56 protein-coding genes (2 of these 56 cut by a window edge) are annotated in these 56,170 nt (G+C 60.6%); 28 read left to right on the top strand and 28 right to left on the bottom strand.

From position 1 onward, the window contains the following. Positions 1-279, top strand: partial view of a M48 family metallopeptidase gene (locus ACP7AP_RS02010; RefSeq protein WP_426031708.1) — the 3' end only. Its footprint begins 408 nt before the window's first position; the window shows 279 of its 687 coding nt (coding positions 409-687); its start codon lies off the left edge, out of view; its stop codon occupies positions 277-279. A gap of 45 nt (positions 280-324) precedes the next feature. On the opposite strand, the gene ACP7AP_RS02005 is transcribed toward ACP7AP_RS02010, so the two are convergent. From ACP7AP_RS02005 to ACP7AP_RS01995, 3 genes are all read right to left on the bottom strand, one after another. After that, entirely contained in the window at positions 325-873 is a 549-nt protein-coding gene (locus tag ACP7AP_RS02005) for an RSP_2648 family PIN domain-containing protein (RefSeq protein WP_426031706.1), read from the bottom strand. Between the two features lie 87 nt (positions 874-960). Next, on the bottom strand, positions 961-2,223 hold the full coding sequence (locus ACP7AP_RS02000) for an RSP_2647 family RNA methyltransferase (RefSeq protein WP_426031704.1): 1,263 nt from the start codon (positions 2,221-2,223) through the stop codon (positions 961-963). 61 nt (positions 2,224-2,284) lie between these two features. After that, positions 2,285-2,977: a DUF6778 family protein gene (locus ACP7AP_RS01995; RefSeq protein ID WP_426031702.1), complete on the bottom strand. Its 693-nt coding sequence runs from the start codon at positions 2,975-2,977 to the stop codon at positions 2,285-2,287. A gap of 291 nt (positions 2,978-3,268) precedes the next feature. Between ACP7AP_RS01995 and edd the strand changes: the two genes are divergently transcribed. Continuing rightward, complete coding sequence (edd, locus tag ACP7AP_RS01990) at positions 3,269-5,074, top strand: phosphogluconate dehydratase (protein ID WP_426031700.1); 1,806 nt, start codon at positions 3,269-3,271, stop codon at positions 5,072-5,074. 131 nt (positions 5,075-5,205) lie between these two features. Then, the gene (gene eda / locus ACP7AP_RS01985) at positions 5,206-5,844 is read left to right on the top strand and encodes a bifunctional 4-hydroxy-2-oxoglutarate aldolase/2-dehydro-3-deoxy-phosphogluconate aldolase (RefSeq protein ID WP_426031698.1); all 639 of its coding nucleotides are present in this window, start codon (positions 5,206-5,208) and stop codon (positions 5,842-5,844) included. Between the two features lie 164 nt (positions 5,845-6,008). Here eda and ACP7AP_RS01980 read toward each other — a convergent pair whose 3' ends face one another. Genes ACP7AP_RS01980 through ACP7AP_RS01970 form a run of 3 tightly spaced genes read right to left on the bottom strand, consistent with a single transcriptional unit; the run spans position 6,009 to position 9,764 of the window. Then, positions 6,009-6,284: a hypothetical protein gene (locus ACP7AP_RS01980; RefSeq protein WP_426031696.1), complete on the bottom strand. Its 276-nt coding sequence runs from the start codon at positions 6,282-6,284 to the stop codon at positions 6,009-6,011. An 18-nt stretch (positions 6,285-6,302) separates the two neighbouring features. Beyond that, positions 6,303-9,092 carry a glutamine-synthetase adenylyltransferase gene (locus tag ACP7AP_RS01975; protein ID WP_426031694.1) on the bottom strand — a complete coding sequence of 930 codons (2,790 nt, stop codon included), beginning with the start codon at positions 9,090-9,092 and terminating at the stop codon, positions 6,303-6,305. A 39-nt stretch (positions 9,093-9,131) separates the two neighbouring features. After that, positions 9,132-9,764, bottom strand: a complete 633-nt coding sequence (locus ACP7AP_RS01970) for a hypothetical protein (protein ID WP_426031692.1) — start codon at positions 9,762-9,764, stop codon at positions 9,132-9,134. A 92-nt stretch (positions 9,765-9,856) separates the two neighbouring features. Between ACP7AP_RS01970 and ACP7AP_RS01965 the strand changes: the two genes are divergently transcribed. The 9 genes from ACP7AP_RS01965 (at position 9,857) to ACP7AP_RS01925 (ending at position 18,607) form a co-directional block, all read left to right on the top strand. Continuing rightward, the gene (locus tag ACP7AP_RS01965; protein ID WP_426031690.1) at positions 9,857-10,321 is read left to right on the top strand and encodes a YbaK/EbsC family protein; all 465 of its coding nucleotides are present in this window, start codon (positions 9,857-9,859) and stop codon (positions 10,319-10,321) included. Between the two features lie 233 nt (positions 10,322-10,554). Further along, complete coding sequence (locus ACP7AP_RS01960; protein WP_426031688.1) at positions 10,555-11,034, top strand: DUF2852 domain-containing protein; 480 nt, start codon at positions 10,555-10,557, stop codon at positions 11,032-11,034. Positions 11,035-11,215: 181 nt separating this feature from the next. Further along, positions 11,216-12,055 (top strand): arginyltransferase, encoded by an 840-nt coding sequence (locus tag ACP7AP_RS01955; RefSeq protein WP_426031686.1) that lies wholly within the window; start codon positions 11,216-11,218, stop codon positions 12,053-12,055. Beyond that, complete coding sequence (locus tag ACP7AP_RS01950; protein ID WP_426031684.1) at positions 12,052-12,426, top strand: VOC family protein; 375 nt, start codon at positions 12,052-12,054, stop codon at positions 12,424-12,426. Before ACP7AP_RS01955 ends, ACP7AP_RS01950 begins: the two co-directional genes overlap by 4 nt. 465 nt (positions 12,427-12,891) lie before the next feature. Then, entirely contained in the window at positions 12,892-14,646 is a 1,755-nt protein-coding gene (locus ACP7AP_RS01945; protein ID WP_426031682.1) for an acetolactate synthase 3 large subunit, read from the top strand. A gap of 69 nt (positions 14,647-14,715) precedes the next feature. Further along, a complete protein-coding gene (ilvN, locus tag ACP7AP_RS01940; RefSeq protein ID WP_426031680.1) occupies positions 14,716-15,276 on the top strand; it encodes an acetolactate synthase small subunit in 561 nt (186 codons plus the stop codon). A gap of 81 nt (positions 15,277-15,357) precedes the next feature. Then, positions 15,358-17,331 (top strand): heme lyase CcmF/NrfE family subunit, encoded by a 1,974-nt coding sequence (locus ACP7AP_RS01935; RefSeq protein WP_426031678.1) that lies wholly within the window; start codon positions 15,358-15,360, stop codon positions 17,329-17,331. After that, a complete protein-coding gene (locus ACP7AP_RS01930; protein ID WP_426031676.1) occupies positions 17,328-17,777 on the top strand; it encodes a cytochrome c-type biogenesis protein in 450 nt (149 codons plus the stop codon). The genes ACP7AP_RS01935 and ACP7AP_RS01930 overlap by 4 nt, the downstream gene beginning before the upstream one ends. 62 nt (positions 17,778-17,839) lie before the next feature. After that, positions 17,840-18,607, top strand: a complete 768-nt coding sequence (locus tag ACP7AP_RS01925) for an enoyl-CoA hydratase-related protein (RefSeq protein WP_426031674.1) — start codon at positions 17,840-17,842, stop codon at positions 18,605-18,607. Between the two features lie 67 nt (positions 18,608-18,674). Here ACP7AP_RS01925 and ACP7AP_RS01920 read toward each other — a convergent pair whose 3' ends face one another. After that, positions 18,675-19,106, bottom strand: coding sequence for an Lrp/AsnC family transcriptional regulator (locus tag ACP7AP_RS01920; RefSeq protein ID WP_426031753.1), 432 nt, complete (start codon positions 19,104-19,106; stop codon positions 18,675-18,677). 107 nt (positions 19,107-19,213) lie between these two features. On the opposite strand from ACP7AP_RS01920, the gene rocF reads away from it, so the two are divergent. Together rocF and ACP7AP_RS01910 are read left to right on the top strand one after the other, a co-directional pair. After that, positions 19,214-20,137 carry an arginase gene (gene rocF / locus ACP7AP_RS01915; protein ID WP_426031672.1) on the top strand — a complete coding sequence of 308 codons (924 nt, stop codon included), beginning with the start codon at positions 19,214-19,216 and terminating at the stop codon, positions 20,135-20,137. 8 nt (positions 20,138-20,145) lie between these two features. After that, complete coding sequence (locus tag ACP7AP_RS01910; RefSeq protein ID WP_426031670.1) at positions 20,146-21,189, top strand: ornithine cyclodeaminase; 1,044 nt, start codon at positions 20,146-20,148, stop codon at positions 21,187-21,189. Between the two features lie 65 nt (positions 21,190-21,254). Here the strand turns inward: ACP7AP_RS01910 and ACP7AP_RS01905 are convergent, their stop codons facing one another. Together ACP7AP_RS01905 and ACP7AP_RS01900 are read right to left on the bottom strand one after the other, a co-directional pair. Next, a complete protein-coding gene (locus ACP7AP_RS01905; protein ID WP_426031668.1) occupies positions 21,255-22,307 on the bottom strand; it encodes a lysine-2,3-aminomutase-like protein in 1,053 nt (350 codons plus the stop codon). 63 nt (positions 22,308-22,370) lie between these two features. Then, positions 22,371-22,640 carry an usg protein gene (locus ACP7AP_RS01900; protein ID WP_426031666.1) on the bottom strand — a complete coding sequence of 90 codons (270 nt, stop codon included), beginning with the start codon at positions 22,638-22,640 and terminating at the stop codon, positions 22,371-22,373. Positions 22,641-22,833: 193 nt separating this feature from the next. On the opposite strand from ACP7AP_RS01900, the gene gyrA reads away from it, so the two are divergent. The 6 genes from gyrA (at position 22,834) to gluQRS (ending at position 29,113) form a co-directional block, all read left to right on the top strand. Then, positions 22,834-25,548: a DNA gyrase subunit A gene (gene gyrA / locus ACP7AP_RS01895; protein ID WP_426031664.1), complete on the top strand. Its 2,715-nt coding sequence runs from the start codon at positions 22,834-22,836 to the stop codon at positions 25,546-25,548. Beyond that, positions 25,541-25,861, top strand: coding sequence for a hypothetical protein (locus ACP7AP_RS01890; RefSeq protein ID WP_426031662.1), 321 nt, complete (start codon positions 25,541-25,543; stop codon positions 25,859-25,861). The genes gyrA and ACP7AP_RS01890 overlap by 8 nt, the downstream gene beginning before the upstream one ends. 135 nt (positions 25,862-25,996) lie before the next feature. Beyond that, positions 25,997-26,374 carry a DoxX family protein gene (locus tag ACP7AP_RS01885; RefSeq protein ID WP_426031660.1) on the top strand — a complete coding sequence of 126 codons (378 nt, stop codon included), beginning with the start codon at positions 25,997-25,999 and terminating at the stop codon, positions 26,372-26,374. A gap of 106 nt (positions 26,375-26,480) precedes the next feature. Further along, positions 26,481-26,831, top strand: a complete 351-nt coding sequence (locus ACP7AP_RS01880) for a DUF6614 family protein (RefSeq protein WP_426031658.1) — start codon at positions 26,481-26,483, stop codon at positions 26,829-26,831. A 42-nt stretch (positions 26,832-26,873) separates the two neighbouring features. Beyond that, positions 26,874-28,202 carry a methylenetetrahydrofolate--tRNA-(uracil(54)-C(5))-methyltransferase (FADH(2)-oxidizing) TrmFO gene (trmFO, locus tag ACP7AP_RS01875; protein WP_426031656.1) on the top strand — a complete coding sequence of 443 codons (1,329 nt, stop codon included), beginning with the start codon at positions 26,874-26,876 and terminating at the stop codon, positions 28,200-28,202. Next, a complete protein-coding gene (gluQRS, locus tag ACP7AP_RS01870; RefSeq protein ID WP_426031654.1) occupies positions 28,190-29,113 on the top strand; it encodes a tRNA glutamyl-Q(34) synthetase GluQRS in 924 nt (307 codons plus the stop codon). The genes trmFO and gluQRS overlap by 13 nt, the downstream gene beginning before the upstream one ends. On the opposite strand, the gene hisI is transcribed toward gluQRS, so the two are convergent. Further along, positions 29,108-29,464: a phosphoribosyl-AMP cyclohydrolase gene (hisI, locus tag ACP7AP_RS01865; protein WP_426031652.1), complete on the bottom strand. Its 357-nt coding sequence runs from the start codon at positions 29,462-29,464 to the stop codon at positions 29,108-29,110. The genes gluQRS and hisI overlap by 6 nt on opposite strands. Before the next feature lie 61 nt (positions 29,465-29,525). On the opposite strand from hisI, the gene ACP7AP_RS01860 reads away from it, so the two are divergent. After that, entirely contained in the window at positions 29,526-29,990 is a 465-nt protein-coding gene (locus ACP7AP_RS01860) for an iron-sulfur cluster assembly scaffold protein (protein WP_426031650.1), read from the top strand. A gap of 135 nt (positions 29,991-30,125) precedes the next feature. On the opposite strand, the gene ACP7AP_RS01855 is transcribed toward ACP7AP_RS01860, so the two are convergent. The 5 genes from ACP7AP_RS01855 to ACP7AP_RS01835 form a co-directional block, all read right to left on the bottom strand. Then, complete coding sequence (locus ACP7AP_RS01855; protein WP_426031648.1) at positions 30,126-30,248, bottom strand: hypothetical protein; 123 nt, start codon at positions 30,246-30,248, stop codon at positions 30,126-30,128. Between the two features lie 146 nt (positions 30,249-30,394). Then, positions 30,395-32,479: an ATP-dependent DNA helicase RecG gene (gene recG / locus ACP7AP_RS01850; protein ID WP_426031646.1), complete on the bottom strand. Its 2,085-nt coding sequence runs from the start codon at positions 32,477-32,479 to the stop codon at positions 30,395-30,397. After that, on the bottom strand, positions 32,476-34,590 hold the full coding sequence (gene ligA / locus ACP7AP_RS01845; protein WP_426031644.1) for an NAD-dependent DNA ligase LigA: 2,115 nt from the start codon (positions 34,588-34,590) through the stop codon (positions 32,476-32,478). The genes recG and ligA overlap by 4 nt, the downstream gene beginning before the upstream one ends. Positions 34,591-34,662: 72 nt before the next feature. Further along, positions 34,663-35,373: a response regulator transcription factor CtrA gene (gene ctrA / locus ACP7AP_RS01840; protein WP_426031642.1), complete on the bottom strand. Its 711-nt coding sequence runs from the start codon at positions 35,371-35,373 to the stop codon at positions 34,663-34,665. Between the two features lie 94 nt (positions 35,374-35,467). Further along, positions 35,468-35,746, bottom strand: a complete 279-nt coding sequence (locus ACP7AP_RS01835) for a DUF1153 domain-containing protein (RefSeq protein WP_426031640.1) — start codon at positions 35,744-35,746, stop codon at positions 35,468-35,470. A gap of 138 nt (positions 35,747-35,884) precedes the next feature. Here ACP7AP_RS01835 and mnmA point away from each other — a divergent pair, with 138 nt between their 5' ends. Then, positions 35,885-37,018: a tRNA 2-thiouridine(34) synthase MnmA gene (gene mnmA / locus ACP7AP_RS01830; RefSeq protein WP_426031638.1), complete on the top strand. Its 1,134-nt coding sequence runs from the start codon at positions 35,885-35,887 to the stop codon at positions 37,016-37,018. Positions 37,019-37,185: 167 nt separating this feature from the next. Here the strand turns inward: mnmA and lpxB are convergent, their stop codons facing one another. The 13 genes from lpxB to pyrH all read right to left on the bottom strand — a co-directional run bounded on the left by lpxB (position 37,186) and on the right by pyrH (position 49,280). Further along, the gene (gene lpxB, locus ACP7AP_RS01825; protein WP_426031636.1) at positions 37,186-38,325 is read right to left on the bottom strand and encodes a lipid-A-disaccharide synthase; all 1,140 of its coding nucleotides are present in this window, start codon (positions 38,323-38,325) and stop codon (positions 37,186-37,188) included. After that, a complete protein-coding gene (locus tag ACP7AP_RS01820) occupies positions 38,313-39,107 on the bottom strand; it encodes an LpxI family protein (protein WP_426031634.1) in 795 nt (264 codons plus the stop codon). The genes lpxB and ACP7AP_RS01820 overlap by 13 nt, the downstream gene beginning before the upstream one ends. Beyond that, complete coding sequence (gene lpxA, locus ACP7AP_RS01815) at positions 39,104-39,901, bottom strand: acyl-ACP--UDP-N-acetylglucosamine O-acyltransferase (RefSeq protein WP_426031632.1); 798 nt, start codon at positions 39,899-39,901, stop codon at positions 39,104-39,106. The genes ACP7AP_RS01820 and lpxA overlap by 4 nt, the downstream gene beginning before the upstream one ends. A 3-nt stretch (positions 39,902-39,904) precedes the next feature. Further along, a complete protein-coding gene (gene fabZ, locus ACP7AP_RS01810) occupies positions 39,905-40,390 on the bottom strand; it encodes a 3-hydroxyacyl-ACP dehydratase FabZ (protein ID WP_426031630.1) in 486 nt (161 codons plus the stop codon). 88 nt (positions 40,391-40,478) lie between these two features. After that, positions 40,479-41,081 (bottom strand): OmpH family outer membrane protein, encoded by a 603-nt coding sequence (locus ACP7AP_RS01805; RefSeq protein WP_426031628.1) that lies wholly within the window; start codon positions 41,079-41,081, stop codon positions 40,479-40,481. Next, the gene (bamA, locus tag ACP7AP_RS01800; protein ID WP_426031626.1) at positions 41,081-43,405 is read right to left on the bottom strand and encodes an outer membrane protein assembly factor BamA; all 2,325 of its coding nucleotides are present in this window, start codon (positions 43,403-43,405) and stop codon (positions 41,081-41,083) included. The genes ACP7AP_RS01805 and bamA overlap by 1 nt, the downstream gene beginning before the upstream one ends. Before the next feature lie 126 nt (positions 43,406-43,531). Continuing rightward, positions 43,532-43,669, bottom strand: a complete 138-nt coding sequence (locus ACP7AP_RS01795; RefSeq protein WP_202905541.1) for a hypothetical protein — start codon at positions 43,667-43,669, stop codon at positions 43,532-43,534. A 76-nt stretch (positions 43,670-43,745) separates the two neighbouring features. Further along, a complete protein-coding gene (gene rseP, locus ACP7AP_RS01790; protein WP_426031623.1) occupies positions 43,746-45,083 on the bottom strand; it encodes an RIP metalloprotease RseP in 1,338 nt (445 codons plus the stop codon). A gap of 1 nt (position 45,084) precedes the next feature. Further along, positions 45,085-46,266 carry a 1-deoxy-D-xylulose-5-phosphate reductoisomerase gene (gene dxr, locus ACP7AP_RS01785; protein ID WP_426031621.1) on the bottom strand — a complete coding sequence of 394 codons (1,182 nt, stop codon included), beginning with the start codon at positions 46,264-46,266 and terminating at the stop codon, positions 45,085-45,087. Next, a complete protein-coding gene (locus ACP7AP_RS01780) occupies positions 46,267-47,058 on the bottom strand; it encodes a phosphatidate cytidylyltransferase (RefSeq protein WP_426031619.1) in 792 nt (263 codons plus the stop codon). Further along, entirely contained in the window at positions 47,055-47,732 is a 678-nt protein-coding gene (uppS, locus tag ACP7AP_RS01775) for a polyprenyl diphosphate synthase (protein ID WP_426031751.1), read from the bottom strand. The genes ACP7AP_RS01780 and uppS overlap by 4 nt, the downstream gene beginning before the upstream one ends. A 142-nt stretch (positions 47,733-47,874) precedes the next feature. Then, positions 47,875-48,438, bottom strand: coding sequence for a ribosome recycling factor (frr, locus tag ACP7AP_RS01770; RefSeq protein ID WP_426031617.1), 564 nt, complete (start codon positions 48,436-48,438; stop codon positions 47,875-47,877). 110 nt (positions 48,439-48,548) lie between these two features. Continuing rightward, positions 48,549-49,280 carry a UMP kinase gene (gene pyrH / locus ACP7AP_RS01765; RefSeq protein ID WP_426031615.1) on the bottom strand — a complete coding sequence of 244 codons (732 nt, stop codon included), beginning with the start codon at positions 49,278-49,280 and terminating at the stop codon, positions 48,549-48,551. 204 nt (positions 49,281-49,484) lie between these two features. On the opposite strand from pyrH, the gene miaA reads away from it, so the two are divergent. The 6 genes from miaA to ACP7AP_RS01735 all read left to right on the top strand — a co-directional run. Beyond that, a complete protein-coding gene (gene miaA, locus ACP7AP_RS01760) occupies positions 49,485-50,357 on the top strand; it encodes a tRNA (adenosine(37)-N6)-dimethylallyltransferase MiaA (RefSeq protein WP_426031613.1) in 873 nt (290 codons plus the stop codon). Positions 50,358-50,498: 141 nt separating this feature from the next. Beyond that, positions 50,499-51,359, top strand: coding sequence for an AraC family transcriptional regulator (locus tag ACP7AP_RS01755; protein ID WP_426031611.1), 861 nt, complete (start codon positions 50,499-50,501; stop codon positions 51,357-51,359). A gap of 381 nt (positions 51,360-51,740) precedes the next feature. After that, positions 51,741-53,435 carry an ABC transporter substrate-binding protein gene (locus ACP7AP_RS01750; protein ID WP_426031609.1) on the top strand — a complete coding sequence of 565 codons (1,695 nt, stop codon included), beginning with the start codon at positions 51,741-51,743 and terminating at the stop codon, positions 53,433-53,435. A 120-nt stretch (positions 53,436-53,555) separates the two neighbouring features. Continuing rightward, positions 53,556-54,641 (top strand): ABC transporter permease, encoded by a 1,086-nt coding sequence (locus tag ACP7AP_RS01745; protein WP_426031607.1) that lies wholly within the window; start codon positions 53,556-53,558, stop codon positions 54,639-54,641. A gap of 7 nt (positions 54,642-54,648) precedes the next feature. Then, positions 54,649-55,887 carry an ABC transporter permease gene (locus tag ACP7AP_RS01740; protein WP_426031605.1) on the top strand — a complete coding sequence of 413 codons (1,239 nt, stop codon included), beginning with the start codon at positions 54,649-54,651 and terminating at the stop codon, positions 55,885-55,887. A 91-nt stretch (positions 55,888-55,978) separates the two neighbouring features. Beyond that, positions 55,979-56,170: the 5' end (the start) of a dipeptide ABC transporter ATP-binding protein gene (locus ACP7AP_RS01735; protein WP_426031603.1), read on the top strand. The gene runs 1,899 nt beyond the window's last position; only the first 192 of its 2,091 coding nucleotides appear in the window; its start codon is at positions 55,979-55,981; the stop codon falls past the right edge of the window.

Genomic DNA, 56,170 nt, shown 5'->3' with positions numbered 1-56,170 from the left:
TTTTTGCCGGGGATTGGGGTGTGGATCGCAAATATGATTTCGGGCGCGTTGATGGCGCATATGTCGCGGCGCGATGAGTTTGAGGCGGATGCCTACGCGGCGGCTTTATTGGTGAAGGCGGGGATCGGTGTGGGCCCGCAGGTGTCGCTGTTTCGCAAGCTTTCCGCGCTGACCGGGGCTGCGGGCGCTGGCACCCCGGCCTGGCTTTTAAGCCATCCGAAAACCGATGACCGTATCGCCGCGATTGAGGTTTTGGACGCACGTTGGCGGGATGGGTAGGGCGGGGTTCACCCCGCCGCAACGATTGGCGTAGTGAACTCCGGCCTACGTCTCTGCCAAAATCGCCTTGGCGAGCTTCGGCAGTTGCGCGCGTTTCAACAGGGATTTCAGCGGGATAGCTTCGCCCTTCATCGCTTCTGCTGTGGCGTGGACATGAGCGACCACCTCTGCCACCTCGCGGGGGTGAAACGACCACATTTGCCAGAGCAAACCATCAGGATCGCGGCGCTCCAGCCCTTCTTCGGCCAGCAGGTGGCGGGGGAAATCCTTGGCGTTGAAGGTGACGATGCAATCGGCGTGGCCCGCGATGGCGATGGCCAACACATGTACGTCGTTGGGGTCAGGCAGCAGCAGGCGGGCTTCGATATTGGGTTGTTCGCGCACGCAACCGCGCGGGAAGGCAGCGCGCAGCAGATTGGCTTCGATCTCGGCTTGCGCCTGCGCGTCGGGGCCGATCTTGGCTACAGCACGGGTCCATTCGCGCAGGATGCGGTCAGACCACAGCGCCTCATACAGCCCCTTCCCCGCCACGCCCAGCAGGATTTCCCGCAGCACGGTGGGGTATAAAACGCAGGCGTCGAGGACGGCTTTCACAGCGGTTCACGTTTGAATTGCATCAAAAAGCGCCCGAAGATATCGGCACTTTTCGATTTACTTTGTGGAGAGAAAACGCAAACCACTTTAATCGAGCCGGAAGAACAGGGCCTTGAGATAGCCGCTTTCCGCCAGTTGCGGCAGCATCGGGTGATCGGGGCCTGCGAAGCCTGTGTGTAGCAGTTGACCACGTCGGCCACCGCGCCCGATGCCGCGCGCAGATGCGTTGCGGAACGAGGCGAGGTCAGCGGCATGGCTGCACGAGCACAGCACCAGATAGCCGCCGGGGGCGACCAATGGGGCGGCGAGCCGGGCGATGCGTTCGTAGGCGCGCAGGCCAGCTTCCAAAGCCGGTTTGGCGGGCGCGAAAGCGGGCGGATCGCAGATCACCAGATCAAACTGCGCGCGCTCTGCGCCCAAAGCTTCCAGCACGTCGAAGGCGTCACCTTGGCGGGTGGTGAAGCGGTCGGCAAAGCCCGAAGCCTCGGCACCCTGCCCTGCCAGCGCCAAGGCCGGGGCCGAGGCATCCACGGCCAGAACCGAAGCCGCGCCATTGGCCAAAGCCGCCAAACCAAAGCCGCCGACATGGGCGAACATATCCAGCACTTTTGCGCCCTTGGCGAAGCCTGCAGCAAAGGCGTGGTTCGGGCGTTGGTCGAAGAACAGCCCGGTTTTCTGGCCTCCGGTCACGTCAGCCAAATAGATAGCACCGTTCATCGGCACTTGGATCGGGGCAGACACCCCGCCCACCAGCACCAGATTTTCCTCGTTCAGCCCTTCCAGCCCGCGCGAACGCCCGGTGGCGTTTTTGACCACGGTTGTAACGCCGGTGACCGCCTGTAAAGCCGCGACCAGCACCGAAAGATGCGCCTCGGCCCAAGCGGCATTGGGTTGGATCACTGCGGTATCGCCGAAACGGTCGATGACGATGCCGGGCAGACCATCGGCCTCGGCATGCACCAGACGGTAGAACGGCTGGTCATACAAACGGTCGCGCAGTGAGAAAGCGCGGGTGAGTTTCGCCTCAAACCATGCCTGATCGAGTTCGGCTTCGGGGTTGCGATCCAGCATCCGGGCGATAATTTTGGAATTGGTGTTGACCGTGACCAGACCCAGATCGCGGCGATCCGCATCGACCAAAATCGCCAAAGCGCCGGGGGCAAGGTTATTGGTCCGCCTGTCCGTCACCAGTTCATCGGCATAAACCCATGGGAAGCCGTGACGCAACGCGCGGGCCTCGGCTTTGGGACGCAAGCGAACGATGGGATAGCGGCGCGATACGGTTTCGGAACCGGTGTCGGCGTCATCGGCGGGATGCGGGGCGGGGGTATGCGAAATGGGAGAGCTCATGCCCCCCCCATACTAAGATATCGCGGCTGTGAAAAGGCCTGCGTTTTTTCTGCGCGGGCGGCTATTGAAGGCTGGCCAACTGCGCCGGGCTGCCGTCAAACCGCGTCACCACCGCATCGGCGGGCAGCACAGTGACCGGAGCCGACAACTCACGCCGGATCACTTCGGTCAGCCTATCGGTCACAACGACCTTTTGCGTACGGCCAGTTTCTTCTTCGGCAATCGCCCGCGCCCCGCCTGCGCCTTTGACATCGGCTACGATCATCCGTGGCCCCTGCACGATAGTCCCGGTGGCCGCATCACGCACCGTCATCATGAAATGCATCGAATGTACCCCGCCGATGGTGTAGCGGGTTTTCTCGGTCAGGCAGTGAAAGCGTACAACCTCCAGATCAACCACAACCGGTGCGCCGGTGTGCATCGTCGCAGTGCTGCGCGCTGCTGCATCGTCAAAGATCGCTTTTACCTGTGCATAGCGATCGCCCGGCAGGTCGCCGCGCCAGACGATATCGGCGCTGGGGCGGAAGGTATTCGCCTCGGACACCCGCAACGAATGTGGCACCGAGACATTGACGGCTTTCACATCATATTCTGCTTGCAGCATCACCGGGCCACGCGGGCCGGGGGCTTGTGGCAGGCGCGAGGCCTGCGACAGATCCGACGACACTTGGTTTTGCGTCGACATCGAGGTGGTTTGCGCGCAGGCCGAAAGACCCAAGGCCAGCACCAGTATGGAAATCGAAGTCATCTTCATAGCTTCACCCTTTTGGTTGCCCCGCCGCCTTTAGACTTATCGGGCATTAACCAAATAAAGCCCTGCAAATGTGGCGGGTTTTTGGTGAATATCGCGCCAAATCAAGGTATGATGCAGGTGCATTGACGATTTTGGCTAGATTGCATCGGGCCGAAGATGTGCGGCCAGCGCCCTACCCCTGCGGCCAGAATTTGTTCGCGCCTGCAGAAGAACCGTGTTGTTAGCGCTAACAGCATCTGTTACAGCTAAAATATGCCGCTATTGCAGCTTTCGCCAAGCCTGAGGTGCCCGATGTCGTTGAACTCTACCATTGACCGCGTGACTGACCGCATCCGCGAGCGCTCGGCTCAGACACGCGGCGATTATCTGACACGGCTGGCAGCAGCGGCGCATCAGGGTCCGGCGCGGGGGCATTTGGCGTGCGGCAATCAGGCCCATGCCTATGCCGCGACGGGGGTGGATAAGGATGCTTTGGCGGCAGGTCGGGTGCCAAATATTGGCATCGTGACGGCCTATAACGATATGCTCTCGGCGCATCAGCCCTATGAGGATTATCCCAAACTGATCCGCGACGCCGCCCGCAAGGCAGGTGCTACGGCGCAGGTCGCGGGCGGGGTGCCTGCGATGTGTGACGGCGTGACCCAAGGTCAGGCCGGAATGGAGCTTTCGCTCTTCTCACGCGATGTGATTGCATTGTCGGCGGGCGTGGCTTTGTCGCACAACACTTTTGACGCGGCTTTGTTTCTGGGCGTGTGTGACAAGATCGTCCCCGGTCTGGTGATGGCTGCGGCGGCGTTTGGACATATTCCGGCGGTGTTCGTGCCTGCGGGGCCGATGACCTCTGGCCTGCCCAACGACGAAAAATCCAAGGTGCGCAATGCGTTTGCCACCGGAGAGGTTGGGCGCGATGTGCTGATGGCGGCGGAAATGGCCAGCTACCACGGCCCCGGCACCTGCACGTTTTATGGCACCGCCAACACCAATCAGATGCTGATGGAGTTCATGGGGCTGCACCTGCCGGGGGCTTCTTTCGTCAACCCGAACACGCCTTTGCGTGAGGCTTTGACCACTTATGCCGTCGAACGCGCCGTGGCGATCACCGCTTTGGGCAATGATTTCCGGCCCGCTGGCGAGATTCTTGACGAGCGCGCCTACGTCAACGGTCTGGTCGGGCTGATGGCGACAGGGGGCTCTACGAATTTGGTGCTTCACCTGCCTGCGATGGCGCGGGCGTCCGGCGTGCTGCTCGATCTCGCGGATTTCGATGAGATCAGCCAAGCGGTGCCGCTGATGGCCAAGGTCTACCCGAATGGTCTGGCCGATGTGAACCATTTCCACGCGGCGGGCGGGCTTGGCTATATGATCGGGCAGTTGTTGGATCACGGGCTGCTGCACGGCGATGCCAAGACGGTGGCAGGCGAAGGGCTGCGGCATTACCGGACCGAGCCGAAACTGCTGGATGGGCGGCTGACCTGGACACCGGGGTCGAACCATACGCTGAACGACAAGATTTTGCGACCTGCTTCCGATCCGTTCCAGCCAACCGGAGGCTTGCGGCAGTTGTCCGGCAACCTTGGCCGCGGCGTGATAAAGGTGTCCGCTGTGGCACCCGAGCGTCATATCATTGAGGCGCCTTGCCGGATTTTCCACGATCAGAACGATGTGAAAGCCGCGTTCAAGGCGGGGGAGTTTACGTCGGACACTATTGTTGTGGTGCGCTTCCAAGGCCCGCAAGCCAATGGGATGCCGGAATTGCACTCGCTGACGCCGATGCTGTCGGTTTGCCAGGATCGCGGGTTGAAGATGGCTTTGGTGACGGATGGCCGGATGTCGGGGGCCTCTGGCCGGGTGCCTGCGGCGATCCACGTCTCGCCCGAGGCCGCCAAGGGTGGCCCGCTTGCGCGGCTGCGCGATGGTGATATTGTGCGGTTGGATGCGGTTGCGGGCACTTTGTCGGTGTTGGCTGCCGATTTTGAGACCCGCGAACCTGTCACCGCCGATCTGTCCGCCAACCGTCACGGCATGGGCCGCGAGTTGTTCGAAGCGTTCCGCCGCAATGTTGGCACCTCGGAAACCGGGGCGGCTGCGGTGATCTAAGTTTTCGCCTCTGGCGGGGATATTTGAGCAGAGAGGATGACCTAATCTGAGTGTCATCCTCTCTGCTCAAATATCCCCGCCGGAGGCTCCTCACTTTCAACCTGCCCCGTAAGATGGCGATGGAGACGATGATGAAACCGAGCAAACAATCCCGCCTCGCTGCCGAAATCTGCGGCCTAGCCCCGGTGGTGCCGGTGCTGGTGATCGACGATCTGGCGCATGCCAAACCCCTCGCCGAAGCTTTGGTGAAGGGCGGTCTGCCTGCGCTGGAAGTCACTTTGCGCACCGCTTGCGCGCTGGATGCGATCCGGGCGATGTCAGAAGTACCGGGCGGCGTGGTGGGTGCGGGCACTTTGCTGACGCCTGCGGATGTGAAGGCGGCGAAGGCTGCGGGCGCTAAGTTTGGGGTGTCGCCGGGGGTGACCGAGCGGTTGCTGGATGCCTGTGCGGAATATGAATTGCCGCTGTTGCCGGGGGCTGCGACGGCCTCCGAGATCATGGCGCTGCTGGAACTGGGCTATACGGTGCAGAAGTTCTTCCCGGCTGAACAGGCTGGCGGTGCGGCTTATCTCAAATCCATCGGCTCACCTATTCCGCAGGTGTCGTTCTGCCCTACGGGCGGGATCAGCCTGAAAAACGCGCGGGATTATCTGGGGCTGAAGAATATTCTTTGCGTCGGCGGGTCTTGGGTTGCGCCGAAAGAGGCGATGGCCAAGGGTGATTGGGCAGCGATCACCAAGCTTGCGGCAGAGGCTGTGCTGTTGCGCTAAATCTTTCGACGCGGGGCGGGCGTGCCGCAGCGCGTTGCCCCCGCCATGGATCACGGCTTTTATTCCCAGCGGGGAGAGACTTGTGGTTTACAGATTTTTAACCACACAATCTGGTACTGATCGGTCAAAATGCGCGGCGCAAATGCGGGTTTCGCTGGGTCTGCTTATGGATTGGTGGCAAACCGCGCCGCGCGACCGCCCCGGCGTTTGGGGTGTTCGGGGGCGGTCAGTGCCTCGGTCAGCACTTTGGTCATTGGGTGGTATGGGTTCGGCAGGCCATACTGCGCGATCAGGGCGCGGATACAGTCGGGGGTGTTGACCACCGCTGGCAGGCTGAGCACCCAGTCGATGAAGATCTGACCACACTCGCCATAGCTGATGCCTTCAATATTGTAGCTTTCGCGCACCAGCCCTTTCGGGTCTGCTTCTGATAGATCCACCGCGCGTCTCCCCATGCATCACCCGTTCAGATGGGCCGAAATTACCTGCTCTGCAAGCGCAGCCTGCCGCAGCAGCCGTTCGGTCAGCGACGTGATGCTCGCCTCCCCGGCCTCGCGCAACAGAAAAGCCACGCCGCCCAGCCCCAAGGTTGCTGGATCGAGCGGCTTGTCGGACAAAAGTTTGCTCGCTGCCTGCATTTGCCAGCATAACCTGTAGGCATCGAGCAGTGCCGTCTGATCCGAAACCGACAGTTTAGCAGTGGTTCCGCCGGTGATCGCCCCACCTGCCGCGATCTGGCGTTCCACCCCGCGCGCGGGGCTGGCCGTTTGCAGGGCGACGGTTTGCGCCAGAAGTTCGATGTCCATCATCCGGCCGGGGCCGAATTTCGCGTCCCAACCGCCCGCGCCCGGCTTCGCCTCGGCCAGACGGGCGCGCATGTCGGCCACGTCTTTTAGCACGGTGGCCCCCTGCCCCTTCACCGCAATCGTCTCCCTGCGAAACGCCTCCACCTCGGCGGCGAGCGTAGGCTCGCCCGCCAGCACCCGCGCGCGGGTCAAAGCGAGGTGTTCCCATGTCCAGGCCTCATGGGCCTGATAGTTGCGGAAGGATTCGATTGAGGTCGCGACCGGCCCCTGCCGCCCCGAAGGCCGCAACCGCACATCAACCTCGTAAAGCCGCCCTTCGGCCATTTGCGCCGACAGCGCCGTGACCATGGCTTGGGTCAGGCGGGCGTAATAGGGGCGGGCTGCGAGGGGGCGTTTGCCATGGGAATTTTCCACCCCGGCGGCGTCATAGATCATGATCAGGTCAAGATCGGACCCTGCATTCAAGCGGCCCGCGCCCAAGCTGCCCATGCCCAGAACCACCGCGCCACGCCCCGGAGCCTGCCCATGTTTTGCTGCAAAATCGGTGCAGACCACGGGCCAAATCGCCGCGATGACCGCGTCGGCCAAGTCAGCATATTGCTTGCCCGCCTCAAAGCCATCAATCAGCCCGCGCAGATGATGCACACCGATGCGGAAGTGCCATTCCTTCATCCAGCGCCGGGCGGCGTCGAGTTTACGCTCATAATCGGGGATATCGTCGAGGCGTTTGGACAGTTCGGCGGTGAGGGCAGCGGGTGTGGGCCAAATCGCGAAAAACGCGCCACCAATCACCGCATCCAACACGCTGGCATTGCGCGACAGATACCGCGCCAAGGCTGGGGCGGTGCCTGCGATGTCGATGATCAGATCGACCAGTTGCGGGTTGGCCTCGAACAGCGAGAAGATTTGTACGCCGGAGGGCAGGCCTGCGAGGAAGCCATCCAGCGCCACCAGCGCCTCATCTGGATTGGCGGCGCGGGTCAGGCGTTTGAGCAAGATCGGGCGCAGCCGCAGAAAGATGGCTGCCGCGCGGTCGGAACGCAGCGCGGGATAGCTGCTCCAGCCTTTGACGATCTGGGCTGCGTGGTCAGAGAGGTCGGGACCGGATTCCACAGCGCTGGGGGCGAAGAATCCTTCGGTGAGGCGATCGGTTCTGGACAGGCGATCGAGCAGGTCTGTGCGGAAGCTGGCTTCGTCCTGCCCGCAGAAGGCGGCGATGCGGGCGATGCCTTCGGGCGTGGTCGGCAGGTTATGGGTCTGCTCATCGTTGACCATCTGGATGCGATGTTCGAGGTCGCGGTGTTGGACATAGAGCGTGGAGAGGTCAGTGGCGACTTCAAACGGCAGCCAATCTTTCGCAGCGAGGGCCTTGAGGCCGCCCAAAGTGGTGCGGTCGCGTAAGCTGATATCGCGGCCCCCGGCGATCAACTGGCGGGTTTGGGTGAAAAACTCGATCTCGCGGATGCCACCTTGACCGAGTTTCATATTATGGCCTTCGACCGTCACTGCCCCATTCAGGCCGCGGTGTTCGCGGATGCGCAGGCGCATGTCATGCGCGTCTTGGATCGCGGCGAAATCGAGATGTTTGCGCCAGACGAACGGCGTCAGGGTTTTCAGAAAGCGATTGCCCGCCGCAATATCGCCACCACAGGGGCGGGCTTTGATATAGGCGGCGCGCTCCCATGTGCGGCCCTGGGCTTCATAATAGGCTTCGGCTGCGGCCATCGACAGGCACACTGGCATCACCGAAGCATCCGGGCGCAGGCGCAGATCGGTGCGGAAAACGTAGCCCTCGGCGGTGATATCCGACAGCATTACCGCCATTTTGCGGGTGACACGGATGAAAGCGGCACGGGCGTCTTGCCAATCATCGCCGTAGCGGTCCTGATCGAACAGGCAGATCAGGTCGATGTCGGAGGAGTAGTTCAACTCGCCCGCCCCCATCTTGCCCATCGCCAAGCTGACCATGCCGCCCGCTGTCGCCGCATCATCTGGGGTGGCCCCGGGCAGTTTGCCCCGGCGGATTTCATCAGCCACCAAGCGCTGCATCGCCAGATCAACGGCGCGGTCGGCCAGATCGGTCAGCGCCCTCGTCACCTGCATCAGCGACCACACGCCGCCCAGATCGGCGAGGGCGGTCAGCAACGCCGCGCGGCGTTTGGCTTGGCGCAGGGAAGTTGGTAGTTGGTCGAGGGCCACATCGTTCAGCGCCACCAAAACTGCGTTGAAGGCGGTTTCCGGGGAAAGGTTGAGCGCGACGCGCAACCATTGCGCCTCGCGCAGCATCAGGGCTTTCAGGTAGGGGCTGCACCCTGCGGTATTGGCCAAAAGGCCGCGCAGATCGGGCGCAAGGTCAGCAAAGCTGGTGGCAATGTCAGTTGCCTGATCGCGATCATAAGCGATGGGCTGGCGGGTGAGACGGGCTGCGAAATTCTGGCTCATACCCGCAATTTGCGGCGGGTTGCAGGCGGGGTCAACGGGCTATTGTAGCCCGCAAGCCGCACGCAGCGGCGCTGCGATGGCTTGCAGCCCCGGCAGATCAAACACCGCCGTTCTTGGCCCCGCATTGTAGGGCACCACTTGGCCCACCAGCTTTTTATGGTGCAGCAGTGTTTTGTAAAAGCTGTTCGGGGCGGGCAGAAAAGTTGCGGTTGCATCGGTGCTGGTATCCAGCCGCTGCGTGTTTGGCACTTCGCTGTCCCAGCGCAGGGTGACATCCTTGGCTTTGGTGTCATAGCCACCGTCAGAAGCAAGATAATCTTGCCATGAGATGAAGGCTTCCAGTGTAGACGAGCGGCAGCGCAGATAAAGCTCGGCCTTACGGCCCAAAGCGTCGCCTGCGCCGGATTCCGGCAGTAGCAGGATCACGGTTTGGCTGTCGTCCATCGGATTGGTTTCCTGAATGATCTGCCAGTTGCCAGCGGGTGGCGGCGTGTCAGGGCTGGCAGCAGCAGGCGCGGTGTCCGCTGCAGGATTGGCAGCAACCAGCGCGTCAAAGCAGATCAAACGTCGCAGATCGCTGCCGAGTTTGGCACAGGTGGCAAGGCCAGAGCCAAGATCCTGAGCAGGGGCGGCGGAGGCCATCAGGCCAAGCAAGATAACAGCAAGACGCAAAGCAATCTCCGGGTGTGCAAAGGTTCAAGCTTGAGGTGGCGCAAGAATTGTTTTCAATTTCGGTTTTTTGATGGCCCCAGCATGAGGATGTGATGAGCAAAAGTCGAGCGCGGGTGATGGCGGCGCTGCAGGCGGGCGGTGTTGTGGGGGCTCCGCTAGAGATGCCAGGCGAGACGCGGACGGCTGTGCAAGCGGCCCAGGCTGCGGGGTGTCAGTTGGATCAGATCGTGAAGTCGATCATTTTCGGCGGCGCGCGCGGGTTGTATCTGTTTCTGACCGCAGGCGGCAATCAGGTGGATGCCGCCCGCGCCAGTGCTTTGGCGGGCGAGGCTTTGGGGCGGGCCGATGCGAATAGGGTGCGCGCAGTGACCGGCTTTGCGATTGGCGGGGTGTCGCCTTTGGGGCATCTGACGCCGCTGCCGTTGTGGATGGACCCTCGATTGCTCACCTATGCAACAGTATGGGCGGCGGCGGGGACGCCCCGGCATATTTTCGCGATCCCGCCTGCGCAGTTGCAGCAGATCACCGGGGCGATCGTGGCAGATTTCACCGCTTAAAGGTTATGGGTGAACAGTCCCAATACACGCCAGCCGCCTCGGACTTGGTCCGGGGCGGCTGGGGATTGATTTAGGCAGGTTTTCGCGCATTTTTGGCTCTTGATCCGACCTTATGTAAATATCATTCACATAACCCTTGAAAGCGGACCCGACACAGCGCATCTTGGCTCATGTGAAAGGCATTCACATAGGGTGATACGCTGACACAACAACCGAAACACGGGAGTCCGCCGATGAATACCAGCTCGACCACCGCCCCTTCCTCTGGCGGAATCTTCTCTATCCTGCGCCGTGCCGAGTCCTGGCTTGATGATCGTGGCAGATTTGCCTGGATCGCTGCCATGGTGCTTGGTTTCATCTTCATCTGGCCCGTGGGCCTGGCCTTTCTGGCCTATATGATCTGGAGCAAACGTATGTTCAGCCGTTCTTCTTGCGCGGAACGCCGCGCCCGTCACTTTGAGCGTCATGCGCACCACTGGGGCGGCAACCATTCGGCGATGCGCCCCTCGGGCAACGCCGCGTTCGATGCCTACAAGACCGATATGCTGCGCCGTCTGGAGGATGAGCAGACCGCGTTCGAATCCTTCCTGCAACGTCTGCGCGAGGCCAAGGACAAATCGGAGTTCGACAGCTTTATGGAGGACCGCGCCCGTGCCGCCTCTGCCGCTGCCCCTGCCGCGCCGACCGAAGTGGCACGCCCCGGCGAATACTGATCCTCGGATAATTGTCTGACCCCAAAGCCCCCCGGTTTGCGCCGGGGGGCTTTTGTTTGCGCAGGGTTTCCGCTGGCTTGCCCGGCTGGCTTGGCCCGTGCGGATCGCGCTTGTGATTGCGCTTGGCGGCGGCGCTTGGCCTTGCTAGGGTGCGCTATCCCTAACCTTGCAGCCCGAGATAATGCGCCACACCCTTCCGATTGCGCCCCAGTTCTATGTGACGGCTCCGCAGCCCTGCCCTTACCTTGAGGGGCGGATGGAGCGGAAGTTGTTCACAGCCTTGCAGGGCGATCAGGCGCAACGGTTGAATGATTCGCTGTCAAAGCAGGGGTTTCGGCGCTCGCAAAACGTGCTGTATCGGCCATCTTGTGCGGAATGTTCGGCCTGTTTGTCGGCGCGCATAAGGGTCGCGGATTTCAAACCCAGCCGGACCCAGCGCAAGATTATGAAGAACGCGGCGCATTTGCGGCGCAATGCGACCAGCCCTTGGGCGACGGAAGATCAGTTCAGCCTGTTCCGCCGCTACCTTGATGCCCGCCACGCCGATGGTGGGATGGCGGATATGGATGTGTTCGAATTCGCCGCGATGATTGAGGAAACCCCGATCAAAAGCCGGGTGATCGAATATACCCGTGCGGCTGGGCCCGGCGAGCGCGGGCGGCCTTTGGCTTGCGTGGCGCTGACCGATGTTTTTGATGACGGGCTGTCGATGGTCTACAGCTTTTATGACCCCGATATGATTGATCTGTCACTGGGGACATTCGCCATTCTGGACCATATCGCCATCGCGCGCGAAGCCGGCCTGCCTTATGTCTACCTTGGCTATTGGGTGCCGGGCAGCCGCAAGATGGGCTACAAGGCCGGGTTCAACGCGCTGGAGATTTTCAAGCACGGCGCTTGGCAGGATATCGGCGACCCTGCCGATCACCGGGCCGAGTTGCATCCGCTGTCGGTTGACCCGATTGCCGAGCAGGTGGCGCGGATTTCGCTGCCCGAAGCGCGTTCTGTGCCACGGGAGTGATTGGATCGTTTGCGCTGGTAGTGCCGGAGTATGATAAGGCGATCCGGTTTTTCTGCGATGGCTTGGGGTTTCTCCTGACCGCCGACATAGATCAGGGCCACAAGCGCTGGGTGACGGTGCAGCCTGCGGGTGGTGGCGTGCAACTGGTGCTGGCAAAGGCGGTTGAGGCTCGGCAACTGGCGGCGGTGGGGGATCAGGCGGGCGGGCGGGTTTGGCTGTTTCTCCACACCGATGATTTCGCCCGCGATGCAGCCCGCATTGTGGCGGCGGGCGGCGTGTTTGAGGAAGCCCCGCGCCATGAGGAATACGGCACGGTCGCGGTATGGCGCGATATCTGGGGCAACCGCTGGGATTTGCTGCAACCCGCGTAAGCGCGTGCAACCCGTTTGGACGCTTCTTCCCAGCGGGGAATGACTTGTGTTTTCGGCCAAGTTCACCACAATATATAGCGGCAGAATTGCATCAATGAGGCGATGATTTTTCTGCACAAAATTTGGGTGGCGGCGGCGTTTGGTTTCGAATCGGCGCAAACGGAGGCATCAAGTCGGAGTAAAATTGCTAAAATTACACAAAAGCCGCCGTTTTAGCAATTAAAATTCAAAAAACTGTGCTTGGGCGACATATTCCGCGTCGATTTGCAGTTGACGCCCCTGCCGCGCCGCCCTAGTTTCCCCGACGAAGCTCAAGGGGTCTGCAATGCTTGGCATTCTAGTCGTCGTAAGGATAAAGCGCATGGGCCGGTAACGGTTGACCATCAGGTTTCCCATGCGCCCCCGAGACACCTCCGGGGGCTTTTTGTTATCCATGGGCCGGCGGCCCAAACTGAGGAAAAGATCATGACGCGTCAGATGACCGGAGCACGAATGGTGGTTCAAGCCTTGAAGGATCAGGGTGTTGAAGTTGTGTTTGGCTATCCGGGTGGCGCGGTGCTGCCGATCTATGACGAGATTTTCCAGCAAAACGACATTCGCCATATCTTGGTGCGCCACGAACAAGGTGCGATCCATATGGCCGAGGGCTATGCGCGATCAACCGGCAAGGTTGGCGTGGCTTTGGTGACTTCCGGGCCGGGGGCGACCAATGCGGTGACCGGGCTGACCGATGCTTTGCTGGATTCAATCCCGCTGGTGGTGCTTTCGGGTCAAGTGCCGACGTTCATGATCGGCACCGATGCGTTCCAGGAAGCGGATACCATTGGCATCACCCGGCCCTGCACCAAGCATAACTGGCTGGTGAAGGATACCGAGAAGCTGTCGGAGACGATTCATCAGGCGTTTCATGTCGCCTCGCACGGTCGCCCCGGCCCGGTGCTGATCGACATCCCGAAGGATGTGCAGTTTGCCACCGGCACCTACAAGCCGATCGAAACCAGCCGGGTGTCGCATTATCAACCGCGGGTGAAGGGCGACCCCGAGGCCATCGTGCGGATGGTCGAGTTGATGGAAACCGCTGAGCGCCCGGTGTTTTACACCGGTGGCGGCGTGATCAACTCGGGCGTCAAGGCGAGCCAGTTGCTGCGCGAGTTTGTGGCAGCGACGGGGTTTCCGATCACCTCGACCCTGATGGGGTTGGGGGCTTATCCGGCAAGCGGCACCGCTTGGCTGGGCATGTTGGGGATGCACGGGCTGTATGAGGCCAATCTGGCGATGCACGGCTGCGATCTTATGATCAACATCGGCGCGCGGTTTGATGACCGTATCACCGGGCGCATCCCGGATTTCAGCCCACATTCGAAGAAGGTGCATGTCGATATTGACCCGTCTTCGATCAACAAGGTGATCCGGGTCGATGTGGGGATCGTCGGCGACATTGCGCATGTGCTGGAGGAGGCTTTGCCTTTGTGGAAATCGCGCGGGGCGCGGGTGAATAAAGACGGCCTTGCGAAGTGGTGGAAGCAGATTGCCGAGTGGCGGGCGGTGAAATGCCTGACCTATAAAAACTCGGCATCGGTGATCAAGCCGCAATATGCGCTGGAGCGGCTGGAAGCGCTGACCAAGGGGATGGATCGCTATATCACCACCGAAGTTGGCCAGCATCAGATGTGGGCGGCGCAGTATCTGGGCTTTGAGGCGCCGAACCGTTGGATGACATCCGGTGGTTTGGGGACGATGGGCTACGGTTTGCCTGCAAGCATTGGCGTGCAGATTGCGCATCCTGACAGTCTGGTGATCAACGTTGCGGGTGAGGCTTCGTGGCTGATGAACATGCAGGAAATGGGCACGGCGATGCAGTTCCGCGCGCCGGTCAAGCAGTTCATCCTGAACAACGAGCGGCTGGGGATGGTGCGTCAGTGGCAGGAATTGCTGCATGGTGAGCGCTATTCGCAATCGTGGTCGGAGTCGTTGCCGGACTTTGTGAAATTGGCGGAAGCCTTTGGTTGCAAGGGCATACAGGTGACCGACCCCAAGGATCTGGATGATGCGATCATGGAGATGATCCGCTATGACGGGCCGTTCATCTTCGATTGCCGGGTGGAAAAGCACGAGAATTGCTTCCCGATGATCCCCTCGGGCAAGCCGCATAACGAGATGCTTTTGGGCGATGCCGATACCCAAGGCGTGATCGGTGCCAAGGGCGCGGTTCTGGTTTGAGATGTCACACCGGGGGGCTCGCCCCCCGGACCCCCGAGGATATTTAAAAACAGATGAAAGGGGCAGAAGATGTCTCCGCTCAACATCAAGAAAAGTGCGTCCAGCCATTCGGCTTATGAGTTGCGCGACCCGAATGCGCCGGTGATCGAGACGCATACTCTGGCGGTGATCGTCGAGAACGAGCCGGGGGTTTTGGCCCGCGTGATCGGTTTGTTCACCGCGCGCGGCTATAACATCGACAGTCTGACGGTGGCCGAGGTGGATCATACCAGCCATCGCAGCCGGATCACGGTGGTGACGACGGGCACGCCGGAGGTGATCGTGCAGATCAAGGCGCAGTTGGCGCGGATGGTGCCGGTGTATGAGGTGCATGATCTGACGGTGGAAGGGCCTGCCGTGCAGCGGGAACTCGCGTTGTTCAAGGTGGCGGGCAAGGGCGAGGCGCGGATTGAGGCGTTGCGTTTGGCCGAGATTTTCCGGGCGCATGTGGTGGATTCGACCTTGGAATCTTTCGTGTTCGAGATGACCGGGACGCCCGAGAAGATCGACTCGTTTGCCGAGTTGATGCGGCCTTTGGGCCTGCGGGAGATTGCGCGGACCGGGGTTGCGGCGCTGTCGCGCGGGGTGTGATCAAGCTTGCGCGACACGTGCGCGCAGGCCATTTGCCCCAAGTGTGATCTGGCCTATACCAAGTGCAATCGGGAGGCCGCGATGATCATTGAATTCGGACATTTCACCTTGGTGCTGGCCTTTATGGTGGCGCTGGTGCAATCCACCCTGCCGCTGTGGGGGGCTTACCGCCGTGATGCGCGGTTGATGGCGGTGGCGGACCCTGCGGCGGTGGTGCAGTTTTTGCTGATCGCCACCAGCTTTGCGGCGCTGACTTATGGCTTTGTCACCTCAGACTTTTCGCTGAAACTGGTGGTGGAGAATTCGCATACCGCCAAGCCGATGCTGTATAAATTTGCGGGCGTTTGGGGCAACCATGAGGGCTCGCTGCTGCTGTGGGTGCTGATTTTGGCAGCTTTTGGCGCTTGTGCGGTTTGGTTTGGCGGCAATCTTCCCGGCGCGTTGAAGGCGCGGGTGTTGGCGGTGCAGGGCTCGATTGGTGTCGCCTTCATGGCGTTCATGCTGTTGACCTCGAACCCGTTTGTGCGGCTGGAAAATCCGCCGATGAATGGCAATGATCTCAATCCGTTGCTGCAAGACCCCGGTTTGGCGTTTCATCCGCCGTTTTTGTATCTGGGCTATGTCGGGCTTTCGATGAGCTTTTCGTTTGCCATCGCAGCGCTGTTGGAGGGCCGGGTGGATGCCGCCTGGGGGCGCTGGGTGCGGCCCTGGACACTCGCCGCCTGGATATTCCTGACCATCGGCATCGCGATGGGGTCGTGGTGGGCGTATTACGAACTCGGCTGGGGCGGGTTCTGGTTTTGGGACCCGGTGGAGAACGCAAGCTTTATGCCATGGCTGATCTCGGCGGCCTTGTTGCACTCGGCGATTGTGGTGGAGAAGCGCGAGAGTTTGAAGGCTTGGACGGTATTGCTGGCGATTCTGGCGTTTGGCTTTAGTCTGACGGGGACGTTTATCGTGCGCTCTGGCGTGATCACCTCTGTCCACGCATTCGCCAATGATCCGGCGCGCGGGGTGTTTATTCTGGGCATTCTGGGCGTGTTCATGGGTGGATCGCTGACGTTGTTTGCGTTGCGCGCCAGTGTGTTAGAAACCAAGGGCGTGTTTGCCGTGGTCAGCCGGGAAACCGCGCTGGTCGCTAACAATTTGCTGCTGGCGGTGTCGGCTTTTGTGGTCTTTATCGGCACGATCTGGCCACTGATTGCCGAGTTGGTGTTTGCGCGCAAGCTGTCGGTCGGGCCGCCGTTTTTCGATGCAGCCTTCACGCCGTTCATGGTGGCGCTGGCGTTGATCTTGCCGGTGGGGGCGATGTTGCCGTGGAAACGCGCGGAAATCCGGCGGGCGCTGCGGCCTTTGCGCGGGGCTTTGGTGTTGGCTTTGGCGGTGGGGCTGCTGGTTTATGCAGTGCAGACCGGCAAAAGTGCTTTGGGCCCGGTGGGGGCTGCCTTGGGCGCTTGGGTTGTGATGGGGGCGCTGATTGACCTTTGGCAGCGGTTGGGGCGTGGGTCTGTGGCGGATCGGTTAAGCCGTCTGACCCGCCTGCCCCGCGCCGATCTGGGCAAGGTTGTCGCACATTCCGGCATGGGCGTGACGATCTTTGCGGTGGCCGCGATGACGGCTTGGGTGACGGAAGATATTCGTACCGTGAAGATCGGCGAGACGTTTGCCTTGGGCAGCTACGATGTGACCTTGCAGGCGGTGAACAAGGTCGAGGGGCCGAATTACCACTCGACCATGGCGGATATGATCGTGCGCAAGGGCGGCGTGCAGGTGGCCAGTTTGCACCCGGAAAAGCGGATGTATCCGGTGGCGGGGATGCCGACGACCGAGGCCGCGATTGATCAGGGGGTGTTTCGCGACCTGTATCTGGTGATCGGCGATGCACAAGACGATGGCGGCTATGCGGTGCGCAGTTACATCAAGCCGTTTGCCAACTGGATTTGGGGCGGCGCGTTGCTGATGGCTTTGGGCGGCATGCTTAGCCTGTCGGATCGGCGGTTTCGGGTGGCGGCGGGGGCGCGGCGGAGTGTTGCTGCGGCGGTGGCTGCGGAATGATGCGGGCGGTTTTACTGGCGCTGCTGCTGCTGGCCTCGCCTGCGTTTGCGGTGCAACCCGATGAAATGCTGAAAGATCCGGGGCTTGAGGCGCGGGCGCGGGCGATCTCGCAGAACCTGCGCTGCCCGGTCTGTCAGGGCGAGGATATTGACGATTCCAATGCGCCGATCAGCCGGGATTTGCGGCTGGCGGTGCGTGAGCGGCTGGTGGCGGGCGACAGTGACACTCAGGTTGTCGATTATGTCGTGGCGCGCTATGGCGAATTTGTGCTGTTCAGCCCGCGCGCCGAAGGGTCGAGTTTGATGCTGTGGCTGGCGGGACCTGCGATGTTGCTGGCGGGGGCTGGCATTGCTTTGGCGATGAGCCGCAGGCGGGCGGTGGCGGCTGAGGCCGAAACTTTGTCCGAGGCCGATAAGGTAAGGCTGGCCGAGTTGCTGACAAAGTGACGCTGGGTTTCACTGGTTGCATGGCCCTGCCCTGATACTCTGGCTGCAAACAGGGGGACGCGATGTTTCAGTGCATTACTTATCAACTTGAGGCGGGCGTGGCGGTGATCACACTGAACCGGCCCGAGGTGATGAACGCGCTTTCGACGCTTTTGCGCGCCGAGATGCTGGCGGCGGTGCTGCGCGCGGGCAGCCAAGCGCGGGTGTTGGTGATGACTGGCGCGGGTCGGGCGTTTTGCTCGGGGCAGGATTTGGGTGACGCTTCGGGACCGCTGGACCTGGAGCGCGTGCTGAATGAGGAATATGTACCGCTGCTGAAGGCGATCACCGATTGCCCGATCCCGACGATTTCAGCGGTTCAAGGTGCTGCAGCCGGGGCCGGGGCGAATTTGGCGCTGGCAGCAGATGTGGTGATTGCCGCCGAGAGTGCGTCGTTCATTCAGGCGTTTACCCGGATTGGTCTGGTGCCGGATGCAGGCGGCAGCTACTGGTTGCCGCGCCAGATCGGCCTTGCCCGTGCGATGGGGGCGGTGTTGTTTGCCGATAAGGTGACGGCACGGCAGGCGATGGATTGGGGCATGATTTATGAATGTGTTCCAGATCAGGACTTTAGCGCGCATTGGCGGGCGCGGGCGCGGGCTTTGGCGCAGGGGCCGACGCTGGCTTACCTTGGCGTGAAAACCGCGTTGCGGGCGTCATTCGGCAACGATCTGGATCAGCAACTGGCTTTGGAGGCGCGGTTGCAGGGGGAATGTGGCGCGACCGAGGATTTCCGCGAAGGTGTTGCGGCGTTTTTGGAAAAGCGCGCGGCGCAGTTTCGCGGCAAGTAGCTGCTCATCCGCCCTTACAGGCGTCTTCGCGAGGAAAGCCGCAAGGCTTGAGGAGCTTTCACGGGGTCTAGCGCCGACCGGCCTTGCGGGTCGACAGCAGCAGGTTGGTTTCCGAGGTCAGCACACCGTCGATGTTGCGGATACGATTGATCACCTCATCCAATTCGATCAGGGTTTGGGTGGAAATCTCGGCGATCAGGCTCCATTTGCCATTGTTCGAATGGACGGCCATCACTGCGGGGATGCCCGCCAGCCGCGCCATCACCTTCTCGCCACCCTTGCCCTCGATGATGATCATCATCAGCCCGCGCACCGGAGCTTCGGCGACATCGGAACGCGTCAGCACGGTAAAGCCGGCAATCTCGCCCTTGGCGGTCAACCGCTCCATCCTTGTGCGCACGGTGGCGCGCGATAAGCCGAGGCGTTCGGAAAGGTCGGACAAAGCCGCACGGCCGTCGCGGCGCAATTCGGCAATCAGGCGGGTATCGGTTTCGTCCAACATGCGCAATTATCCTGCCATTATGTGAGGTGGATTATGCAAAGCGTCCTAAATATCTGTATTATTCGACGCAAGATGGAAAGAGTATCGCGCCAAAGGAGAATCCCATGCCCAACACCATTCTGATCGGTGCGCCGATTGACGAAGGCCAGCGCCGCCCCGGTTGCGTGATGGGGCCGACCGCGTATCGCGTGGCGGGATTGGCGCAGGCCATCCGCGACTTGGGCCATGGCGTGGAAGATTGGGGCGATATGGTGTTGCCCGCGTTGCAGGCGGTCAGTTGTCCGAACCCGGCAGTGCACAGCTTGGCCGAAGTGCTGGGCTGGACCGAGGTTTTGGCCGCCCGCGTCGAGGATGCGTTAAGCAGCGGCGGTTTGCCGGTCGTTCTGGGCGGCGATCATTCGCTGGCTTTGGGCTCGGTTGCCGGGGCTGCGAGCTTTGCCGCGCGGCAGGATCGTCCACTGTTTCTGTTGTGGTTGGATGCCCATTCGGACTTTCACACCCCATTGACCACCGCCAGCGGCAATTTGCACGGAACACCCGTGGCCTATATCGCCGGTCGTGCCGGGTTTGAGGCGTTTCCACCCTTCCCCGCACCGATCCCGGCGGCGCGGATTTGCCTTTATGGCATCCGCTCGGTGGACCCTGCCGAACATGCGGCGCTGTTGAAACATGATCTTGCAATCAATGACATGCGGGTGCTGGACGAGCGCGGTATCGTCGCCCCGTTGCGCGAATTTCTGGATATGGTGCGCGCGGCGGGCGGCATGTTGCATGTGTCGCTGGACGTGGATTTTCTGGACCCGTCGATTGCGCCGGCCGTCGGCACCACGGTTCCGGGCGGCACGACGTTCCGCGAGGCGCATCTGGTGATGGAACTGCTGCACGAATCCGCGCTGGTGACCTCGCTCGATCTGGTCGAGTTGAACCCGTTTCTGGATGAGCGCGGCCGCACCGCGAAATTGATGGTCGATCTGGTGGGCTCGCTGATGGGCCGCAAGGTGTTCGACCGCCCCACCCGCAGCTTTTGAGGACCCCGATGAACACGCCATCGCATCAGGCCTATGTGCCCTTCGTCTCTGTCGATAACATGCTGAAACTGGTGCTGCATCTGGGAGTGGAGCGGGTTCTGCGTGACCTTGCCGCCGAGATTGAAGCCGATTTTCACCGCTGGCCACTGTTTGACAAAACCCCACGGGTGGCCAGCCATTCCGATGTTGGGGTGATTGAGTTGATGCCGACATCTGACGGCGAAACTTACGGCTTCAAGTATGTCAACGGCCATCCCAGCAACATGAAGCAAGGCTTGCAAACCGTTACAGCCTTTGGACTTTTGGCCGATGTGGCGACGTGCTATCCGGTGCTGCTCTCCGAGATGACCATCCTGACCGCGCTGCGGACGGCGGCGACGAGTGCAATGGCTGCGAAGTGGTTGGCGCCTGCGGGCAGCAGTGTGATGGCGCTGATTGGCAATGGGGCGCAGTCGGAATTTCAGGCTTTGGGATTCAAGGCGATCTGCGGCATTACCGAAGTGCGCTTGTACGACATCGACCCGGAGGCCACCGCAAAATGTGCGGCGAATTTGGCGGGGCGCGGGTTGAACGTGGTGTCTTGTGCGACGCCCGAGGAAGCCATTCTGGGCGCGCAGATCATCACCACGGTGACGGCGGACAAGCAATATGCCACCATCCTGACTGATAATATGGTCGGCGCGGGCGTGCATATCAACGCGGTGGGCGGCGATTGCCCAGGCAAGACCGAGTTGCACAAAGATATCCTGCTGCGGTCGTCGATCTTCGTCGAATACCCCGAGCAGACCCGGATTGAGGGTGAGATTCAGCAGTTGGACGCCGATCATCCGGTGATCGAGTTGTGGCAGGTGATCAATGGCGAAGCCAAGGGACGCACGGATGCGCGTGAGATCACCTTGTTTGATTCCGTGGGCTTTGCGGTCGAAGATTTCTCGGCCCTGCGCTATGTCCGCTCGAAACTGGCGGAAACCGGGCTGTTCACCCAGTTGGATATGATCGCCGATCCCGATGATCCGCGTGATCTGTTCGGGATGATCATGCGGGCGGGTTGAGCGGAGGCTCGTCAAGCCTTTCGGCTTTCCTCGCTTGGCCAATCTGCCGCAAGCGAGGAAAGCCGTCAGGCTTGAGGAGCATCAGGATCGCGGTAGCTGTGCCGCCTGCCCTGCCAATCGGTGATCTGGTAGGCGTCGCCTTCGGGTTCGACATAACCCGGCCCGATGGGAACTTTGCCAAATCCGCCCGGAATATCCAGCACATAGGTCGGCAGGCCAATGCCGGACAGCCTGCCGCGCAACTGCGCCATGATGGCTTGGCCCGCCGCGATGGTGGTGCGGAAATGGCTGGTGCCACGGGCGAGGTCACAGTGATGCAGGTAATACGGCGTCACCCGGTTGCGCAGCAGGGTGCGGAACAGGGTTTCCAGCGTGGCGGCATTGTCGTTGATACCTTTGAGCAGAACGCTTTGGGATAGCAGCGGAATCCCGGCATCGGCGAGTTTGGCAAGGGCAGCTTGTGCGGCAGGGGTGATTTCCTGCACGTGGTTGGTGTGCAGGACGAGGTAAGTCGTGGGCCGCGCCTGCAAAGCCTTGATCATCTGCGCTGTGATCCGGGCGGGGGCCACCACGGGCACACGGGTGTGAAAGCGGACGATCTCGACATGCGGGATCGCGGACAGCCGCTGCATCAGCGCCGACAGGCGGCGGGGGGACAGCACCAAAGGGTCGCCGCCGGTCAGGATAACCTCCCATATCGCGGGGGTGGCGGCGATATAGGCCAGCGCCGCCGCCAGATCAGCCTCGGGCAAAGCGCCCTCGTCGCCCACCGCTTCACGGCGGAAACAGAAGCGGCAATAGACCTCGCAGGTGTGGGTAGCGGCAAGGATCACCCGGTCGGGGTAGCGATGGGTCAGACCGGGCGTGGGGCTGTAGGTGGTGTCACCGATCGGGTCGTGCAGTTCCTCGGGGCGGATGTTGAGCTCGGCCACATCAGGCAGGAATTGGCGGGCGATTGAGTCATCTGGCGTGGTGATCGCGCTGTGCATCTCGGCTGAGAGGCGGATGCGGAACGCCTCGGCCACCTGCAGCAAGGCATTGGCCTGATCGGCGGGGGCAAGCCCAGACTCGATAAGATCGTCAACCCGCGTCAGGGCGCGCCGTGGCAGAATTGTCATTGTGGCCGCCTGCAAAACCTCAGCGGCGCTTATCCGCGCGCCGGGGCGGAATGGCAAGTCCGCCTAATGCAGCCGAAATTCGCCCACCACATTGCGCCATTCGCCCGGTGCGATCAGCTGGCGATGGGTGAATCGCACCGAATGTAGCGGGCCTTCGATCTGGCTTTGCCAGAATTCAATAAAGCCGAAAAGCTGCGGATAATCCGGGGCCAGATCATAGTCTTGCCAGGTGAAGCTGTTGAGAACGTTGCGATAATCCGGCATCCGGTAGTATAGCTCTGCCGTTGTCAGCCCGTAGCCTTTCAGCATCAGTTCCGTCTCAGACCTGTGCATGGGTTGCCTGCCTTTCCAAAGCCCACAAACCTATCCTGCGCTTCACATATTAATTTTCCATAAAAACAGTGTGTTATCACTCACATCGCCTTGCTGCCAAAGCCATTTGCGCACCTGCCTTGCACCCCAAATGCACGATAGTGTAAGGTGGTGGCAACCATATCCAGACCCTAAACAGGAAGGCGCGGCCCAAGTGACCGACACTCCGGAAACCCCTGAAACGGCTGACGAAAAACCGATCCGCATGCACCATGACGGGCCGCAGATCGACATCGCCGCCGAGATGAAAACCGCCTATCTCGATTACGCGATGAGCGTGATCGTGAGCCGCGCGATCCCCGATCTGCGTGACGGCTTGAAACCGGTGCATCGGCGGATTTTGTTCGCGATGCACGAGACCAATAACGGCCACGACAAGCCTTACCGCAAATCGGCGCGCCCGGTCGGCGATACGATGGGCAAATACCACCCGCACGGCGATTCTGCGATTTACGACGCGCTGGTGCGGATGGCGCAGCCGTTCTCGATGAGCCTGCCTTTGCTGGATGGGCAGGGTAATTTCGGCAGCATGGACGGCGATACGGCTGCGGCGATGCGCTATACCGAAGTGCGGATGGACAAGCCTGCGGCGTTTCTTTTGGCGGATATCGACAAAGACACCGTTGATTTCCAAGACAATTATGACGGCAAAGACCGCGAACCCACCGTGCTGCCCGCGCGTTTTCCGAACATGCTGGTCAATGGCGCGGGCGGGATCGCCGTGGGCATGGCCACCAACATTCCGCCGCATAACCTGGGCGAAGTGATCGACGGCACTTTGGCGATGATCGCCAATCCCGACATCAGCATCGAGCAGTTGATGGAGATCATTCCTGCCCCGGATTTCCCGACGGGGGCGACGATTCTGGGCCGGGCTGGCGCGCGCAAAGCCTATCTTGAGGGCCGTGGATCGGTGATCATCCGCGCCAAAACCCGGATTGAGGAAATTCGCTCTGGCCGCTTTGCGATCATCATCGACGAGGTGCCGTATCAGGTCAACAAAGCCCGGATGATCGAGATTATCGCCGAGCAAGTGCGTGAGAAGAAAATCGAAGGCATCGCCCATGTGCAGGACGAATCCGACCGGATCGGCGTCCGCGTGGTGATCGAGCTGAAGCGCGATGCGACGGCGGATGTGGTTTTGAACCAGCTTTACCGCTTCACGCCGATGCAGACCTCTTTCGGCTGCAACATGCTGGCGCTGAATGGCGGGCGGCCGGAACAACTGACTTTGGCCGATTTTCTGCGCCATTTCATCACCTTCCGCGAGGAAGTTGTCGCACGCCGCACCGCTTATGAATTGCGCCGCGCCCGCGAGCGCAGTCATATTCTGTGTGGTCTGGCGGTGGCGGTTTCCAATGTCGATGAGGTGGTGGCGACCATCCGCTCGTCGGCGGACCCTGCGGAAGCGCGCGAACGGTTGATGACGCGGCGCTGGCCTGCGGGGGAAATCATCCCCTATATCAAGCTGATTGACGACCCGAGCCATCCGATCAACGACGACGGCAGCTATAACCTGTCGGAACTGCAAGCCCGCGCCATTCTGGATTTGCGCCTGCAACGCCTGACCGCGATGGGCGTTAAGGAAATCACCGACGAGCTGCAAGAACTGGCCGGTAAGATCAAGGATTACCTTGAGATTCTGGGCAGTCGCGAACGGATCATGGCGATCATTTCGACCGAACTGAGCGAAGTGAAGTCGATGTTTGCGGTGCCGCGCCGCACCGAAATCGTCGATTGGGCCGGCGATATGGAAGACGAAGACCTGATCGAGCGCGAGGATATGGTCGTCACCATCACCTCCGGCGGCTATATCAAACGCACGCCTTTGATCGACTTCCGCAGCCAGAACCGCGGCGGCAAGGGTCTGTCCTCGATGGCGACCAAAGAAGACGATGTGGTCACGACACTTTTCGTCGCCAATACGCACACGAACCTGTTGTTCTTCACCACCGATGGCATGGTCTACAAGCTGAAAACCTGGCGGCTGCCGCTGGCTGGGCGGACGGCGAAGGGTAAGGCGATGGTGAATATTCTGCCGATAACCCAAGGGGTTAGCATTGCCGCCCTGATGCCGGTGGATGCGCCAGAGGCCGAGTGGCAGGACCTGCAAATCGTGTTTGCCACCAGCGACGGTGATGTGCGGCAGAACGATCTGTCGGATTTCACCAATGTGATGCGCAACGGCAAGATCGCGATGAAATTGCCCGAGGGCGTGTTCTTGGTCAACGCCGCGATTGCCGATGAGAACGACGATATCATGCTGGTGACGGCGGGCGGGCGGGCGATCCGGTTCTCGACGCAAGAAATCCGGGTGTTCAAATCGCGCGGCTCGACCGGCGTGCGGGGCGTGCGTTTGGGCCGCGACGACAAAGTGGTGTCGATGTCGATCATCCGGCATTTTGAGGCCGAACCGGATGAACGCGCTGCCTACCTCAAGCAGCGTCGCCTGATGGCGGGTGTGACGGAAGAAGCCGAGGCTGATGACGAAGAAGAAGCCGTAAACGCGGGCCAGCTTTCCACCGAACGCTATGCCGAAATGTCGGCGGCCGAGGATTTGATCCTGACCATCACCACTTCGGGCTCTGGTAAACTCAGCTCCAGCCATGATTATCCTGTGCGCGGGCGCGGCGGCATGGGCGTGAAGGCGATGGACGGCGCGATGCGGGGTGGGCCATTGGTGGCGTCGTTCCCGGTGGATATGTCTGACCAGATCATGCTTGCAACCTCCACTGGGCAATCCATCCGGGTGCCCGTTGACCAAATCTCATTCCGCTCGCGCTCGGCAGGCGGGGTGAAGGTATTCAACACCGGAAAAGGTGAAGAAGTGGTTTCCGTCGCCCGGGTTGCTGAACAGGGCGATGAATAATCTTGAGGCGCGGCTGGCTGAACTGGCCGCGCTTCAGCAGACGATTACTTATGGTGCACTCGCGCGTGATCTGGCCATCCCCGGCCCCGGTGCGATTGCCAAACTGACGCAAGCGCTTGAAATCCTGATGGAAACCGATGCCGCAGCGGGTAAGCCCTTGCGTGCGGCACTCTGCGCGGGGCGGTTGGCGCAAGGCTTGCCCGCCCCCGGTTTTTTCGAGAAAGCCGCAAGTCTGGGATATGATCTGGGCGACAATCCCGCAGCATTTGTGCAACAGCATCGCCTAAAGCTGTGGGCGCGCCCCGAAAACTGACCGGTTTTCTGTGCATCAGTGCAGAGACTACGCGCGCTGACACCTGTTTCATGCATAACTGCCGCAGGTTACACCACACGGATGCCGAAACCCACTATGGGGCTTGGCCCTAGCAAACGGATATCAGGATTAATCATGGATAAACTTTCTGCCTACGCCCCGCTGGTTGGCCGCATCTTTTTGGGCGCGCTGTTCTTGATCGCAGGTTTTGGCAAACTCAGCGATGTCGCTGGTTTTGCGGGCTATATGGCTTCTGCGGGGGTGCCCGCATTTCTGGCTTGGCCTGCGGTGATCTTTGAATTGGCGCTGGGGGCTTCGATGGTTCTGGGCTTCCAAGCACGGATCATGGCGCTACTCGGCGCGGGTTTCTGCCTGCTGGCGGGGATTTTGTACCATTTCAACCCGGCTGATCAGATGCAGATGACGATGTTTCTGAAAAACGTCGCTATTGCGGGTGGTTTCCTGATGGTCTTCGCGCATGGCGCGGGCCCACTTGCGCTCGACAAGCGCTAAGTTTAGCAAAATTACGCTTGGGCCGGGGGAAACCTCGGCCCTTTTTACTGCCCGGTTAACGGCTTGGCAAGGAATTGCTGCTTTGCTGATCGCGATCGGAGGTGGCATGAACATCTATCATTGCATGATCGAGCTGAAAGACGGTGCCCGCGCGTTGGCCTTTGCGGCGGCGGTTGAGGCCTGGATGAGCTATCTGAAAACCCAAGGGCTGATCCTGGAGTGGCGGCTGTTGCGGCGGAAATTCAGGCTGGCCTCTGGCATGCATACCGATTTTCTGCTGGAAATTGACGTCGGGGGCTTGGCCGATCTTGATGCGGCTTTCGCAGCGCTCTCCACCCCGGATGAAGCCGCCGAGCGACGATATGACCACATGCACCAGATGATCGCGCAGATTGAGGTTGGGCTCTATCGCCGCTTCCCCGATGCAGCACAACGCGAACGCATTGCTCTGATCTAGTGCCGCCTTGATCTAGGCCGCGTGCAAGGCTACATCGCCCCTATGATACAAGAATTGCACATCATCGGCGGCGGTATGGCCGGATCTGAAGCGGCTTGGCAAGCGGCGGAACAAGGCATACGCGTGGTGATCCACGAGATGCGGCCTCAGGTGGGCACTTTCGCGCACAGGACCGGTAATTTTGCCGAAATGGTCTGCTCAAATTCGTTCCGCTCGGATGATGATGAACGCAATGCGGTGGGGCTTTTGCACTGGGAAATGCGTGCGGCCAATGGTTTGATCATGGCGATGGCCGAGACGCATCGTTTGCCCGCAGGCGGCGCGCTGGCGGTGGATCGCGATCCGTTTGCCGAAGCTGTCACAGCAAAGCTGAACGCGCATCCACTGATTTCCTCGTCGTTTGAGGAAGTGACCGAACTGCCCGATCAGGGCCAATGGATCATCGCCACCGGGCCTTTGACCTCAAGCGCGCTGGCGCAAAGCATCCGCGCGGCAACCGGGGCTGATGCTTTGGCGTTTTTCGACGCCATCGCCCCGATTGTCTATGCCGAGTCGGTGGATATGTCGCTGGCCTGGATGCAAAGCCGCTACGATAAGGGTGAGACGGTGGAAGAACAGACCGCCTATATGAACTGCCCGATGACCAAGGACGAATACTACGCCTTCATCGACGCGCTGCTCGCGGCAGAGAAAACCGAGTTCCATGAAGGCGAAACCGCAGGCTATTTCGACGGCTGTTTGCCGATTGAGGTGATGGCGGAACGCGGACGTGAGACGTTGCGCTTTGGCCCGATGAAGCCAGTGGGGCTGACCAACCCACACAATCCAATGAAGCCCTATGCCGTGGTGCAACTGCGCCGCGACAACAAACTCGGCACTTTGTACAACATCGTCGGCTTTCAAACCAAGATGAAGTACGGCGCGCAAACCGCTGTTTTCAAAATGATTCCCGCGCTGCACAATGCCAGTTTCGCTCGGTTGGGCGGCATTCACCGCAACACCTTCATCAATTCGCCAACCCTGCTGGATGATCAAATGCGGCTGAAATCACGGCCCAATATCCGTTTTGCCGGCCAGATCACCGGGGTGGAAGGCTATGTCGAATCCTCGGCGATGGGTCTGCTTGCGGGCCGGATGGCTGCGGCCGAATTGCACGGGCGGGTTTTGCCACCGCCGCCGCCCGACACCGCGATGGGCGCGCTGATCACCCATATCACCGGCGGGGCCGACGCGAAAACCTTCCAGCCGATGAACGTCAACTTCGGTCTGTTTCCCCCGATTGACGCCCGCGGCGGTCGTAAAGGCCGCAAGGACCGCTACAAAGCCTACACGGATCGGGCGAAAGAATCGTTCACGGAATGGCTTTCGTAACCCGCTTCGCCCCCTCGCCCACCGGGCCCTTGCATCTGGGTCATGCCTATTCGGCGCTGCTCGCGTATGACATGGCGGTTGCGGAGGGTGGAAAGTTCCTGCTGCGGATTGAAGACATTGACCGCAGCCGCAGCAGGCCTGAGTGGGAAAGCCAAATTTATGATGATTTGCAATGGCTTGGCATCTGGTGGGATGAAGTGCCGCAGCGCCAGTCAGATCGCCTTTCAGACTATAGCAAGGCGCTTGATGATCTTTGGCTGCGCGGGCTGATCTATCCCTGTCGCTGCACGCGTCGCGATATCGAAGCAGCGCTTTCGGCCCCGCAGGAAGGCGCTGAAGTTCCGGCTGGCCCAGATGGCCTAATCTATCCCGGCACATGTCGCAGCGAAATGTCTTACGAGCGGAGCTTTTCCGAAAACTATCCAAGGCCCACAGATGCCAATCTTCGGCTCGATTTGGGCTGCATCGCGGATAGTCTGATTTTTGAACATAGGATCGACAGTGCGAATGGCGGTTGGCATTGGTATACATCCTATCGCGAAACCGGGATTGGTCCAAACGGCCAATCCGGGCTTGTCGAGTTTTCTCCCGAGGATATGCAGAAAGCGGTTGGTGATTTCGTCATCGCGCGCCGCGATATCGGCACGTCTTATCACTTATCGGTGGTGCTGGATGATGCTGCACAAGGCGTAACTCATGTGGTTCGGGGGGCAGATCTTACCGAGGCGACCAAGATCCATGTGCTTTTACAACGGCTTCTGAGCCTTCCCACCCCGATCTACCACCACCACCGTCTGATCCGCGACGATCAGGGCAAGCGTTTGGCCAAGCGTGACGATGCCCGCGCTTTGTCGAAATACCGTGCCGAAGGCGCGACGCCTGCCGATATTCGCCGCATGGTCGGGCTATAACGGCTCGGAGATCACCACTTCGACACCGTCGCGCACCGCCGTGTAAAAGCAACTGCGTCGATTGGTGTGGCAGGCCGGACCCACTTGCGTCACCAGTGCCAGCAGGCAATCGCGGTCGCAATCGACGCGCAATTCCACCAGCCGCTGCACATGGCCCGAGGTTTCACCTTTGGCCCAAAAAGCCTTCCGCGACCGCGACCAATAGGTCATCGCCCCGGTTTCCAGCGTGCGCGCCAGTGATTGCGCGCTCATCCAGGCCATCATCAGCACTTCGCCCGAGGTATGGTCCTGCGCGATGCAGGGAATCAGGCCGTTGGCGTCATAAGTCAGCGTTGTAGGGTCGAATTGCATCGGCTGCTCCTTGGCGAAGGCGTGAAATCGGCTTATCTTGCGAGTTGGAAAAGGGGAAGCCATGCACGATAGCGATCTCGTCAAATCCGGCGACAGTGATCTTGTCAAACTTTATTCAGGGCGGATTTTGGCACTGGCGGCTGACATCCCGCATCTGGGCCGCCTGACAGCACCAACCGGGACCGCGCGCAAACGCTCGCCGCTGTGTGGATCAGCGGTGACTGTCGATCTTGTCATGAAAGACGGTCGGGTCGCGGATTTCGCGCAGGATGTGAAGGCCTGTGCATTGGGTCAAGCCTCGGCTTCGATCTTGGGTGGGGTGATTCTGGGCCGGAGCCGTGCAGAACTGGAGGCCGCGCGCGAGATGCTGCGCGCCATGTTGAAAGACAATGGCGCGGTGCCTGCCGCGCCTTTTCAAGGTTACGAAGTCTTAATCCCAGCGCGCGACTATAAGAATCGCCATGCCTCGATTCTTTTGGCACTGGATGCCGCCTGTGAGGCTGCCGCACAAGCAGAGGCCGCATAAAAAACCGCCGCGCATCCAAATGGATGGCGGCGGAAAGTGGCGTTCTTTCACCAAGGCAGTGGCAGGGCAGCCACGCGGCGCATCACTTGGGGACAGATGCGCGGGCCCGGTTCGACAAGACCGCAGGCAGAACCTTCAAAGCGTGCCAGACATTCCCAATCCGGCGAAAAGCAGCACAAACAACGAAACAACGCCAACAGCTTCAGCCATAAGGCTGGAGTTGGACCGTTTCAGGATTTCGATAATCTCGGTGAACATTGCGACCTCCGTTTGCTTGTTGCCCTATTGTTCTCATATTCTTTACCACCTGTAAAGAACTTTATAAGAACATTTGTGAACTTATGAGAACATAACCCAAGCAGAACGCTTTGGTTCCCAACCCCCAGACACAAGATTGTGAGGTTTCAGCCGACAGAAATCAGTTTTATCGCACGATCTTGATCAAGCAGCCACAGCAGCACACGGGCAGCCTTACCGCGCGGGCTGCGCAGATCGGGGTCAAGTGCCAGCAACGCCCGCGCATCGGACTGTGCGACGGCCATCAGCCCCGCTTGCCGCTCCTGATCGGCGACACGGAAGCGTGGCAGACCGGATTGCGCGGTGCCAATCAGATCGCCCGCGCCGCGCATCGACAGATCTTCTTCGGAAATCCGAAAGCCGTCTTCGGTATCACGGATCACTTTCAGCCGCCGCTCACCACTTTCCGAAAGCGGCGCTTGATAAACCAGCAAGCAGGTGGAATCGACGCTGCCGCGCCCAACCCTGCCGCGCAACTGGTGCAACTGCGCCAGACCAAAGATTTCGGCGCGCTCGATCACCATGATCGAAGCATTCGGCACGTTGACGCCGACCTCAATCACCGTCGTCGCCACCAAAATCTTGGTAATCCCTGCGACAAACCGCGCCATCGCGGCGTCTTTCTCGGCCACCGGCATCTGGCCATGCACCAGCCCCACCACATCGCCCAAAGCCGCCCGCAGGGACTCGAATCGTTCCACCGCGCTGGCGTAATCGACCAGTTCGGATTCCTCAACCAAGGGGCAGACCCAATAGGCCTGCCGCCCCTCGGCCACGGCACGCGCCAAGTGCCCCACCACCTCATCCATCCGCGCGCCGGAAATCATCACCGTCTTGATCGGTTTGCGCCCGGCGGGTTTTTCATCCAGCACCGAGACATCCATATCACCATAACTTGCCAGCGCCAGACTGCGCGGGATCGGCGTCGCCGTCATCACCAGCACATCCACCGCCTGCCCCTTGGCGCCCAGTTCCATACGTTGTGAGACGCCAAAGCGGTGCTGTTCATCGACCACGGCAAGGCGAAGATCTTGAAAATGCACATCCTTTTGAAAAACCGCATGGGTGCCCAGCAGGATCTGGATCTGGCCATCCTGCAGGGCAGCCAGCTTTGACGCACGCTCTGCCCCCTTATCGCGCCCGGTCAACAACTCTAACCGGATGCCCGCAGCTTCAGCCAAAGGCAGCAGACCCTCTCGGTGCTGGCGCGCCAGAATTTCGGTCGGGGCCATCAGAACGCCCTGCCCGCCCGCCTCGACCGCCGTCAGCAGCGCAAGGAAGGCCACCAAGGTTTTGCCCGAGCCGACATCGCCCTGCAGCAAGCGGTTCATCCGCAACGGCTGCGCCATGTCTTGCGCAATCTCGGCCACGGCGCGGGTTTGTGCCGCAGTCGGCACATAGGGCAGCGCGGCCAAGACTTTGGCGGTCAGCGCTCCGGTGCCGATGGTGGCCACGCCATTGCCCCGCCGCAGATGCGCGCGGGCCAGTGACAGCGTCAGCTGATGGGCAAAAAGTTCATCATAAGCAAGGCGTTGCCGGGCGGGATGGGTGAACGCCAGCGCCGCCTGATCCTGCGGTGCATGGGCAGTTTCTAAGGCGGTACGCCAATCTGGCCAAGCCTCTCGCGCCTTCAGGTTCGGGTCGATCCACTCTGGCACCAGCGGCGCCCGCGCCAGCGCCGAGGCCGCGGCCTTGGCAACCTGCCGCTGGGTGACGCCAGCGGTCAAAGGATAGACCGGCTCGAACAGCGGCAATTCGCTGGCGTCCTCGGGGCGCAAAACATGATCGGGGTGGACCATTTGCGCAATGCTATCAAAGAGTTCCACCTTGCCGGATACCAAGCGGCGCTGGCCAGTCGGCAGAAGCTTTTGCAGATAATCGCCGCGCGCGTGGAAGAATACCAGTTGGAACTCCAACGCCGCATCGCGCACCATCACCCGGTAGGGGCGGCCCTTTTGCCGGGGCGGGAAATGGCTGCCAACCTCGACCTCAACCGTCACCGTGCAGGGTGGCACCACGTCGCGGATTGAGGCTTTGCGCGAACGATCCACCGCGGAATGTGGCAGCAAAAATAAAAGGTCCTTTGGCTTTTCCACCCCCAGAAGCGCAAAAGCCTGCGCGGTTTTTGGGCCAACGCCGTCCAGAGTCTCTAATCCGGCAAACAGCGGAAACAGAATTTCCGGGCGGCTCATGCCTGACCGATCAGGGCAAGCCATTGATCTTCGTCAATCACCTTAACCCCATGTTTTTCGGCGTCTTTCGCTTTTGACCCCGCCCCCGGCCCGGCAATCAGCAGATCGGTTTTGGCCGAGACCGAGCCCGCAACCTTGGCGCCCAAAGCCTCGGCCCGCGCTTTCGCTTCCGCCCGCGTCATCTTTTCCAGCGTGCCGGTGAACACCACGGTTTTCCCGGCGACGGGGCTGTCGACCGGCGCACGGGCTTGCACGGATTGCACCTGCAACTGCGCCACCAAAGCGTCAATCGCCGCACGCTCAAAGCCGTTTTGAAACGCCGCCACCAGCGAACCCGCCAGCACTGCCCCCACACCGTCAATCGAAATCAGTTCCGCCCATTCCGCAGTTCCAGGCAAAGCATGGGTGATTGCGGCCTCGAAGCCATCCCATGTCGCATAATGTCGCGCAAGCAGGCTTGCCGCAGCCTCGCCAACATGGCGGATGCCGAGGCCGAAGATCAGCCGATCCAGCGGGATGGTGCGCTTGGCCTCAATCGCCGCGAACAGTTTCTTTGCGGAAACCTCACCAAAACCATCGCGATTTTTCAATCTTTTCAGACCGTTGGCTTCGTCCCGCGCCGCGAGCGTGAAAATATCCGCCGGGGTTTTCACCGGCAGATCGGCATCGTGAAAAAACATTTCAACCTGCCTGGCACCCAAGCCTTCGATGTCAAACGCCCCGCGCGAGACGAAATGCTTCAGCCGCTCCACCGCCTGTGCCGGGCAGATCAGACCACCCGTGCAACGACGCACCGCATCGCCGGGTTCGCGATGTGCGACCGAGCCACATTCCGGGCAAATACCGGGAAAAACATAAGGTTGCGCATCGTCCGGGCGGCGATCCAGATCAACATCGGCAATCTTCGGGATCACATCGCCCGCACGATAGACCTGCACCCAATCGCCGACACGAATATCGCGACCCTCGCGGATCGGGTTGCCCTTGGCACCGCGCCCGGCGATGTAATCTTCATTGTGCAGCGTTGCATTGGCCACCACAACGCCGCCGACCGTCACCGGGGCCAGCCGTGCTACAGGCGACAATGCGCCAGTCCGGCCAACCTGAATGTCGATCGCCTCAAGTCGGGTCCAAGCCAGTTCGGCCGGGAATTTATGCGCAATCGCCCAGCGGGGGGTGGCGGAGCGAAAGCCCAGCCGCGCTTGCAGGCCAAGGTCGTTGACCTTGTAGACAACGCCGTCGATGTCATAGCCCAAAGTCGCCCGCTTGGTCTCGATATGGCGATACTGCGCCAACATCTCCTCGGGGCCTGCGCAAATCACGGTGAGAGGATTTGTTCGAAACCCCAGATGGTTAAGCCGCTCAATCGCGCCAAATTGGGTCGCTGCCAGCGGCGCAGACAACGCCCCCCAGGCATAGGCAAAGAACCGTAAAGGCCGCGCGGCGGTGATGCCGGCATCCAGTTGCCGCAGACTGCCCGCTGCGGCATTGCGCGGATTGGCGAACAGTTTTTCGGCCTTTGCCGCCTGTCTTTGGTTCAGGGCTGCGAAATCGGCGTGGCTCATGTAAACTTCACCGCGCACTTCCAGCAATTGCGGCGCATTGCTCAACTGCTGCGGAATATCCGCGATGGTGCGGGCATTTTCGGTGACATTCTCGCCGACCTCGCCATCGCCGCGCGTCGCCGCCTGCACCAACACGCCATGTTCATAGCGCAAAGACAGCGACAGACCGTCGATCTTCGGCTCGGCTGTATAGGCCAAAGCGCTATCGGTGCCGAGGTACTTGCGCACGCGTTCGTCAAAATCGGCGATGTCGCCATCTTCAAACGCATTCTCCAGCGACAGCATCCGAACCGCATGCGCGACTTTGCCAAAGCCATCGGCCACGCCGCCGCCAACCTGGTCGGACGGGCTATCGGCGCGTTTCAAGACCCGAAACCGCGCCTCAAGCGCCAGATTTCGGCGTTTCAGCGCATCAAACTCGGCATCCGAAATCTCTGGCGCGTCCAGCGTGTGATAGGCGCGGTTGGCCGCTGCAATCGCTTCGGCCAGCCGGGCGAGTTCAACCCGGGCTTCGGCCTCGGTCAACTGCTCAAGATCCACCGCCATTGCCGCCCCCATTTCCGTTTCGCCCAAGTTATGCGGCGGGCAGGAAATGGGCAAGCGCAGGCAAAGCTTTGATCAAGCGCTGGCGACCAAACGCGGGGCCAAAGCCGGGCTCGGATCGCGCAGCACATAGCCACGGCCCCAGACGGTTTCGATATAGTTGGTGCCGCCGGTCGCCTCTGCCAGCTTTTTGCGCAGCTTGCAGATGAAGACATCGATGATCTTCAACTCGGGCTCATCCATGCCGCCGTAAAGATGGTTCAGGAACATCTCTTTGGTCAGCGTGGTGCCTTTGCGCAGGGAAAGCAGCTCCAACATCTGATATTCTTTGCCGGTCAGATGCACCGTCGCGCCTTCGACATCCACGGTCTTGGCGTCAAGGTTCACATTGACCCGGCCGGTTTTGATCATCGACTGGCTGTGGCCCTTGGAGCGGCGGATGATCGCATGGATGCGCGCCACCAGTTCTTCGCGGTGAAAGGGTTTTGTGAGGTAATCATCGGCGCCAAATCCGAAGCCTTTGATCTTGTTCTCGGTATCGTCCGACCCCGAGAGAATCAAAATCGGTGTCTCAATCCGCGCGAGGCGCAACTGTCGCAGCACCTCGTGCCCGGACATATCTGGCAGATTAAGATCCAAAAGAATCAGATCGTAATCATAAAGTTTCGCCAGATCGATGCCATCCTCACCCAGATCGGTGCAATAGACATTCAAGTTCGCGTGGGTCAGCATCAATTCGATACTACGGGATGTGGTAGGATCGTCTTCAACCAGTAAGATTCGCATTCCGGGGCTCCGTCACAGGCTCTTGTTCGTTAATGACTTTGGCTGGCAATGGTTAACTACACGTTACTGTGACCGTATGAATCCCAAAAACAATCTAAAGTTGTCGGTACTTTTGAAGTGTTGTGACGCGTAGGGCTTTTTCGCCATGGGTTTCAACCGCTTGCCGCCAGAGCACGAATTCTTCCTCTGACAAAGCGTAGCGTTCCAAGGCTTCGGCCTCAGAAATCAGGCCGTAGATCACGGCTTTGACAACCACGACTTTGCGACTGGCCACCCAGCGTTGCGTATCGGCGGGTGGCAAATCAGCGCGCGACAGGATGCTGCCATCGGGCAAAGTGACCTGACGCGGGCCATCAACTTTCTTGAGATACATGGTAAGTTCCTCATTCATACCCGGGCAGTTTGACGGAACGGGCTTAAACAAGCGTAAAGCCGGGGGTTGAGAGTAGGTGGCATTTTCCTATATTGCGATCTAATGGCCATAATGCTGCCCCATTTCCCGGAATTTTCGATGTTAGATCAGCCGTTGAACTCGCTTGGTTTCGCCAAGCCGCCCTCGGAGACCCGTGTGGTCGTCGCGATGTCGGGCGGTGTCGACAGCTCGGTTGTGGCCGCCCAACTGGCCGAGGAAGGCTATGATGTGGTCGGCGTCACCTTGCAGCTTTATGATCACGGGGCGGCACTGGCGAAAAAGGGCGCATGTTGTGCGGGTCGAGATGTTCACGATGCGGCGCGGGTGGCGGAACTGATGGGGTTTCCGCATTACGTGCTGGATTATGAGAACACCTTTCGCGAGGCGGTGATTGAGGAGTTTGCCGACGCTTATCTGGCGGGGGCGACGCCAGTACCGTGTATTCGCTGCAATGAGCGGGTGAAGTTCAAGGACCTGCTGGCGACCGCGAAGGATTTGAACGCGGATTGCATGGCGACGGGGCATTACATTCAGCGCAAAGTTGGCGATGGGCCAGAGTTGCATATGGCGACGGATGCGAACCGCGATCAGAGCTATTTCCTGTTCTCGACCACGGCGGAGCAGTTGGATTATCTGCGGTTTCCTTTGGGGCATCTTGGGTCCAAAGCCGAGACACGGGCGCTGGCTTTGCGGTACGGGTTGCCTGTGGCGGATAAGCCGGACAGTCAGGATATTTGCTTTGTTCCCAACGGCAATTATGCGGCGGTGATCGAAAAGCTGCGCCCCGGTTCGGCTGATCCGGGGGATATTGTCGATAAGGCGGGGCGGGTGTTGGGGCAGCATCGCGGGGTCATTCATTACACGATCGGGCAGCGCAAGGGGCTGGGGATCGGGGGGTTGGGAGACCCGTTGTATGTGGTGAAGCTGGACCCAGGCTTGCGGCAGGTGATCGTGGGGCCGAAAGAGGCGTTGTCGACGCGGGTTATCCCGCTGCGCGAGATCAACTGGTTGGGTGACGCGCCGTTTGAGAGCCGCAGTGAGTGGCATTTGAATGTGAAGGTGCGCTCGACACGGCCACCCCGGCCTGCAATGGTGCGGCCGATTTCCAGCACCGAGGCGATGGTGGAACTTCTGGACCCGGAGGATGGGGTGTCGCCGGGTCAGGCTTGCGTGTTTTATGCCCCCGAGGGCAGCCGGGTGTTTGGTGGCGGCTGGATTTGGCGGGGGCGGTAGTGGTCCCAACTCGGGACCTTTTTTAGACTCGGGTTTTCAAGGGGTTGACCTTGGCTGGTTAAGAGATTTTTAAGGTTTGCGGGCTTTGCTGACCTTAGCCGGGGGTTTCACACCCCCGGACCCCCGTGGGATATTTGAGCAGAGAGGATGACAATTTTAGATAAGGTTTAGGTAATTTGACGCGATAGTGCGACGAGGACGGATTTTGCGGCGCGCAGACCCGGAGGTTCTCCACCCTGCCCCAAGCGTTGCATGGTCAGGTGCATGGCTGCGTCTTGGCTGTGTGGGTTTTCGAGCAGGCGCAGCATTGCGGGCGCGATAAGAGCGGCTTTGCAGTTTTCGCCGATGAACTCGGGGACGGCGCGGGTCTCTGAGACGAGATTGACCAGCGTAACGCTGTCAATCAGGGCGGCGCGGCGCATCAGCCAGAGCGTGAGCGGATGCATGTCATAGGCGATCACCATCGGGCAGTTATTGGCCGCGAGTTCCAGCGAGACGGTGCCAGAGGCGGCAATCGCCACGTCAGCCGCAGCGAAGGCGGCGCGTTTCAGCGCGGGGTCGGTGATGATCTGTGGCTGGATCGGCCATGTAGCAGAGAGGTCGCGCACCAGAGCCTCGACGCCGCAGACGGTGGGCAGGGCCACGCGGGCGTTGGGGTGTTGGGCTTTGATCAGTGCCAAGGTTTCGCCGATCACTGGGGCAAGGCGGCTGACTTCGCCTTTGCGCGAGCCGGGCAGCGTCAGGATCAGCGGGCCCTGCCCTGCAAGTTGGGCGGTTTCCTCTGGCGTGGCGAGGGGCTCGGAGACGACCGGGTGGCCGACGAAATCGCAACTCATGCCGGCGGCGGTCATGTAGGGCGGCTCGAACGGCAGCAGGGCGAGGACGTGGTCGATGACGCGTCCCATTTTTGCCGCACGTCCCGGACGCCATGCCCAGACCGAGGGCGCGACATAGTGGATGGTGCGCAGGGCCGGGTTGGTGGTTTTGACGATTTTGGCGACGCGCAGGCAGAAGTCGGGGGAGTCTATGGTGATCAGGGCGGCGGGGGCGGCTTTGAGCGCGGCTTCGGCGGTCTCGCGGATGCGGCGTTTGAGGTGGAAATACTTCGGCAGCACTTCCGCAATGCCCATGATGGAGAGTTCTTCCATCGGGAACAGGCTGCTCAGCCCCTCGGCCTGCATCAAGGGGCCGCCGACGCCTTGGAATGTCACTTCCGGGTGCAGAGTTTTCAGACCCGCCATCAGGGCTGCCCCCAGGCGATCACCAGAGGGTTCTCCGGCGATCAGGAACAGCTTTAGCGCGCCCATAGCAGCAGGTCGTTTGCCTGTGCCGCCGTGATCATGGCGGCCAGATCAAGGCAGATCACCGAGCCTGCCTGGAAGGCTATGCCAGACAGGCCCGCCTCAGCTGCACGACGGATGGTCTCGACGCCGATGGTGGGCAGATCAATGCGGCGGTCTTGGCCGGGTTTGGCGGCTTTATAATAGAGGCCGCCTTTCGGGCGCAGGCTGGCGGGGATTAGGCTGAGGCTGGCGAGCATGGCATCGGTGCCGGGGAGCGCCTCAACAGCGAGGCAGAGGCCTTGCGAGACGACGCAGCCTTGGCCCACATCGACGGTGCCGAGCGCCACCGTGATGGTTTCGGCGCGGCTGGCGTCGGTTTCATGCTGGGCGGTGAGGGTTCCGGTGAGCACGCCTGCCGGGGGGAGGAGTGCGGGGGCGATGGCTTCGACACCAACCACTTCGAAGCCCGCTTCCTCGAAAATGGCGATGACTTCGCGCAGGGTGGCGTCGTCTCCGGCTTGCATCGCGGCCAGCAGGCGCGGCACCATTTGCGCGGTTTGTGGATCAAACAGGCTGGGGTCTAGGCGCGGGCGCTGGACGGCTCCGGCGAAGATCACTTGGGTGATGGCTTGGTCTTCGAGCAGGCGCAGGAACAGAGCGAGGCGTTCGACGCGGAAGATCTGATCGACCGGCAGGCCTTCGGGCGCGAAACCGTCCAGCGCGCAGATCATCGGGCGATCTGGCAGCGCTGCGACCAAAGCGGCGGGCAGAGCGCCCTGCCCGGCGATGATCGCAAGCTTGCTCATTTTGGGGTCAGGAACGAACGGTCGGTGGCGGAGAGGATGAAATCGGTCATCTCACGCACATAGTCGCTGTCGGTTTCATCGGCCAGACGGCGGGCGCGATCCAGAAAGCTGCCCTCGCCCTGCGCCAGTGCCTGATAGGCGGCGCGCATGGCGGAAATATCGGTGCGCTCGACGCCGCGACGTTTGAGGCCGACGAGGTTCAGACCATCTAAGCTGCCGCGCGGGCCTTGCACGAGGCCGTAGGGCAGCACATCATTCGTCACCATCGTGACCGCGCCAATGATCGCACCACGGCCGATGCGGACCCATTGGTGGATGCCGGACAGCCCGCCAATGATCACATCATCGCCAATCTGGCAGTGCCCCGCGATGGCGACTTGGTTGGCGAGCACGATACGGTTGCCTAAGCTGGCGTCGTGGCCGATGTGCGCGCCTGTCATCAACAGGCAATCGTCGCCGATGCGGGTGACCCCACCACCGCCTGCGGTGCCGGTGTTCAGGGTAGCGCCTTCGCGGATTTTACAACGTTGGCCTACGATCAGCCGGGTGCGTTCGCCGTTGAATTTCAGATCCTGCGGCACTTCACCGACGCAGGCGAAGGGGAAGATCGTGGTGCCCTCGCCGATCTCGGTCCAGCCTGTCACCACGGCATGCGATTTCACCGTGACGCCTTTGGCCAGTGTCACCTCGGCGCCAATCAGCGCGAAGGGGCCGATGAAACAATCGGGGCCAATCGTGGCACCTTCCTCGACAAAGGCCGATGGATGGACAAGGGCGGTTCCGTGGATGGACATGCTTTAGGCTTTCTTCGGCACGTCGAACATCGCCATGAATTCAGCCTCGCAGGCGAGTTCGCCATCTACCATGGCGCGGCCTGCGAATTTCCACACCCGACCGCCGCCGCGCAGGGCGGTGACATGCAGTTCCATCACATCGCCGGGCACGACTTTGCGGCGGAATTTCACCGCATCGACGCCCATGAAGAACACGGTGGCGTTTTTATCGACAAGGTCCATCGAAAGGCCAACGAGGATGCCAGAGGTTTGTGCCATCGCCTCGATGATCATCACGCCGGGGAAAATCGGCATTCCGGGGAAATGGCCCTGGAATTGCGGCTCGTTGAAGGTGACGTTCTTGATGCCGACGCAGGATTTGTTCGGGTAGATGTCGCGCACTTTATCGACCAGCAGGAAGGGATAGCGGTGCGGAATGATGCGCTGGATCAGCGATAGGTCAGCGGACAGCGGCGCTGCGGGTTGGTCGGGCGTGGGCTGGTCGGTCATGGGATCTCCGAAGGTGCGGCCCTCTTGGCGGGGCATGTGATCTGACTAGCGAAAACCGCCGGGTGAAACAAGCCTGCGACCGTAAGGCTTAGGGCGCGGGGGACGGAGGATTGGGGGCCGGGGGATTTGGGAGCAGTGGATTAGGGGCTGCTGGTTTGCTGCCATCGCCCAGCCTTGTGTCGATGCGGGCGATCACCTCTTTGGTGATGTCGATGGAACCGAGGCTGACCACGATGGCGGATTTATCCAGAATGGCGACAGCGCCGCGTTCCACCATGTAATCGCCCAGGATCGGGGCGACGGCCTGAAAGAAAGCCTGCCTGTCCGCGTCACGCGATTTGGCAAGTTCGGTGGATTTCCCCTCCTGCGCTTTGCGCAACTCATTGGCTTTGTTGTCGAAAGCTTCAGCCAAGGGGCGGAAATCTTGTGCTGTCATCGTGGCGCGTTTGGTGGTCAGGTCGCGTTCTTCCGCCTCAAGTGCTGCGTCGATCTTGCGATTTTCGGCGAGAAGCGCGGCGGATTCGGCCTCAAACTTGGCTTGCAAGGCGCGGCCGTATTGCGTGCCGAGATACACCTGATCCTGATCCAGCGTCACGATGGCGGTTTTTTGCACCACACTTTGCGCCGTTGAGGCCTGCGGGAACACGCCAAGCAGCAGCGCCAAAGCCAGCCCTGCCGCCTGCCGCCTCATCAGAATTTCGTCGCGATGGTCAGATCGAAGCTTTGCTCTTCGTCATAGCTTTCTTTCTTGATCGCGTTCGAGAAGTTGAACCGCAGCGGCCCGATCGGCGTGGTCCACAGGATTGAAACGCCGACGGCGGCGCGCAGATGGGCACCGTCATCAACAGCGTCGGGGTTGTTGTCCAAGCCCCAGACCGAGCCCATGTCGTAGAACAGACCACCGGTGATGCCGTATTCTTCCGGCAGACCCAGCGGGAACTCGGCCTCCAGCTTCATGGTGGCGTAGAAATTGCCGCCCAAGGCATCGCCAGCCGCCGTCCGGGGGCCGATGCCGTTGGTGTCAAAGCCACGCATTTTGCCGTTGCCAAAATTGCGGTCAGTGACGCGGGTGTCGTAGCCGCCAAAGCTGTTGACCGCACCACCTTGGAAGATCGCGCGCAGGGTGACGTCTTCATTAAAGACTTTGGTCTCGGCCACAGCCAGCGCGGTGGTTTCGACAAATTTGGCATCGCCGCCCAGACCGACAAAATCCTGCCCAAAGCGGAACAGCAGACTGCTTTTCGGGTTCAGACCGGTGACTCGGTTGTCGAAGGTGTAGCTATAGCCCAGACCCGAGCCGAATTCAGCGCCACGCTCGCCCTCGGCGATCAGCAATGCTGAGGTCGAAGTCACATCCTTCACAGTATCCTGAAACGCCTTATAGCGCAGTTCCAGCCGCGACTGTTCAGCAATCGGGAATTCAAGCCCGGCGGTTATGCCAACCTTGCGGGTGTCATAGAGCGCGCTGGCGTTGTTGGTCTCATTATACGAGACGCCGAGTTTCAGCTTCAGATCGCGGCCCAGCAAAGCCGGTTCCACAAACGAGATGCCGCTGTCCTTGGTATCCGAAGCGGTCGCGATATTGATCGCAAAAGCCTGTCCGCGCCCCAAGAAGTTGGTTTCCGAGAAGCCGAGGTTCAGACCCAGACCAGAGGTGGTGCCAAAACTGGCGCCAAAGCTGATCGAGCCGGTGGGTTTTTCTTCGACATCGACGTTGACGACGACTTCATCCGGGTTACTGCCGGGTTTGGCATCGACCTTGGCATCGGTGAAGAAGCCAAGCGCGCGAATACGCTCGGCGGCCTGACGGACTTCACGCGGGTTGAAGGGGTCGCCTTCGACGGTGCGGAACTGACGGCGCACCACTTGGTCGAGTGTTGTGGTATTGCCTTCAATATCAATGCGTTCGACGAAGACCTTCTGACCGCGCTTGATGACATATTCGACATCCAAAGTCTGGCCGCGCTCATTTCGGATCAGACGCGGCTCGACGCTGACAAAGTTCAGCCCCTTGCGCAAAGCCAGATTTTCCATCCGGGCGATGTTGTTTTCAATGATCGAGGGCGAATAGGTGACGCCCGAGCGCATCTTTTGCACGGCGGCAAATTCGGCGGCATCGACGCCTTCAACCTCGGACACCGTGCTGACGCGACCGATCTTCCAGCTTTGACCTTCCTTGACGGTGTAGGTTACGAAGGTCGCATCGCGTTCGCGCGACAACTGCCCGGTGGCATCCACCACTTGCACGTCGATATAGCCGCGCGACAGATAGAAATCGCGCAGCATCTGCTTATCAACTTCCAGACGTTCCGGCACGAAAGTATCAGCCTTGATCAACTGACGCAGGAAGCCCGCTTGCTTGGTTTGCAGCACTTGTTTCAGGCGACGGTCGCTGAACGCGCGGTTGCCGACAAAGGAAATGCCTTCGTTTTCGACAACTTTGCCTTCGGTGATTTCAAACACCAGATCGACGCGGTTGTCCGAACGGCGAATGATTTTTGGGTCAACCGTGGCGGCGAGACGGCCCTGCACCCGGTAGGCTTCCGAGATTTGCGCCGCATCTGCCTCGGCCTGCGCCGAATTGTAGACCAGCCGCGATTTGGATTTGACGATTTCGGTCAGTTTTTCATCTTTGACCAGCTTGTTGCCCTGAAAATCGACACCGTTCACAATCGGCAGTTCTCTGACCTTGATCAGAAGCGTGCCGCCCTGTGGCACAAGATCAACAGTTTCGAACAAACCTGATGCGAAAATACGCTGGTAAGCGTCATTCAACTGCCCGGATTGCAAAGTCTCACCACGGGCGATTCCCGCGTATTTCAGGATCGTGGCGGCATCGACGCGGGTGTTGCCTTCCACGGTGACGCTGCTGAAGCTGTAGCTTTCGGCATGGGCAAGCGTGAGGAACGGTTCAGAAACCATTGCGCTGGAAAGCAGAATTGCAACAAGGGTTGGGCGCACAAGACCCCGGAGCATCCCCTTGCGCGTAATACCTGCGCTTGCTGTTTCCCGCATGAGCCGCTCCTGAATGCACTAAATCCTGTGCATCTGACTACCTGCAACCGCAAGCAATGTCAAAAGGATGGCCGGAGAAATCGTAAGCAATGCGAGGATATTCTGCGCCGCAATTTTGCCGCAAGATCAGCGGTGAAACAGCGCCGTGCCAAGGAAGGCACCTGCCAGCAGACCGACCACGACGGTGCCGACGGTGAACAGGCGATCCCAGTTCAACCAGACCAGCAGCGACAGGCCTTTATAGCTTTTCATCACGGCTTGCATGGTTTTGCCCTTTCCGCATCAGATGATGACAAAAAGCTACGCCTTGAATGTGGCAGCAGTATGGCTTGGGCTGTGGCTATTTGCAGGTGAAATCATTGCCCAAAGCGAAGAACATGAAGCTGAGCACGGCCATAAGCCCGATCAGCATCAGGATGTTCATCACTCTGGGTGCCGGCGGGCGGCGAAACACCGCTTCATAGGCGAAGAACACCAGATGGCCACCATCGAGCACCGGGATCGGGAACAGGTTGAGCAAGCCGATGCCCAGCGACATCATGCCGAGATAGCCGATGAACTGCTCCAGCCCTTGGCGGGCGGCGTCGCCCATCACCTCGGCCATACCGACCGGGCCGGAGAGGTTGCAGGTGCTGATCTGGCCGGTGACGATGTGCCAGAGGCCGGAGAGCGAGGATTTCGCGGTGAACCAGGCCTGCTCGACGGCCAAAGTGACGGTTTCCCACGGTCCTGGCTGGCGGGTTTGCGGCTGGAACAACATGCCGCCCGACAGGCCGATCATCCAGCGGGTCTCAAACCCGCCGCCGTCTTTCGGCAGATCGCGGCGGTTGGGCGATAGCGTCAGGTCGATGATTTGACCCTGCCGCCAGATTTTCAGCGCGATGGGTTGGCCTTGGCTGGCCTCGACCAAAGCGGGCAGTTGGCTGAAGGCGGTGACATCCTGGCCAGCGGCTTGCACGATTACATCGCCCACTTGAATACCCGCGTCGCCGCCCGCGTTGCGCGGCATCACCGCACCGACCATCGGCAGGAACGGATGCGCGCCTTCAACGTCAAGTTTTTGGCCCGCGCGTTCAATACTGTAGGTCACGGTGGCAGCAGGCGGCAGCGCGTTGGCGGTGATGGCGAAGCTTTCAATATCCGGGGTGGCGGTGCCGTTCAGCGCCAGAATCTGGTCGCCGGGTTGGATGGTTTCGCCGACAAAGGGCGATGCATTGACGCGGCCCACCACCGGGGTTTCGGTGGCAACCCCGGTGTAGGTGATCAGGCCGATAAACACGATCAGGGCGAGGATGAAGTTGAAGATCGGACCTGCAGCGACGGTCGCCGCGCGGGCCCACAGGGGTGCTCCGTACATGGTGTGGCGTTTTTCCTCGGGCGTAAGGCCCCCCAAGGCAGCTTGATCGGGGGCAGAGGCTGCGTCTTTGTCGCCGAGGAATTTCACATAGCCGCCTATCGGCAGCGCTGCGATCTGCCATTTGGTGCCGCGTTTATCTACCCGAGAATACACCACCGGGCCGAACCCCAGCGAGAACACCTCGGCATGGATGCCAGACCAGCGGCCGACGATGTAATGGCCGTATTCATGCACCGCGACGATCACCGCCACCGCGACGATGAAGAACAGGCCCGACCAAACCGCACCGCCAAATGACGCCACAAAGCTGCTGAAATCCACGCTAGCTGCCCTTTACCAATTTCACCGCCTCGGCGGCCCTGATCCGTGCCAGATGATCCATTTGCAGCACATCCTCAAGGGTGAGGGCGGCGATTCCAAGGCTGCAATCTGACGAAACACGGTTAAGTGTAGCCTCAACTACGGCAGCCATCTGCATGAAGCCCAAGTCACCTGCGATGAAATGATCCAAAGCGATCTCTTTGGCGGCATTGAACGCGGCCCCGGCGAGGCCGCGCGTGGCCATCACCTCACGCGCCAGCCTGAGCGCCGGGAAGCGGGTCTCATCCGGGGCGCGGAAGCTCAGGCCACCCAAAGCGGCAAGGTCGAGACGCGCCACGGGCAGGGTTTGGCGCTGCGGCCAGTGCAAGGCATAGCCGATGGGATGGCGCATATCAGGCACGCCCATGTGCGCCATCACCGCGCCATCGCGGAAACCGACGAGGGAATGGATGATCGATTCGGGGTGGATGATCACCTCGATCTGTGCGGGGTCAACGCCGAAAAACTCGCGGGTTTCAATGACTTCCAAGGCTTTGTTAAACATCGACGCCGAGTCGATGGTGATGCGCGCGCCCATTGACCAGTTCGGATGCGCGAGGGCTTCGGTCACGGTGGCACCCGCAAGACGCGCCATGGGCCAATCGCGCAAAGCGCCACCCGATGCCGTCAGGATGATACGTTCCACCGCCGCCATATCCTCGCCCACCAGCGCCTGAAAAATCGCCGAGTGTTCGCTATCAACGGGCAGCACGGTGGCTTCATTGGCGGCAGCCGTCGCCATCAGCAACTGGCCCGCCGTCACAAGGCTTTCCTTGTTCGCAAGCGCCAGTTTACCGCCGTGACGCAAAGCCCGCATCCCCGGCACAAGGCCCGCAGCCCCGACAATCGCGCTCATCACCCAATCGGCGGGGCGGTCGGCGGCGTCATGCACGGCTTGGGTGCCTGCCGCCACCGCGATGCCGGTGCCTGCCAAAGCATCGCGCAGGGCGGGCAGGCAATCGTCAAAGGCGGTGACGGCAATCTCGGCGCGCAGGGCAATCGCCATCTCGGCCAATCGCGCCACATTGCGCCCCCCTGTCAAAGCGACGGTGCGGTGAGCCTTGGCCCCGCCCTCGCGCATCAGCAGATCAAACGTGTTTTCCCCAACCGATCCAGTGGCACCGAAAACCGAAACAGAGCGCATCTAGCCCCCAATCGGCAGATCAAACAGCCGCGACAGCAGCATCACCAGCACCATCGCCCCGCTTAAAGCGTCAAACCGATCCAGCACGCCGCCATGACCGGGGATCAGGTTGGAGCTGTCTTTTGCCCCGACCCGACGCTTCAGCCAGCTTTCGGCGATATCGCCCATCTGGCCCGCGAAGGCGACAAGCGGAGAGAGCAGGATCAGCCATAGCGTGCCATGGCCTGCCGCGACAAAGCCCGCACCGAAAATCGCAGCGCCAATCCAGCCCGCGATGGTGCCCGACCAGGTTTTCTTTGGGCTGATGGCGGGCCAGAACTTTGGTCCGCCCAAGATACGACCGGCAAAATAGCCCATCACATCCGAGACGATCACCACGCCCAACAGCCACAGGAAGGCAATGGTGCCCGCCTCATCGCGCAAAACGAACAGCCCGTGGCCCGAGACCAGAACCGCCACCGAAATCGCCGCCACCGCCTTTTGTTGGCGGCGCGGTGTGGCCATGAAGGCCAAGGGCACGAGGGGAAATACGATCCAGGCCGAAACCGAGGGCCAGCCTTCATCTGCGATCATGCAAAGGGCGGCAAGTGCTGCGATGGCCAGTGCCAGGCGGGGCTCTGCGGGCTGCGACAACCGGGCGAGTTCCCAGATCATCACCGCCGTCAACAGCGTGATCAGGATCAGGAACCACCAGCCGCCCAGCCAAATCTCAACCGCGCCCACTGCCAGCATCACCGCCGCCGACAGCACGCGTGGCTTCAGATCGGCCCATTGTGCGGATTGCAGGCTCATGCTGTGGCCACGCCGCCAAAGCGACGGTCGCGGTGGCCAAAGCGGGCGAGGATGCCGACCAACTCATCAATGGTGAAGTCGGGCCACAGGGTTTCGGTGAATTCGTATTCGGCATAAGCGGCCTGCCATGGCAGGAAGTTCGAGGTGCGGGTTTCGCCAGAGGTGCGGATCACCAGATCGGGGTCGGGGAGACCTTTGGTGTCAAGGTGTCGGCTGATCATCGCATCGGTGATCTGGTCGGGATCTATGCGGCCCGCGGCGGCCTCTGCCGCAAGCGCGCGAATGGTGCGGGCAATTTCATCGCGGCCACCGTAATTGATCGCCACAGTCAGGTTCAGCCGGGTCAGATTGGCGGTGCGCGCCTCGATCCCGGTCATCAGGCGTTGCAGTTTGGCGTCGAGTTTGCTGCGGTCGCCAATAAAGCGCATCCGCACGCCGTCGGCAGCCAGACGATCCGCCTCGCGCTCGATGTAGCGCGCGAAGATCGACATCAGGCCAAGGACTTCTTCGGTCGAGCGTTTCCAGTTCTCGGTGGAAAACGCGTATAGCGTCAGCCATTGGATGCCAATTTCGGGAGCGGCGCGGACGATCTGCTTGACGCGCTCGGCGCCCTTGCGGTGGCCGACGAGACGGGGCCAGCCGCGATTTGTGGCCCAACGGCCATTGCCATCCATGATGATGGCGACATGTGCTGCCTCGCGGGTCTTTGTGTCGGATTTATCGCCCAAGGACCGCGCCCTACCTTGCTTACGTCGCCCGAATATGGGCTGGAAATTTGTACAGATTGTGGCGCGCAGGGGCCCGCGCGCCAAGGCGTTAAACCTGCATGATCTCGGCTTGTTTATGCTCCAAGGCCCGATCCACCGCGAGAATGGCTTTGTCCGTCAGGTCTTGCACCTCATCCGACCACATCTTCTGGTCATCTTCGCCCATGCCGGCGGCCTTGGCCTTCTTGATCTGGTCCATGCCATCGCGGCGCACGTTGCGGATCGAGACTTTGGTGTTCTCGGCATAGCCCGCCGCCACTTTGCTCAGCTGCTTGCGGCGTTCTTCGTTCAACTCGGGGATCGGCAGGCGGATCAAGGGGCCGTCGGTGATCGGGTTGATGCCGATGCCAGATTCGCGGATGGCTTTTTCGACCTTGGCGATCATCGCCTTGTCCCAGACGTTGATCACCACCATGCGCGGTTCCGGCACGTTGACGGTGCCAAGCTGGTTGATCGGGGTCATCTGGCCGTAAGCATCGACCGTGATCGGCTCGACGATGGAGGCCGAGGCACGCCCGGTGCGCAGCGAGGCGAATTCCACTTTAAGGGAGTTCATCGCACCGTCCATCCGGCGCTGGATGGCGTCGAGGTCAATTTCAAGATCGTCCGACATAGGGTCTTCCTTCGAGTCTTCGGCCCCAAAGTGGCAGGGCTTTTGCCGTTCTATAACAGCAAGTGCTTTGACAGGTATAGGGGTTTAGGGGTGGCGGGGTGAACCCCGCCCTACCCATGCACTCTTGTATAGGTGCCCTGCCCGGCGAGGATGCCTTTGAAACCGCCGGGTTCGTCCAAGCTGAACACGATGATCGGCAGGTCGTTGTCGCGCGCAAGCGCGATGGCAGAGGCGTCCATCACGCCAAGGTGCTTTTGCAGCACTTCATCGTAGGTCACGTTGTCGTAGCGCTTGGCGTCGGGGTATTTCTTCGGGTCTTTGTCATAGACGCCATCAACTTTGGTGCCCTTGAAGATCGCCTCGCAGGCCATTTCATTGGCGCGCAGGGTGGCTGCGGTATCGGTGGTGAAATAGGGGTTGCCGGTGCCTGCCGCGAAGATGCAGACGCGCTTTTTCTCAAGGTGGCGGACGGCGCGGCGGCGGATATAGGGCTCGCAGACCTGATCCATCGGGATGGCAGAGATCACGCGGGTGAACACGCCGATGGATTCCAGTGCCGATTGCATCGCAAGCGCGTTCATTACCGTCGCCAACATGCCCATATAGTCTGCGGTGGTGCGCTCCATGCCTTGGGCAGAGCCTGCGAGGCCGCGGAAAATGTTGCCGCCACCGATCACCATGCAGATCTCTACGCCCAGATCGCGCACGGATTTTACTTCCTCGGCAATGCGCTGCACGGTGGGCGGGTGCAGGCCATAGCCTTGATCGCCCATCAGCGCCTCACCCGAGATTTTCAGCATGACCCGGTTGTAGGTCACTTTTGGCGCGCCGGGGTGAGACATGGGGTATCCTTAGGTTTAAGGGCAGGAAGGAACGGGCTGGATTGACGGGCTGGATTGACGGGCTGGATTGACTGGGGCGTAAAATGTCGCAAAACCGGGGCAGGTTCAACGGGGGAAGCGACATGCGGCGTCGCTTTGCTGCGAAAGCAATGGGGGCCAGCCCCCACACCCCCGTAGTATTTATGCCAATGTGAAGGGGCTGACGTGCGTTTTGATTTGAGCCGGATTTCGCGGGAAGCTCCGGTGTTGATTGCCGGGCCTACGGCGAGTGGCAAATCGGCTTTGGCGCTGGAACTTGCGGCGCGGGATGGCCGGGTGGTGGTCAATGCCGATGCCTTGCAGGTTTACGGATGCTGGCGGGTGCTGTCGGCGCGGCCATCGCGCGCGGATGAGGCGGTGGCGGCGCATGCGCTTTATGGCCATGTGGCGCGCGATCAGGCCTATTCGGTGGGGCATTGGCTGCGCGAGGTGCAAGGCGTTCTGGATCGTCCGGTGGTGATTGTCGGCGGCACGGGGCTTTATTTCAGCGCTTTGACCGAAGGGTTGAGCGATATCCCTGCGACTCCGGTTGAGGTGCGGGCGCTGGCGGATCGGCGGTTGGCCGAGGAAGGGATTGCAGCGCTTTCGGCCGAGTTGGACGCAGGTACTTCGGCGCGGATTGACCCGCTTAACCCCGCGCGGGTGCAGCGGGCTTGGGAAGTGCAGGCGAGCACCGGGCGGGGATTGGCTGCGTGGCAGGATGCAACCGGGCCAGCGGTGTTGCCGCTTGCGAGTGTTGAGGCGTTGGTGATCCGGCCCGAGGTGGCTTGGCTTGATGCGCGAATCGCGCGGCGGTTTGAGATGATGCTGGCGCAGGGCGCGCTGGACGAGGTGCGCGCGGCCCTGCCCCACTGGCAACCTGCGCAGGCTTGGGCGAAAGCGATTGGCGCGCCGGAGTTGATGGCACATTTGCGCGGCGAAATCGGGCTGAATGAGGCGGCCGAGGACGCGACTTTGGCCAGCCGTCAATATGCCAAGCGGCAGCGCACCTGGTTCCGTTCCCGGATGAAACTCTGGCGCGAAATCACCCTGCCCTAAGCGCCTGGCTTTCGCCCACAGAGTTCTCCACAGCTTTCCGCGCCCTATGTGGATAACTTCCGCTGGCTGCCATCTTTTTGCTTGGGTTGTGTTGCAACCCTCGGTTACATGTTGGAAAAATACAAAAGCAGGCAGCGCATCATGAAGACCCCCCCGCCTAAAACTGGCCCGAAAACCGACGCGAAAACCGACCTCAAGACTCTGGTGAAATCCGGCCCCGATACCGATCAAATGCGGCTGATCGCGATTCCGCGTCTGGCAGCCGGCGGGCGTTGGCGGGTTGAGGCGATGCGGTCTTTGTCGGAGGGCTGTTTTTTGTGGTTCACCAAGGGTCAGGGCCGCATCACCATTGCAGGGCAAACCCGTGGCTATACCGCAAACAACGCAATCTATATCCCGCCCGGCGTGATGCACGGCTTTGAGGTTGGGCCGCAAGTATTTGGCACGGCGGTGTTTTTCGGCAAAAACTCGACCGTTATCTTGCCCGCCGAGCCGCAGCACCTGCGCATCCGTGAAGTACACGCGCAACAAGAGGTCAATGTCACGCTCGACATGATCCAGCGTGAGATGGACAGCGACACGCCGGCGCATGATCGCGCGACGCGGCATTATCTCGGGCTTTTGGGGGTGTGGATTGAACGCCAAGCCAGCAAAGCCAGCAGCGATGCCCCGCGCCCGGATGCCGCCCGGCGCCTGGTCGGTCGCTATACCGCGCTGCTGGAGAAAGAGTTTCGCCGTGGCCGTGGCGTGGGCGAGCTTGCCTGCGATCTGGGCGTTACTGCCACCCATCTTACGCGCTGCTGCCGTGAGACTTGCGGGCGCTCGGCGATTGATCTGTTGCAGGATCGCCGGATCTTTGAGGCGCGCAAATTGCTGGCGGAAACCACGATCCCAGTGGGGCAAATCGGCGCCAGCCTTGGCTTCACCTCACCTGCCTATTTCACCCGCGCGTTTGCCCATCTGACCGGGTTTTCGCCCAGCGCGTTTCGCCGCGCGGTCTAGCAGAATCGCAGCGCCGCAGGCACAGCCAGAGCGTTTACAACGATTCGTCCGCGATGGCGGACAATGTTCCGCGTGGGGCGGAAATCGCGGCACACCATTGTATGCCGAGTGTATGCCGGGGCTATGTTGTATTTTGCAGCGGTTTGAACATGGTTTCCGGCACGCCAATGTCGCTAACGTTGTATGCAAGGACGAATCCAGCCGTTGACGGATGGGCGGAAAAGGTGCCGAATGGGTAAGTGATGCGCATCAATGCCATTGCGGAAGTTTCGGGTGCCCATCGTGGGGAGAGGTCACCGGAAGCCGCATCGGTTCCAGCGCATCGCCAGATTAGAAACGGCCAAAAAAACGTAAAGGCTTTAGCCTTACAGGGAGATACCGATGACCGATACCCGCACCACCGAGCGCGCCTTGCACCCGGCTGCTTATATGCATGCGCAGGAAGTTCAGGATGGCAAACTGAGCCGTCGTGAGTTTCTGTCGCGCACCACCGCTTTGGGCGTTTCCGCCGCTGCGGCCTACGGCTTGCTGGGGCTTTCCGCTCCGGCCCGCGCGCAAGACGCCAAGGTTGGCGGCGTGCTGCGCTGCGCCATGGAAGTCAAAGCGCAAAAAGACCCGCGCACGGCCGACTGGCCGCAGATCGCCAACATCTATCGCGGCTGGCTGGAATATCTGATCCAGTACAACGCCGATGGCACTTTTGAAGGCCGTCTGGTGGACAGCTGGGAAGCCAATGCGGACGCCACCGAATACACCCTGAAGGTGCGTCAGGGCGTCAAATGGAACAACGGCGATGCATTCAGCGCTGATGACGTGGTACGGATGTTTGGCCGCTGGACCGATGGTTCGGTTGAAGGCAACGCGATGGCCTCGCGCTTTGCGGGTCTGATCGAGTCGGTCGCGGCGAAGAACGCCGATGGCACCGATAAGATGGATGAAGCTGGCGCTGCCGTGATGATGAACAAGTTGCGCGATGGCGCGGTTGTCAAAGTCGATGATGCCACCGTCAAACTGGCGATGTCGATCCCGGACATTGCCGTTGTAGCCAACCTTGCCGACTATCCGGCGGCTGTTGTGCACAGCTCTTACGTTGATGGCACTGACCCGTCGACCAACGCCATCGGCACCGGGCCTTACATTCCGCAAGAAGTCTCGGTCGGCCAAAAGGTTGTGCTGGTGCGCGCACCGAACCACACCTGGTGGGGTGGCATGGCTCCGCTGGACGAGGTGCATTACGTTGACTTCGGCACCGATCCTTCGGCGATGGTGCAGCTGGCATCTTCGGAAGAAATCGACACCAACTATGAGACCGTTGGCGATTTCATCGAGCAGATGGATGGTCTGGGCTGGAAGAAGATCGAAGCTGTCACCGCATCTACCATCGTGGTGCGGATGAACTCGGCCAACGGCGATCTTTACAAAGATAAAGCCGTTCGTCAGGCGATCCAGAAGGCGGTTGATCCGAAAGTTGTGCTGGAACTTGGCTATAACGGCCTTGGCACAACGGCGGAAAACCACCACGCCTGCCCGATCCACCCGGAATATGCCAAGATCCCGGCGCAAACCATTGATGCGGCTGGCCTGATGCCTGCGCTGAAAGCGGCGGGGCTGGACACGACGGAGTTTGAAATCATCTCGCTGGATGACGGCTTTGAAGCGGCGACCACCGATGCCGTCGCAGCCCAGCTGCGCGACGCCGGAGCGACGGTGAAGCGCACCGTGATGCCGGGCTCGACGTTCTGGAACGACTGGCAGAAATACCCGTTCTCGTCGACCACCTGGAACCACCGCCCGCTGGCGGTGCAGAACATGAGCCTCGCCTATACCTCGACCGGGTCGTGGAACGAATCGGGCATGGCGAACAAAGACTTCGACGCGGCGATGACCAAAGCCCTGTCACTGGACAACGCCGATGCCCGCCGTGAAGTGATGGTGACGCTGGAGACGATCCTGCAGGATGAGGGGTATATCATCCAGCCGTATTGGCGCTCGCTGTTCCGCCACGCCAAGGAAGGTGTCAACGTCGACATGCACCCGTCGTTCGAGCACCACCACTACAAGTGGTCGCTGTCCTAAGCTGATTCTGGTCCGGGCGCGTCAAGTGCCCGGACCGCACCTGCCCAAGGACAAAAAGACTGAACGCAGGCAACAACGCACAGTCGGCAGCCGAGCCATCGGCGCAGAGGGGAACCATTGATGTTGAAATTCGTGGCAAGGCGCTTGGGCGTCATGGTCTTGACTGCGCTGGCGCTGACGTTCGTGGTGTTCTACCTGACCAACCTGCCTCCCAACCTTGAGAAACTGGCGCGCACCGAAGGCTCGGTGCGGATGACCGATCAGGCGGTGGCCGATTGGATCATCGACAACGGCCATGGCGGTTCGGTGTTTGGCCGCTATGCGCAGTGGTTGGGCATTTCCCCCGGTTGGACCTTGACCGACGACAAGGGTGTCACGCGAGGCCGTTGTATCGCGGCGGGCAGTGATCCGGCCACAGCCTCGACTTATTGCGGCGTGTTGCAGGGCGAATGGGGCTTTTCCACCGTATTCAAAAAGCCGGTGCTGGAATCGGTGCTGCAAAAGCTTGGCTCGACCGGTTGGCTGATGATGTGGGTGATGATCGTGATGGTGCCGGTGTCCTTGATTATGGGGGTGCTGTCCGGGATGCGCGAAGGGTCGCGCACTGACCGCAGCCTGTCGATCATCGCCATCGCCACCACGGCGACGCCGGAATATGTTTCGGGCGTTATTCTGGTGGCGATCTTTGCCTCGGCCACCGCAGGCGTCTCACCGATCCTGCATGACTGGGGTTGGATCAGCGGCAAGACACTGTTTCTGGGCACTGCGACAAGCGCGATGGATGGCATCACCTTCTGGAATTTTGCTTTGCCGGTGCTGACCATCGCCCTCTACGGCATCGGGTATATCGCCCGGATGACACGCGCGAGCATGACCGAGGTGATGACCCAGCAATATATTCGCACAGCACGTCTGAAAGGTGTCAGGTTCCGCGATGTCGTGCTGAAACACGCGCTGCGCAACGCCTTGATCGCGCCGTTCACCGTGATCATGCTGCAATTCCCGTGGCTTTTGAACGGCGTGGTGATCACCGAGGCTTTGTTCAATTACAAAGGCTTTGGCTGGACGCTGGTGCAAGCCGCTGGCAACAATGACATCGACCTGCTTTTGGGTTGCTCGGTGGTTGCGGTCCTTGTCGTTCTGGTCACGCAGCTGATCTCCGACATCGGCTATGTATTCCTGAACCCCCGTATCCGGCTGGCATGAGGCAATGATGAACACCGAACTGCTATCCTGGGGCCAGATCATTGCCCGCATCCTCACGCAATTCCTGCCGGTCTGGATTGCCCTGATCATCACCTTCGCCGTTTCGATCCGCTACAAGCGCAAGCTGGGGCTTTACGGCAAATTGTTTGACAGCCCGGTCGGCATGGTCGGCTTCATGCTGGTGATGTTCTGGGTGTTCACGGCGCTGTTTGCCGATACTCATCTATACATACCTGAATTCAGATGGGGACGCCTCCACTTCCCCGGCATAGACATTATGCACATTAAAATCATCACGATGGACCCAATCGCACAATTTGGCCGGGTGAAAAACCCGCTGCCCGGCACGCCTTTGGTGGATGTGAAAGACGGCCAATACGCCTATTTCCTGCTCGGCGGCGATCACCTTGCCCGCGACGTGTTCAGCCGTGTGGTGATGGGCGCGCGCCGGGTGCTGACGATTGCCCCCGCCGCCACCACCTTCGCCTTCATCATGGGCGTAACCTTGGGCCTGCCTGCCGGATATTTCGGTGGCAAGCTCGACACCGCTTTGTCGTTCCTTGCCAACCTTGTGCTGGCCTTCCCGGTGATCTTGCTGTTCTACCTGCTGGTCACGCCCGAAATCCGCAACACTGGTATCCCGGTGGTCTTGGCGGCGGTGCTGTTCATCTTCCCGGTGATCTTCTTCTGCACCCTGTTCAACTCGCGCTTCTTCACCAACCCACCCAAACGCAACCTCTATGTCGGTGTGACGCTGGTGATCGGGCTTTGGGCGTATTTCGGCCTTGCCTTCAACCTCGACCCGCTGGGTGTGTGGTCGATGGACCCGAACCTGCTGAACGTCTTTGTCTCGGTGGTGTTCGTGAACTCGCCCACGGTGTTCCGCATCGTGCGCGGCATTGTGATGGATCTGAAAGCCCGCGATTACGTCGCCGCCGGCCAGACCCGTGGCGAGTCCGCGTGGTACATCATGCTGTGGGAAATCCTACCCAACGCGCGTGGCCCGCTGATCGTGGATTTCTGCCTGCGGATTGGCTACACCACGATCCTTCTCGGCACCTTGGGTTTCTTCGGCCTCGGCGTCTCACCGGAATCCCCCGATTGGGGATCGACCATCGACGATGGCCGTAAATTGCTCTCCCTCTACCTGCACCCCGCCATCACCCCGGCGCTTGCCTTGATGAGCCTCGTGCTCGGCCTGAACCTGCTGGCCGATGGGTTACGCGAAGAAAGTTTGAAGGACTGATGCGGGCCTTGGGCTTTCATACTGGTCTAAATATTCTGGGGGTGTGGGGGCTAGCCCCCGCTCCCGCCCTCTCCGTCAAAGCGAGGCTGCCATGACAGATACCACCTGGGACCCAACCAAACCGATCCTTGAGATCGAAAACCTTTCGATCAGCTTTTTCACCCGGCTGCGCGAAATCCCGGCGGTGATGGATTTTTCCTGCTCGGTGATGGCGGGTGAGTCGATGGGGCTGGTGGGGGAATCCGGTTGCGGCAAGAGCACTGTCGCCTTGGCGGTGATGCGC

It is taken from the genome of Cypionkella sp. TWP1-2-1b2 (assembly GCF_049896245.1).
Lineage (GTDB): Bacteria > Pseudomonadota > Alphaproteobacteria > Rhodobacterales > Rhodobacteraceae > Cypionkella.
The sequence above is the reverse complement of the archived record's forward strand: the minus strand, read 5'-3'. Positions and strand labels throughout refer to the sequence as shown.

Bases quoted from the DNA above. Each gene is read 5' to 3' on its own strand.
- ACP7AP_RS02000 (WP_426031704.1), bottom strand. From the start codon at position 2,223: ATGAGCTCTCCCATTTCGCATACCCCCGCCCCGCATCCCGCCGATGAC.
- ACP7AP_RS01995 (WP_426031702.1), bottom strand. From the start codon at position 2,977: ATGAAGATGACTTCGATTTCCATACTGGTGCTGGCCTTGGGTCTTTCG.
- edd (WP_426031700.1), top strand. From the start codon at position 3,269: ATGTCGTTGAACTCTACCATTGACCGCGTGACTGACCGCATCCGCGAG.
- eda (WP_426031698.1), top strand. From the start codon at position 5,206: ATGAAACCGAGCAAACAATCCCGCCTCGCTGCCGAAATCTGCGGCCTA.
- ACP7AP_RS01975 (WP_426031694.1), bottom strand. From the start codon at position 9,092: ATGAGCCAGAATTTCGCAGCCCGTCTCACCCGCCAGCCCATCGCTTAT.
- ACP7AP_RS01965 (WP_426031690.1), top strand. From the start codon at position 9,857: ATGAGCAAAAGTCGAGCGCGGGTGATGGCGGCGCTGCAGGCGGGCGGT.
- ACP7AP_RS01960 (WP_426031688.1), top strand. From the start codon at position 10,555: ATGAATACCAGCTCGACCACCGCCCCTTCCTCTGGCGGAATCTTCTCT.
- ACP7AP_RS01955 (WP_426031686.1), top strand. From the start codon at position 11,216: ATGCGCCACACCCTTCCGATTGCGCCCCAGTTCTATGTGACGGCTCCG.
- ACP7AP_RS01945 (WP_426031682.1), top strand. From the start codon at position 12,892: ATGACGCGTCAGATGACCGGAGCACGAATGGTGGTTCAAGCCTTGAAG.
- ilvN (WP_426031680.1), top strand. From the start codon at position 14,716: ATGTCTCCGCTCAACATCAAGAAAAGTGCGTCCAGCCATTCGGCTTAT.
- ACP7AP_RS01935 (WP_426031678.1), top strand. From the start codon at position 15,358: ATGATCATTGAATTCGGACATTTCACCTTGGTGCTGGCCTTTATGGTG.
- ACP7AP_RS01930 (WP_426031676.1), top strand. From the start codon at position 17,328: ATGATGCGGGCGGTTTTACTGGCGCTGCTGCTGCTGGCCTCGCCTGCG.
- ACP7AP_RS01925 (WP_426031674.1), top strand. From the start codon at position 17,840: ATGTTTCAGTGCATTACTTATCAACTTGAGGCGGGCGTGGCGGTGATC.
- rocF (WP_426031672.1), top strand. From the start codon at position 19,214: ATGCCCAACACCATTCTGATCGGTGCGCCGATTGACGAAGGCCAGCGC.
- ACP7AP_RS01910 (WP_426031670.1), top strand. From the start codon at position 20,146: ATGAACACGCCATCGCATCAGGCCTATGTGCCCTTCGTCTCTGTCGAT.
- ACP7AP_RS01905 (WP_426031668.1), bottom strand. From the start codon at position 22,307: ATGACAATTCTGCCACGGCGCGCCCTGACGCGGGTTGACGATCTTATC.
- ACP7AP_RS01900 (WP_426031666.1), bottom strand. From the start codon at position 22,640: ATGCACAGGTCTGAGACGGAACTGATGCTGAAAGGCTACGGGCTGACA.
- ACP7AP_RS01890 (WP_426031662.1), top strand. From the start codon at position 25,541: ATGAATAATCTTGAGGCGCGGCTGGCTGAACTGGCCGCGCTTCAGCAG.
- ACP7AP_RS01885 (WP_426031660.1), top strand. From the start codon at position 25,997: ATGGATAAACTTTCTGCCTACGCCCCGCTGGTTGGCCGCATCTTTTTG.
- ACP7AP_RS01880 (WP_426031658.1), top strand. From the start codon at position 26,481: ATGAACATCTATCATTGCATGATCGAGCTGAAAGACGGTGCCCGCGCG.
- trmFO (WP_426031656.1), top strand. From the start codon at position 26,874: ATGATACAAGAATTGCACATCATCGGCGGCGGTATGGCCGGATCTGAA.
- gluQRS (WP_426031654.1), top strand. From the start codon at position 28,190: ATGGCTTTCGTAACCCGCTTCGCCCCCTCGCCCACCGGGCCCTTGCAT.
- hisI (WP_426031652.1), bottom strand. From the start codon at position 29,464: ATGCAATTCGACCCTACAACGCTGACTTATGACGCCAACGGCCTGATT.
- ACP7AP_RS01860 (WP_426031650.1), top strand. From the start codon at position 29,526: ATGCACGATAGCGATCTCGTCAAATCCGGCGACAGTGATCTTGTCAAA.
- ACP7AP_RS01855 (WP_426031648.1), bottom strand. From the start codon at position 30,248: ATGTTCACCGAGATTATCGAAATCCTGAAACGGTCCAACTCCAGCCTT.
- recG (WP_426031646.1), bottom strand. From the start codon at position 32,479: ATGAGCCGCCCGGAAATTCTGTTTCCGCTGTTTGCCGGATTAGAGACT.
- ligA (WP_426031644.1), bottom strand. From the start codon at position 34,590: ATGGCGGTGGATCTTGAGCAGTTGACCGAGGCCGAAGCCCGGGTTGAA.
- ctrA (WP_426031642.1), bottom strand. From the start codon at position 35,373: ATGCGAATCTTACTGGTTGAAGACGATCCTACCACATCCCGTAGTATC.
- ACP7AP_RS01835 (WP_426031640.1), bottom strand. From the start codon at position 35,746: ATGTATCTCAAGAAAGTTGATGGCCCGCGTCAGGTCACTTTGCCCGAT.
- mnmA (WP_426031638.1), top strand. From the start codon at position 35,885: ATGTTAGATCAGCCGTTGAACTCGCTTGGTTTCGCCAAGCCGCCCTCG.
- lpxB (WP_426031636.1), bottom strand. From the start codon at position 38,325: ATGGGCGCGCTAAAGCTGTTCCTGATCGCCGGAGAACCCTCTGGTGAT.
- ACP7AP_RS01820 (WP_426031634.1), bottom strand. From the start codon at position 39,107: ATGAGCAAGCTTGCGATCATCGCCGGGCAGGGCGCTCTGCCCGCCGCT.
- lpxA (WP_426031632.1), bottom strand. From the start codon at position 39,901: ATGTCCATCCACGGAACCGCCCTTGTCCATCCATCGGCCTTTGTCGAG.
- fabZ (WP_426031630.1), bottom strand. From the start codon at position 40,390: ATGACCGACCAGCCCACGCCCGACCAACCCGCAGCGCCGCTGTCCGCT.
- ACP7AP_RS01805 (WP_426031628.1), bottom strand. From the start codon at position 41,081: ATGAGGCGGCAGGCGGCAGGGCTGGCTTTGGCGCTGCTGCTTGGCGTG.
- bamA (WP_426031626.1), bottom strand. From the start codon at position 43,405: ATGCGGGAAACAGCAAGCGCAGGTATTACGCGCAAGGGGATGCTCCGG.
- ACP7AP_RS01795 (WP_202905541.1), bottom strand. From the start codon at position 43,669: ATGCAAGCCGTGATGAAAAGCTATAAAGGCCTGTCGCTGCTGGTCTGG.
- dxr (WP_426031621.1), bottom strand. From the start codon at position 46,266: ATGCGCTCTGTTTCGGTTTTCGGTGCCACTGGATCGGTTGGGGAAAAC.
- ACP7AP_RS01780 (WP_426031619.1), bottom strand. From the start codon at position 47,058: ATGAGCCTGCAATCCGCACAATGGGCCGATCTGAAGCCACGCGTGCTG.
- uppS (WP_426031751.1), bottom strand. From the start codon at position 47,732: ATGGATGGCAATGGCCGTTGGGCCACAAATCGCGGCTGGCCCCGTCTC.
- frr (WP_426031617.1), bottom strand. From the start codon at position 48,438: ATGTCGGACGATCTTGAAATTGACCTCGACGCCATCCAGCGCCGGATG.
- pyrH (WP_426031615.1), bottom strand. From the start codon at position 49,280: ATGTCTCACCCCGGCGCGCCAAAAGTGACCTACAACCGGGTCATGCTG.
- ACP7AP_RS01755 (WP_426031611.1), top strand. From the start codon at position 50,499: ATGAAGACCCCCCCGCCTAAAACTGGCCCGAAAACCGACGCGAAAACC.
- ACP7AP_RS01750 (WP_426031609.1), top strand. From the start codon at position 51,741: ATGACCGATACCCGCACCACCGAGCGCGCCTTGCACCCGGCTGCTTAT.
- ACP7AP_RS01745 (WP_426031607.1), top strand. From the start codon at position 53,556: ATGTTGAAATTCGTGGCAAGGCGCTTGGGCGTCATGGTCTTGACTGCG.
- ACP7AP_RS01740 (WP_426031605.1), top strand. From the start codon at position 54,649: ATGAACACCGAACTGCTATCCTGGGGCCAGATCATTGCCCGCATCCTC.